This window comes from Gemmatimonas groenlandica (assembly GCF_013004105.1).
Lineage (GTDB): Bacteria > Gemmatimonadota > Gemmatimonadetes > Gemmatimonadales > Gemmatimonadaceae > Gemmatimonas > Gemmatimonas groenlandica.
This window is the reverse complement of the sequence record NZ_CP053085.1, coordinates 3,919,549-3,977,219: the sequence shown is the minus strand read 5'-3', so window position 1 is coordinate 3,977,219 and position 57,671 is coordinate 3,919,549. Positions and strand designations below refer to the sequence as shown.

The window sequence follows — 57,671 nt, the reverse complement described above, 5'->3', positions numbered from 1 at the left end:
AAAAAACCGTCGGAGATGTTGCGCCAGTTGTTGCCGGCATCGTCGGTGCGCCACAGTCCGCCGCCCGTATAGCCCGCGAAGTACGTGAGTGGCTGCGACGGCAGGCCCACCGCCGCCACCGACCGGCCTCCCCGGAACGGACCGATATTGCGCCACGACAGGGCCGCAAACGTGGTCGAGTCGAGTGCCGGGAGGCCAGCCGCCGCGCGCGGGGCCTGGGCGCTCGCCACCGACGGACTGAGCGCGGTCTGGAAGAGGACGCCGCAGGCGAGCGGGGTCAGAAGAGCGGGGAAACGCATCGGAATACGCCTGGCAGGGGTGGAAGAGGGACCGTGAAAAGCTACCACCTGCCGATACTCCCCGGAGCATGCCTGCCACCCGCTTCCGATTCCGGCGCACCGCCGATTTCACCGCCCTCCGGCTCGGCCGGGCGGTCCTCGGCTATCTCGCGCTGGTCACGTCGATCATCACGATGGCGCCCTTTCGCTTTCAGTGGACGCCGGCGCACGGCCTGACCAACATCTGGAACTGGTCAGACCTCGTGATGAACGTGCTGATGTTCGTACCGTTCGGGTTCGTCTATCAGCTCACGCGCCCCCGCGGCGCCCCACCCGACTGGCCGCGCGTGGTCATTTTGGGGGCGGCGCTCAGTGGCACCATCGAGACGTTGCAGCTCTTCTCGCCCACGCGGTACACGTCGCTGCTGGACCTGGCCACCAACACCGCCGGCGCGGCGCTCGGGGCGTGGGCGTTCACCCGTCTGGCCCGTCATCTGGAAGACGACACCGCCGTGCAGTCGCTGGCCCTCGAGCTACCGCTCATGGGGTTGGTATATCAGCTGATCCCCCTCTGCTGGCTGATCGGACTGGGGAGCGAAGGCGGGGCGCGGCGGATCTTCGTGCTGCCGGTGGCCGCGTTCGCCGGGGCGATTCTCGGCACGGTGCACGCGGCGTATCTTGCGCCTTCGCGGAATCGGTCCGGTTATCAGGATCGACGTTGGCTGGTCGCGCTGGCGCTGGGTTGGGTGATCGTGGCGGTGGTGCCCGGTGCGCGCGGTGACATCGACCTGATCTGCGCCGGTGCCACGCTGACCGTCGGCATCGCGCTGCTGCGCAGTATCGCCACCACGCGCGACCTCGCCGCGAGCGCCCATCGTCGATTCGAGCTGCCCACCCTGCGATTGGTACTGCCGCTGTTTGCGGCGTATCTGGCGCTGTCGTCGCTCTGGCCACTCGACGCCGTCACGCCGACGTGGCACTGGATCATCGCCCTCGCGCCGGCGCAGGTAGAGCTCACGCAGCCGGTGGTGTATCGACTGCTCGAACACGTCGCCGCGTTTACTCTGGCGGGTTATGTGATCGCCGAGTTCCACGGACGCGACGCGCGCGGACTGCGTGAAGCCGCACCGCGCGTGGCCGTGTGGGCCGGCGGGATTTCACTGTTGCTGGAAGTGGCGCGGGGATGGTATCCCGACACCGGCGCCAGCGTGCTGCTGTGGATGTTCACCGTCGTCGCCGCGCTCTTCGGCGGCTGGCTGTATCTACTGCAGCGTGATCACGTGCGCGCACTCGTGGAGCGGCGCCGACTACTGGCATCGCTCGCGGCTGCCAAGGCAGGAGTCGCACGGGCGGCGTAGCGTGTGACTTGCAGGGAACTGATCACGCAGGGAGGCAGAGGGCGCAGAGCACGCAGAGTCGCGCACGAGCGGGTTTGCGCGGTTTGCATTTCTCAATCTTGATGTCGTTCTCCGCGTGCCCTGCGCTCTCTGCGCCTCAGCGTGATCGGTTCAAAGTTCAAGGGGTCAGAGTCGTTGAACGGCCGCCGTGAACGGCCGCCAGCGAACCGCTCGTGCTAAGTTCCCCCCATGGCGTTCCGCTCCTCCGATCTACCCCGCCTCAAGCGGCTGCTCGCCAGATTCCACTGGACCACGTGGTTCATGCTGGCCCTCGGCATCTGGGCCTTGCCGCGCCTGCTGCCGCATGTGGGCGCGCTCGTGAATGTCACCGCGCGCGACCGCAGCACGCCGGTGTTTACGGTGCGCACGCTGGCCGACTCCGTGATTGCGTCGCCGTCGCTGCGTGGGCGCGTCGTGCTGGTGAATGTGTGGGCGACGTGGTGCCTGCCGTGTCGAGCGGAAATGCCGCTGCTCGAGGCCACCTGGAACCGGCACAAGGCGGCCGGGCTCGTGGTGCTCGGGGCGTCGGTCGACAAAGGCGATCCGCAGTCGGTTCGTGATTTCATCAGCGAACGCGGGATCAGCTATCCGATCGCCATCGTCGGCCCCGATGTGATCGGCGAACTGGGCGGCGTGCGCGGATATCCTACGTCGATTCTCATCGGGCGCGACGGCCGCGTGCGACATCGCGTGATGGGGCCGATTGGACCGCTGACGCTGGAGCCGGCGATCAGAAGAGCGTTGGCGGAGAGACTCACGACCCCAAACTTCGACTCACAACTCAAGACTCACGTGAGTGGTGGGTTATGAGTGCAAGTTCCGGGTCGTGAGTTACAAGGCACGCTGCAACCCTACCGGTACCCCTGCGCCTGCAGCTCGAACAGCTCCGCATATCGCCCCTTCCGCGCCAGCAGCTCTTCGTGCGTGCCCATCGAATCCACTGTGCCTTCGTTCAGCACGAGAATGCGATCGGCCATACGCACGCTCGAGAAGCGATGCGAAATCAGCATGCTCGTGCGCCCCGCGCTCAACGCCTTGAAGCGCTGGAACACCTCGAACTCCGCGCGCGCGTCGAGCGCGGCGGTGGGTTCGTCGAGCACGAGCAACTGGGCGTCGCGCATGTACGCGCGGGCGATCGCCAGCTTCTGCCACTCGCCGCCTGACAATTCCACGCCGGTGGAGAATCGCTTGCCGATGGGCTGATCATACGTGGCCGGCAGCCGCGCGATCATCTCCGCCGCCAGGCTCTGCTCGGCCGACTGCACGATGCGTGCTTTGTCCTCGCGTTCATCGATCCGACCGACGGCGATATTCTCACCGGCCGTGAGACTGTAGCGTACGAAGTCCTGGAAGATCACGCCCACGTTCGCGCGCAGCGCATCGAGGTCGTACTCCCGCAGGTCGTGTCCGTCCAGCAGAATGCGTCCTTCGGTGGGCTCGTACAGGCGCGCCAACAGCTTCACGATCGTGGTCTTACCGGCACCGTTCTCACCCACCAACGCCAACGTTTCACCGGCGTGCAGCGTGAACGACAAATGGCGCACGGCCCATCGCTCGGTGCCGGGATACTGAAAGCCGACGTCCTGAAACTCGAAGCCGATGGCGATCGGCCTCGGCACATCGCGTGGATGCTCCGGTGAGTGAATGCGCGACGTGATCGTGAAGAACGAGAAGAGATCGTCGAGATACAGCGCCTGACTGGCCGTGCTCGAGAATCCCACCAGCAAGCTCGCCAGCAAATCACCGAGCCGACGGAACGAACCGGCCAGGAAGGTGAGATCGCCGATGCTGAACTGGCCGGTGAGCGTGCGCCACGCGATGTACCCGTACGCCGTGTAGTAACCGGCGGTACCGATCGCGGTGAGCAGTCCCATCGTGCCTTCGCGCTTGATCGCGAGGGCGCGATTAGCCCGGTACGTATCGAGCGAGATGTCGCGGAAGCGGTCGATCAGAAATCGGTTGAGCCCGAAAATCTTCACTTCCTTGGCCGTTTCCACGCTCGCACCGGTCTGTCGCAGATACTCCAGCAGCCGACGCTGCTGCGTGCGCGACCATTGCAGCGCGTACTCGAGCGCATTGAAGTGCGCCTCGCCCACAAACGCCGGCACCAACGCGACCAGCAGCAGCACGATCAGCCACGGCGCGTACACCACGAGCCCGGCCGCGAAGCTGATGATGGTGATCAGCGTCTGTACCTGACCGAACACCTGCCCCATCACACCGAGTCCCTGAAACGTCTGCGTGCGCGCCCGCTCCAGACGGTCCTGCACCTCGCTGTCCTCGAACTGTTCGAGATCGAGCGTAGCCGAATGCTCCATGAGGCGGATCGTGGTACTGATCGAGAACTTGATGCCGAGAATGCGATCCACAAGCGATCCGCCGCGCGAGAGCGCATCAGCGCCGATCGCCAGCGCGAACTCGAGCAGGATGAGCTGCATCGTGCGATCCAGCAGTCCGCTGGCCACCCAGGCGCTCCACGTGTCCGGATGCCCCGGCAGCGCTGCCGTGCGGATCACTTCGTCGATGATCAGCTTGCCTACATACAGCGTACTTACCGGCAGCAGCGAGCGGATGAGCCGGATGCCGATGGTGGCGATCGTGAGCGGCGCGCTGGTGCCCCACACCAGCAGGAACAGCGGCCCGACATGCCGGAGCGCGCCAAGCCGTTCGCGGAACGACTTGATTGGTGGTGGGGACTGTCTCGGTCGGGCCATCCCGTGAATTTGGGTGAGCGCCCCCGCGCCGGCCATCGTGACCAGTGGATAATTTCCCGTATGCGCTCATTCCTGTCGTACCCCGGCCGACGCCTGCTCGGGGTCGGTATGCTCGTTGCCTTCGCGGCGTGTCGCGCCGCATCCGGTCGACCGATCGCGACGGGCACCACCGTGTCCGCTCCCCGTTCGGCTATCTGGTTGGACGGCCACCTCGACGACTGGGCCGGCGTTCCGGTTTGGTCGCAAGCGGTGAACGCCTCGAATGCGAAGGGACCGTTGCAGAGCGCGTGGGCCACCGACGACGCGCAATGGTGGTACCTGTCGTTTGCAGTGCGTGACAGCGTGAGCCACTCTACGATGCCGGGCACGCTGCATCTGCTCATCGACGCCGACGACAACGCGCAAACCGGCGGCACGGTGTTCGACGCCGCAACGGGAATGGCTGGCGTCGACGTCTCGCTCGATTTCTCGCGCACCGACAAGCCACAGGGTAACGGTATCGGGGCCGGCGCGGCACTGCGCACGGTTTCCAGCACCACCCTCGGCGAGTACCGCAGTGCCTATGACCTGGGTGTGGCCGCACTCCCCACGTGGAGTGCGACACGCTTCGAGCTGCGCATTTCTCGCGACGGCGCGCCCGACGGCTTCGCACGTCTCGGGAAGGCGGTGCGTGCGCGACTGGTGTTCGAGGCATCGACAGGCGCGGTGACCGCGCTTCCAGCGACCCGCTATCAGTTCTCCTCGGCAGCCGCCCCACGCACGAACGCCAACCTTGTGTCGCAGATTCCGCGCAAGTCCGCTGGCGCCGTACGCGTCGTACAGTGGAACGTGTCCGAAGGATCGTTCCGCTCGCCGGCGAATCACGCCAAACTGTTGGCCGCCGTACAGCCCGATGTAATCATGCTCGACGAGGCGTATGCCGAAACGTCGGACTCCACGTTGAGCGAGTTCTTCGCGCGTCCGGAGTTGGCCGCGCTCGGGCGCTGGCGTTTCGTGTATTCGCGTAGTGGCGGCCGACAGCATACCGTGGTCGCCACGCGTGATCGCGATATCCGTCAGGCCGAGTCGATGGTGCGGGTGGAGTACCCCACCGGTGTGCTCGACAGCGTGCGCACGACGGCGCCGCCTGCCGCGCAGCATCTGTTCGATATCGAAGCGACGGCGCAGCTCTCGAGTACCGGCGCGTGGATCACCGTCGATGGCATTGAGACGCTGTTCGTGCCGCTCGACTTACAGAGCGGCGGATTCTTTCGCAGTCCACAAGACCAGCTGCGTGTGCTGCAGAGTCGTGCCATTCGCGCTCATCTGCAGCGCGAACTCGCCTCGCGTGCACCGCGCGCCGCGTTGGTGATTGCCGGCGACTTCAACGCCATCGGATCGTTCGAATCGATTCAGACGTTGCAGCGGGGGCTCGATGTCGACGGGTCGGACCTTGCGATAAGCGACTCATGGCGGCTCGGCGAACGCACGCTAGTGACGTGGACCGACCCGAAAGTTGGTCAGTTTCTCCCCGGGCGTCTCGATCTCACGCTGTTCTCCGACGCGGCGTTCGAGCGCACGGGTGGCTTTGCGTTGTCGAGTGTCGATCTCACGTCCGCGTACGCCACGTCACTCGGCCTGACACAGGAGACATCCGCGCGCACCGCGGACCACCTGATCATGGTGACCGACCTACGGCGCAAGCGGTAGACTCCGCCTCCGGGGCATATCCCTCACGACGACCCGTTATCTTTCACCACGCGCGGGACGGGCCCGTGCGGAATCACGATGAGCGGATGAGGCGGGTATGTCGCGGGCGTTTCTACGAGATGATGCGGAAGGCGAAATGCCCCGCCGCAATTACCACCTGCCTGAGCGCACGGACGCAGGCTACGATCGCGCCTGCGCGCGGGCGCTGCTGGAAGCCGCGCGGGTGAACGAAACGCAGTTGGCCGAGCGCGCCACCGGCTACTACTGGGGTGAACCGCTGCTCAAGCCGTACGTCGAAGAGCTGCGCGTGGAAGCCGAGCAGCAGGGCGACGACCGGCTCGAACAATTGGCTCGACGCTTTCTGGCGTAGTGCGCCGGCCAGCGCTCCGAGTTAGCTGCGCAGCGAGGCGGGCATGTTGTCGGAGCCGAATCCGACCATGCCCGTCTTTCCTTTCCGCTCCATCATTTCTTTGAGCTTCTTGCTGTTCACCTCGAGCACGCCGTGGTGACGGTAGAGCTCGGGAATCCAGAAGCGATGCTCCGTGACCAGGCGCTGCGCCTGCACCTTGAGCGGCACCAAGTGACGGGTCACGGCGTTCTCCACCTGACTTTGCCAGCCCTTCGCACCGAACTGGTTGTCGAAGATGGAATTGACGATCACACTCGTAGGCGCGCAGCAAAGCAGATAGGCACCCACGATCGGGCACGCTTCGAACACCGACACGTCGACCTGTCCTTTCATTTTCGCATTGGCCGCGTTCCGCTCCAGCACATCGCGTACGATGATGCGTACGATGTTCAGCAGCTTGGTCACGCTCGCCGCGAGTCCGATGGCGACGTTCGTGGCGGTGCCGCCGTCCGCTAGCACGCCGGCCAGCTTACCGCCGAACTCCGCAAGCCCGATGCCCATACCGGTCACTTCGAGATTGCGCTCCCGCTCCAGAATGAGGTGAATCTGCCGGAGCGCCACCGACGGCTCGGCTCGCGCCAGACTGCCCTCGATGTGGTACTCCGCCCATTGCGCCCTCCACTGTCCGCGCAGCGCCTTCACGCCACTCAGCACCACGCCGCCGCCGGTTGTAATCAGTCCCACCCACGGCGTGACCGACGCCGCGAGGTCTTTCATGAACGTCGGCATGAGCTTCGTGACTTCAAACGTCACGTCCGCCAGGATCTCCGGCGGGACCACCGTGCGGTAGATCTCCTCCGCCATCGACGGGCCCCCTGAAGATCCCAACACCGCGGTCTTGATCGTGGACGGCGCGTTGCGGATTGCACCGTTGCTGAGGGTGTTCGCCCCATAGAGCGCACCACCGACCCCCAGCGTGACGCCGATCTTCTGCTGGCCAAGCTTCGCCTTGAACTCCGATCGCCACTGCAGCTGCTTGCCGGCGAAGAGGTCATGCACGATGGCTCTGGACTCATCACGCACGTGTGACAAACCCACCATCTCGGCGCCACTCAACTTCACGCCGCCCGTGCCCATCAGCTGATGGTGCAGGATCTCCACACCCTGCTTCTTGTTCCGCTCACTCGACTTCCAAGCTGCCCCCTTCGACTGAATCCACTTGAGCAGCGCCGCCGTGACGGCCGCCTTGTTCGCATCCGTCGGCTTGCCGTCATACTTCGCGAGTGCGGTATCGACGGCTTTCAGCTGGCTGCTGCGAACGGATGTGTAGCCGCCGTGGGTGAGACTCATCCACTGCTTGTGCGACATGATGTCGCTCATGAGGATTCGGACTGGAGAAAGGGGGCGAGAGCCGGATACCTGCATACGAGCGGATGTCGCGAGAAGTCACGCCGAGGGCCCATCCATCAGAGGCGCGCTGATTTGATCCGCCGCCATTCGTGCCAATTCGCGGTGAAGCTGTTCGTTGCTCCCCAAAACAAACTACCTACCGCGGATCTACACCAATGACCGCGAATGAACTGCAACAACACAATGAGGGTATGTGCTGGCAACGCCCCTCGTCGACACGCGAGCCAATCAATCCGTGGTGATTCGTGCCAATTCGCGGTGAAGCTGTTCGTTGCTCCCCAAAACAAACTGCCTACCGCGGATCTACACCAATGACCGCGAATGGACAGCAACAACACAATATCCGTCTCCGCTGGCGCCCCTCGTCGACACGCGAGCCAATTCGTGGATATTCGCGTCAATTCGCGGTGGAGCCGTTTGCCGCTCTCCCACGACCACCAGTTGCAGCTCGTTCACGACGCGCTACCCGCCGTGTCGCACCAGCCACGCCAACGTTGTCTGCATCGCCTCGGCCCATTGGCGCGCCGTGGTCAGATGCCCGGCGCCCTGCAGCGTGTGATGGTGCTGCGCGACGGCGTGCGGTAGCTGCGCAGACAGCGCGTCGTGTAAACGAAACACGCCGTGCGGTGGCACACTCGCGTCGTATTCAGCGGTGATACTGAGCAACGCGACGTCGCCGAAAGCGGAGAGCGCCAAATGCGCGCTGGTGTCGCGGGGCCACTCCGGCGAACCGAGCAGCGCCACCACCGCACGCAGCGGCACGCCAGCGGTGACCGCGCGATAGGCGAGGAACGCGCCCATCGAGATCCCCACGAGGGAGACCCGGTCACGATCAACGCCGCACTCGACCACCAGCGCGTCGATCAACGCCGGCAGTTCGCGTACCGTCGCTTCCATCACATCGAGCATGACCGGCAGCGCGCCGTCGGTCGAGCGCCGCAGCCGCTCGGCCAAATGCGCACTGGCGCGGGCCCCGTGGTCGACCGCATCGGCGCCGACCGCGATGAAACCGAGATCCGCACAGCGCTCCAGTTCCGCTGCGTGGGCCAGCGCATCGGCACGAAACCCGTGCATCCAGAGCACGGCAGCACGCCCTCGCGGCTCAACCTTCGACGACGGAGGCGTCGCCATCAGCAGTGGCACGCCGGCGAGCACCATCGCTCGCGCGGTCACGGCGCGAGTGGCGCGACGTTCGAAGTGATGTAGGTAACCTCATCGTCGATCGCGCCGCGGACGGGATCCAGACTCAGCGTGGTCGGATAACCCAGCGTGGCATCGAACGCCATCGACTGCACGACCCCCTCGCGCGACAGCCCCTCGCGCGCCTGCGTGAACAGCTGGTCGACCGTACGAAAGATCGTCAACAGCGTCACCGACAGCGATTCGCCAGACGAAAGATTGACCGCGCGCGTGATCGATCCTGAAGTGACAGTGACCTGAAACGTTGTGGAGCCAGTGACGCAAAAGCACAGGACTCGCTGCTGCATCGTATAGCTGTTCGACGCTGGGCGCGTGCTTTCCCACCGTCGCTGGGCCACCGTCAGCCGCTGCTCCTCTGGGCCGGTGGGATCAGTACACCCACCAACCAGCAGCGTGAGCCCGAGGAGCGCGACCGCCAGCCGCATTAGGCCGTCGCCGCCTTTGCTGCGTCGAGGTGCGCCTGCATCCGCTTGCGGAATCGCTCGGCGATCAAGCGACCCATCTCGGTTTCCTTCGCCACCCACTCGGCGTTGCGAAAGGCGATCGGGTTCATCGCCGCACGATACTCCGCGAGCCACGGCTCGATACGCGAGAAGATCAACAGCCCTTCGCCGTTGCTCTCCATCATGAAGTCCGCGTGCATCACACCGTGACGCGCCATCGCGTACGTCATCTCCCAGAACGACGTGCACTGACGAAACGCCGCGTTCAGCGGATGATCGCCCTTCGTTACCGCGATGACGTCCTCAAAGCTCGTGGGGAGAAACTTGGCGATCAGCTGGGTGCGCGAGTCACGCATCACATCTTCGCGTCGGAGCTCGTACAGCTTGAGCACCAGCTCCGCATCATGATGGTCGGGGTATTCCTTGAGGGCCACGGTCTGCTCGGCGAGCGGGGGAGATCAGCCAGCGCGCGTTGGTAGCGCCCGGCAAGTCACGGAGTATTGTCCGCCGCCAGATACTTGGCAAGCGAACGATCCAGTGAATGCCGTGACGCAGCGTGCGCACGCAGACGACGACGTGGCTACGTGAGCGCGCCGACCGGCGTGGCCGCAACGTGCGGCTCCCACTGCTGGATCGTCATCCGCAGTCGCCACGCCGCGTTGTCGGCGGCCGGCGACTCCGGATCGAGTGCCGCCTGCGTGACCACAAAGCCCGGCAGCGACGCGATCTTACCGCTGGGGAGGCGCTTGTGCCATGAGCCGTCGGTCAACGGCACGTCATCGGTGAAACGCCCGTCGGAGGCGCGACCGTACACGCGCATCGGATCGAGTCGCAGGCTACCCCCGCTGATGCGACGGTCCACCGTGATCGCTGACAGCCAGGAGCGGCCCGCGTACTCCATGACCACACCCACCTGCACCTGTCGCGTGGTCTCACGCGAGGCCGTCAGACGCGCGATGAAATTCGTGGCGACCTGACGCCGCAATGAAGCGAGCACCACCGGCTGCGTGAGGTGGACGGTGCCGTCCTCCCCGGTCACCAGCTCCTCACCGGCCGATGGCGATTGCCAGTCCGCGGCGGTGCCAAGGATGACGCGAAGCGGCACGCCAGTGGCGAGCGATTTGTCGGGATGGAGGACGGTGATCTGCACATCAAGGCTCACCGGTCGTGTCGTCGGAATCTGAGTCACAATGAAAACTACTCGACTGCGGGCGGTCGCACGCGATAGTTTGTGGTTGCCCGCACACTTTCCCCACAGCTCGGCCCATGATCCAATTCGCCACGCGGTTGCTGTCGCTGGCCGCACTGCTCGTCGGGACCTGGGCATGCACGAGGCCGCCGGACGCCAAGCCAGAGACCAGACCTAGGCTTCTCTGGGGTGGCGATGCCGAAGGAGGGGCGCCGTTTGTGGAGGCCGATGCGGCTGACCCCACGCGTCTGCGCGGCTTCGATGTCGAGATCGCGACGATGATCGCGCAGGGCCTTGGGCGGGAACCACAGTTCGTACAGGTCGCGTGGGCGTCGATCGAACAGTCGGTGGCCCGCGGCGACTTCACGATCGGGATGTCCGGTCTCGAAGATCGTCCCGCGCTGCACGAACGCTTCGCCGTGTCGTTGCCGTACTACGAGTTCCGCGAAGTGCTCGCCGTGCGCGCGGCAGACAGCGCGCGCGTGCACACACTCGCCGACCTGCGCGGTCGTCGAGTGGCCACACTCGGTTCCACGATGGCATGGGACATGGTGCTCGCCGCCAAGAGTGCGCACGGCGTGGTGCCGGTGTCGTACGATGACGACGTGCATCCGTACAGCGATCTGGTCAGCGGGCGTGTCGATGCCGTCTTGCTTGACCACGTGCTGGCTGAACGCTCACTGCGGCGCATCGGCGGCTTCGTGATTCAACCGGAGGCGTTGGCACGCGGCCACTACGTCGCCGTGCTGGCCGCCGGCGACAGCGCGCTTCGCGACTCGGTGAACACGACCCTGCGGGCGCGCCTGCGCGACGGTGCGCTCGAGCGTGTGTTCCGGTCGTGGGACGTCTGGGATGCGAGCCAAGCCGCGTATCAACAGCAGGTGCTGCGCGACTCCCTGCCACGCAGCGACGCCGCCGCCGTCGAGCGTGGCGCCGCCGCCTCGATCGCGACCTATCTCCCCGGGCTCCTGCGCGCGGCGGTGATCACGCTGTTGTTGTCCGTACTCGCCATGGCACTGGCCGTCGCGATCGGCATCGGGCTCGCCGCTGGACGCGTCTACGGTGCCCGACCGCTGCGCATCGTGCTCACGGCGTACGTGGAGATCATCCGTGGCACACCCGTGCTGCTGCAGCTCTTCGTGTTGTACTACGGCCTATCGGACGTCGTGCGACTCCCCGCGTTTGCCGCCGCCGTGATCGGCCTCGGCCTCAACTACGCGGCCTACGAGTCTGAGATCTATCGAGCGGCGCTCGAAGCCATCCCCACGTTGCAGCTCGAAGCGGCACGCACCCTTGGTCTCTCCGAGTTGCAGATTCTGCGTCTGGTGCGCGGACCGCAGGCGCTTCGACTCGCGCTAGCACCCATGACGAACGATTTCGTCGCGCTGCTCAAGGATTCCTCCCTGGTCTCGGTCATCACCGTCGTCGAACTCACCAAGCAGACCGCCATTTACGCGACCAACGCCGGCACCTGGGCAATTCCCGGCGCGTTGTGCGCCATCGTGTATCTGTCCATGTCGCTACCGTTGTCCCGCATGGCGCGCCGACTCGAGCAACGGTGGGCCCTGACATGACGCCAGCATGAGCCACGACATGGCGTTGCGGGTACGCGCACTGCACGCGGCCCGCGGCAGGCAGGTGATCCTGCGTGGACTCGACCTCGACGTGGCCGCCGGAGAAGTGTGCGCGGTCATGGGCGTCTCTGGTGCCGGAAAAACCACCGTGCTGCGCGTCGTCGCGGCGTTGCAACCGTTTTCCTCGGGCACGGTCGAGATCGGCGACGTGGCACTCGAACCGGGTGCGTTGCCGCCCGAGTCGCGGCTCCGCGCGCTGCGTCGTCGCGTGGGCGTCGTGTTCCAGAGCCACGCACTGTTCGAGCACCTCACCGCACTCGAAAACATCATGCTGGCGCCGATTCATGCGCTCGGACAATCGCGCGCCGAAGCCGAGGGCAACGCGACTCGGCTGCTCGAGTCGCTCGGTGTGTCCGCGCGCGCGAACGCGTATCCGCGGCAACTCTCTGGCGGCGAAGCTCAACGCGTGGCGATTGCCCGCGCGCTCGCCCCCGATCCGCAGCTGCTCCTGATGGACGAGCCCACGTCGGCGCTCGATCCGGCCCGTCGCGCCGCCTTGGGCGAGTCGCTGCGCGCCCTGGCTGCTCAAGGACGCGGCTTGCTGATCGTGACGCACGACGCCGAGTTCGCCCGCAGCTTCGCCGATCGCGTCGTGGTGCTGTCGCACGGCAGCATCGCCGAACAGGGGCCCGCGCGCGAGGTGCTCACGTAGCCCACAGTCGGGCATGCTTGCGTTTCGGCAAGATTGGTGCGTGTTCAGTTGAGTGGGCAGGCTATGCGCCACGACTTTTCTTCAAATTCAGTAGAGGTACGGCATATCATGTCAACCATGATTCGCACACGCATGCGCACACGCGGCTTCATCTCCGCTGTTACGCTTTCTGTCGCCTTGGCACTCACCGCGTGCGCGCCCAAGGACGCCGACGTCAAGGCCGCCGTCGACACCGCCATCACGGGCGTATCCGGCGTATCGGTTGCGGTGACCAACGGCGTCGCGACGATCTCCGGAGAGTTTGCCGACGAAGCAACGCGCGCATCGACCACCGCAAAGGTGGCGGCCGTGAAGGGCGTGAAGTCAGTCGCCGACAGCTCGACGATCGCGCCGCCACCGGTCGTGATTTCGCCCGATGACGCGCTCCGCACCAGCGTGGCGACCGCACTCGCGGCTTTCCCCACGCTCACCGCGACGATCAGCGACGGCGTGATCACCCTCAACGGTGAGATCAAGAAAGCCGATTTGCCCATGGCGATGCAAGCGCTCTCTGCGCTCAACCCGAAGAAGATCGACAACAAGGCCACGGTGAAGAAATGAGCACCCTTCAAGACAAGTACGCCGCACTGATCACCGCCGTGAATTCAAGCGGCGCAACGAATACCGCGGTGCGCACACAGGACAACGTGCTCTACATCGACGGCGTCGTGCCGACGGGCGAAGCGAAAGACAAGCTGTGGGCGATCTACGATTCGATCGACCCCGACTTCCGCAGTGGTGATCTCGTGCTCAACCTCGATGTGTCACCCGCCGCACCATCCACGCGGCTCAAGGTCACGACCGAGAGTTCCAACCTGAACATCCGCAAAGGACCAGGCACCGATCAGCCGATCATCGGCAAGGCGGCGCACCATTCCGAAGTGACGTTGCTCAGCAAGTACAACGGCGAGTGGGCACTCGTCCGCTCAGCGAACGGTGAAGAAGGATATTGCTCGCTGAAATACCTGACGGAGATCTAGTTGCGCCTGGGGAGTGCCGCCGGCTGCCGTCGTGGCGTCGGCGGCATTCCCGGTCGGATCCGTGTGCCGTTGGGATCACTCTCATTCCACACGCAGCGATGCCGATCGCCGATCGCCACGCGATTGAACACCGCCTCGCTCACCTGGCACGTGGAACGGTCTCCGGCCACGAGCAGGTTCGTTCCCTGTTTCTCCATCACGGACTTCGAGGCGTACACCGTCCTGCCCCACAGCGGGATGCACGACGCGGTACAGACCGCGAGAAGCAATCCAATTACCGTTCTTGCGCGCATTTCTCGATCTCCGTGTCGAGTTACGATTCGCGCGGTACCGTGAATCCCTGCACGAGCGCGCCGAGCGCAATACCACCGATCGCATACCCCAATTCCCAGCTGCCGGCACCAAGCCCCGCGATCGCGGGTCCCGGACACACGCCGGTGATGCCCCAACCGATGCCAAAGATCGCCGCGCCGATGATCGTCGAGCGATCCAGCACCGACTCGTGCGCGCCGAACGTGCCGCCCAACAGCGGCTGCCGCAACAGCTGTGGTACGAAGCGATAGGCGAGGAACGTGACCACCACCGCACCGCCCAGCACCAGCATCAGTCCCATATCCTCGAAGCGGAGGAAGCTGAGCACGACGCGCGGTTGAATCATCGTGGAGAACGCGAGGCCGAATCCGAAGAGGGAACCGGCGCCGAGCGCAGACTTGAGCATCGTGTCAGCTCCCACCAAGGCGCGCCATGACATTCGCCGCGATGAACGCCGTCGCCATGAACGTCAGGACCGCCAGCAGCGACGGCAACTTGAGCGACGCCAGTCCGCAGATGCCATGGCCCGACGTACAGCCGCGCGACAACCGTGCACCGTACCCGACCAGCACACCGCCGATCGCGAGCTGCCAGGCCGGCACCGACACCGCCACGCGCTCCCCGTGTCCGAACATCAGCCACCACACGAACGCGCCGACGATCAGCCCGGCCGCGTACGCCAGACGCCACGCTCGGCTGTTCACCAAGCGGGGCTGCTGAAAGAACGGCCGCTGCACAACGAATGACCACGTCGACGAATACACGGAACTCATCCCGCCAATCAGCCCGGTCAGTGCGAACAACACGCTCACACCCAGGCCGATCGTGAGACCACCCACGAGATAGTGAGTCCAGCCCTGCGGAAACGGAATCAGCACCGGCGGTTCAGTAGAAGAAAACGGGGGGATATGGCGTGCCGTGAAAACTGGCGCTACACTCGAACAACGGAAGTCTCCACCCGCATCCGTACCCGATGGCTCCCACCGAGTGCCGATCATGGGATGGTTTACGCTCTCGCCAACGCTGCGCACACTGGTAACAGTTGCGACGCTGGCCGCTTGCACGGCTGGCCACGCCTCGGCGCAGCCGTCCGTCGCCACGCAACGCGCCATGGTGTACGGCATCGTGCACGACAGCGTCGCCGTACGACCACTGGGCGGGGCCGTCGTGCAGCTGGTCGCCGACGACACGCTCGCCAACTTCGGGCGCACGATCGTCTCGGACTCCACGGGACGGTTCAGCTTCGACGACGTGCCAGCCGGACGCTACACGCTCGGCTTCTTTCATCCGATGCTCGACTCACTTGGACTCGAGCCGATCCTCCGTACCGTCGCCGTGACGGGGGCGAGCGCCGTTCACGCGGATCTGGCCGTGCCGTCGCCCGCGCGGCTGCGCACCGCTATCTGCGGCGCGCCGAGCGGACAGAGCGCCGGTGGCGTGTTGATCGGGTCGGTGCATTCGGCACTCGGACGTGCGCCGGCGGCGGGCGTGACGGTGATTGCCGAGTGGATCGAGCTCACCTTCGGCACGGGGGGCATGACGCGACGCATGCCGCGGAGAACGACCACCACCCGTGAGAACGGATGGTTCTCCCTCTGCAACGTGCCAGGCCCAGGTCTACTGATGCTCATGGCCACGCAGGGTGCCGACAGCACAGCGATGGTTGAGGTGCTGGTGCCTGCCGCCGGCTTTCAGCGACGCGAGCTGTACCTCGGCCCTGCCCGCGTGGCCGCCGGCGCCGACAGCGCACGCCGCGTGCACGTCGGGGACGGTCGCCTCAGTGGAATCGTGCGCGCCACCGCCGACGGGCGGCCATTGAGCGGCGCGCAGATCAGCATCGTCGAGGGGCCGCAGACCCGCAGCAATGACCGGGGCGAGTGGGCATTCACCGATGCGCCGCCAGGCACGCGCATGCTGGAAGTCCGCGCCGTGGGCTTCTATCCCGAGCGTCGCGCGGTGGACATCGTCGACAGTATCGCGCCGCTGCGCGTTGCTCTTGCGACCTTCAAGTCGGTGCTCGACACGATGAAGATCAGCGCCACGCGGACCGTCGACCAGAATCTGGTGGGCTTTCAGGAGCGCCGCCGTTCGAGCGTTGGCCGGTTCCTGACGCCCCGCGACATCGCGGTGCGGCAGCCCTTCGCCACCTCGGAGATCTTCCGCTCCGTTCCCGGGCTGTTTCTCGACCGCACCATGGACGCGGAGGAGAAGGTCATGATGCGTGGCCTGTTCGAAGATCGGTGCGAGCCCGCGATCTACATCAACGGCCAGTGGATGAACGGACTCACGTCCGGAGATCTCGACGGTTTCATCCGGCCGAACGATATCGCGGGCATCGAGGTGTACATGGCCGGTCAGGTCCCCGCGCAGTTCCAGCCCGGACTGGGTGGTTGTGGGAGTCTCGTGTTCTGGACGAAATAGAATGACCACTCCTCGCCACCGGGCCTGTTGTGAAGGCTGAACCGAACACCAGTACGCGCGTGACCAGCATGCACGCCACCGACCCTCGACCACATGTGGTCATCGTCGGTGGCGGTTTTGCAGGACTCACCGCCGCTCGCACGCTGGCCACGGCCGATGTGCGCATCACGCTCATCGACCGGACGAATCACCACCTGTTCCAGCCACTCCTGTATCAGGTGGCCATGGCGGTCCTCAACCCGGCCGACATCACCGTGCCGATCCGCTGGATGCTGCGCGATCAGCCGAACGCCACAGTGATCATGGCGGAGGTGGACCGTATCGATGTGCCGCAGCACACGCTGACCCTCGACGGCGGCAGCAGCATCGTCGCATGGGATTACCTCATCGTGGCGAGCGGCGCCCGACACGCCTACTTCGGCCATCCGGAGTGGGAGGGCAACGCGCCGGGCCTCAAGAGCATCGAAGACGCGCTCGAAATGCGACGACGCTTTCTGCTCAGCTTCGAAGCGGCCGAACGCTCCAGCGCTGCCGGTCAGCGCGAAGCGCTGCTGACATTCGTGATCGTGGGTGGTGGGCCGACCGGCGTGGAGCTGGCGGGCATGATCCCCGAGATCACGCGCAAAGCCATGAAGCACGACTTCCGGCGCATCGATCCCGCTTCCGCCCGCGTCGTGTTGCTGGAAGCGGGCCCGCGACTGCTGCCACAGTTCCCCGAAGCGCTCAGTGCACGCGCCGAGCGCGACCTGCGCGAACTGGGAGTGGATGTGCGGACCAACACGGCGGTCACCAGCGTCGACGACGCCGGCGTGACCGTAGCGTCGGGTGAACGCATCTTCGCGCACACCGTATTCTGGGGCGCCGGCAATCAGGCGTCGCCACTCGGCAAGCAGCTCGGGGCTCCACTCGATCGCGTTGGGCGCGTGGTGGTGTCCCCCGATCTCTCGTTGCCGAACGACCCGCATGTCTTCGCCATCGGGGATATCGCCTCCGTGCTCACCGATGCCGGCACGCCGGTGCCGGCCGTGGCACCCGCCGCCAATCAGATGGGCGCGCACGCAGCGAAGGCCATTCTGCACGACCTGCGCGGCACGTCGCGCACCGCCTTCGCGTATTTCAACAAGGGCGACCTGGCCACGATCGGCCGACATCGCGCCGTTGCCTCCATCGGTGCCGTGAAGCTGCAGGGCAACATCGCGTGGCTCGCCTGGCTCTTCATTCACATCCTGTATCTCGCCGGATTCCGCAATCGCATCACCGTGTTCGTACAGTGGGCTTTTCAGTACATCACGTATCAGCGCGGCGTGCGACTGATCACCGGCACCACCGCGCACCGCTTGCTGAACACCAGCCGCGACCGCGAGCTCGCGCGCGCGGAAGCGGGATCGATGCCACCGAAGTTGTAGCGTAAGAGAGGCCGACCATCGATCGCTCGTTGGCCGGCCTCTCAACTACGTTTCTGCAGTGCATCGCTACTCGGCGAGCGAGTCCCTGTCCGATCTCGTCGGAATTGTCGAAACCGAGAATGTGTTGGACCGGGTATTCCTCGAGTTCTGCATCGGGAAATAGGTGGGTTGCTCGGGCGAACAGCAACTACAAATGAAACAGCAACGGCCAGAACACGGAGACCACGGATCGCACCGAAACGGCCACAGATAAGCAAGACGCGCTCGTTGCCTATCTGTGTTGGTTCCGTAAAAATCCGTGGTCTCCGTGTTCTGGCAGTTTCGGCCGACGTGCGCTAGCGCATCCGATCGCGACGCACCAACACCTTCTTGCCCTTGATCGTCGTGTTCCGCAGCGCCGTGATGATATCCTCGGCGATTTCCTCAGGAACCTCGACCGTGCTGTATCCGTCGGCAATCTGAATCGCGCCGATCACGCTAGCATCGATCCCGACCTCGTTCGCGATCGCGCCGACGAGATCGCCCGGACGCATCTTGAGCTTGCGACCGGCACCGACCCACAACCGCGCTACGCTCCATTCCGGCTTCGAACGCTTGGCGGCCTTGGCGCCGCGAGGTGCTTCCTCTTCGCCACCGCGGCTCGGACGGCCACCTTCACGTGCGCTGTCGCGCGCACCCTCACGGCCACGGCTGTTGTCGCGCGAGCCGCGATCGTCCGTGCGCGGCTGCACGGCCGGAATATCCGGCTCGTCCGTCTCGTCGTTCGAATCGAACAGCTTCACGGCGGCGGCGGCGATATCCATCACGTCGAACTCACCAGCCAACGACTCCACGATGCCGCGGAACTTGTCGAGACCGCCTTCCATGATCGTCTCGCGCAGCGTCGTCCGTACCAACTCCAACCGATGCGCGCGAAGATCGTCGACCGTCGGCACCTGCGCGATCTCGATCCGCTGACTCGTCATGCGTTCGATATTGCGCAGCAACCGATGTTCGCGCGGCTCGGCTAGCGTGATCGCGACACCCTCGCGACCGGCCCGACCCGTGCGGCCGATGCGGTGCACGTACGACTCGGCGTCGGCCGGCACGTCGAAGTTCACCACGTGCGACACGTGCTTCACGTCGAGACCACGCGCCGCGACATCTGTCGCGATGAGCAAGTCGGTCTTCTTCGTGCGGAACTTCGTCATCACGCGATCGCGCTGATCCTGGCTCAATCCACCGTGCAGCGCGTCGGCGCGCAGACCACGCGCCATCAGCGTTTCACTGAGCTCGTCCACTTCAGTGCGCGTACGGCAGAACACGATCGCACTCGTGGGCTGCTCGATGTCGAGCACGCGCGCGAGGGCCGTCATCTTGTGGGCGCGCGGCACGATGTAGGCGACCTGACGCACGCGGGCAGCTTCGCCGTCGGGTACGACCTCGCGATCGATCGTGACGAGCACGGGATCGCGCAGCTGACGCTTGGCGATGCTGGCGATGCGCGGCGGGAGCGTGGCCGAAAACAACGCCGTCTGACGCGACTTCGGCGTGGCCTCGAGAATCGCCTCGAGATCTTCCGCGAAGCCCATGTCGAGCATCTCGTCGGCCTCGTCCAGCACGACGGTCTTGAGCGACGTCATTTGCAGCGTGTGACGACGGATATGATCGAGCGCACGTCCCGGCGTCGCGATCACGACGTCCACGCCGCGCTTGAGGGCGCGGACCTGCATCTCCATCGAGGAGCCGCCGTAGACGGCCAGCGCGCTCACGCCCATCGGCTTGCCGTAGCGGTGGACGGCTTCCGCCACTTGCATGGCGAGTTCGCGCGTTGGCACAAGGATGAGCGCGGACGTGCGCTCGGCGCCCTTCGCGCTCGTATTCACTCGGCTCAGCAACGGCAGCGCGAACGCCGCGGTCTTGCCGGTACCGGTGGCCGCCTGGGCCAATACATCACGTCCTTCCAGCAGTGGCGGAATAGCGGCACGCTGAACAGGTGTCGGTTCTTCGTAGCCTAGCGCAGCAAGCGCTGAGGCAATGCGGGGGTCGAGTCCGAGGGCCGCGAATCCGGTTTCGCTGACGTCGCGCTCGCTGTTCCGTGCGGCGACATCGCGCTCGTCCGGCTGTTTCATATGTCAAGTCTCCTTTGAGATCCGAAATCTATCCTATTCTGGCGCCGAGATGTGGTTTCGGTGTGCGAAATAGGTGAGATTGTCAGTCATCATGACCGATACATCACTTCCGTTCGAGGTCCGGCACTCCCCGATTCAGGGTTTCGGGGGCTACGCGACCCGCCCAATCGCCGCCGGCACCCGTATTGTTGAGTACGCCGGCGAGCGGCTGACGCCGGAAGCGGCGGAGGCGCGCTACCCAGACGTGATCGGGGAGCGTCACCACACCTATCTCTTTGCGATCGACGACGAGGTGGTCGTCGATGCCGCCGTTAACGGCAACGAGGCGCGGTTCCTGAATCACTCGTGCGCCCCGAACTGTGACGCGGTATTCGACGACGGCCGGATCTGGATCGACGCGATCCACGACATCGAAGTCGGCGAGGAGTTGGTCTACGACTACGCCTACATCCTGCCTGAGCGCCACACGCCGGCGGCCAAGAAGCGGTTCCCCTGCTTCTGCGGAGCGATCACGTGCCGAGGAACTATCCTCGCCAAAAAGCGATAGCCCGCGTTCACGACCGGCGAAGCGGCACGTCAGACCACTACGTACATTTACGGAACTCAGTTGGTTGTACTTCGCGTGGAGCCTTGGAGGCCGTATGCGTTCGTGGGTCGTGATGTCGGTAGCGCTGCTCGGGTCGGCCGTCGCGTGTGCCCGTAGCGCGCAGGAAGGCGCGGTTCAGGAAGCGCGCCCCATCGCCTCGGCGCAAGGTGCTGCCCCTCGTCCGCAGGGCCCTCGTCGGGTGCCACCCACGCCAATGAAGCTCGATACGCTGCGCCGTGAAGCGGTGGCCGAGCTGATGGCGACGCTGGTGGGCCGCGAGAACGAACCGGCGGGCACGGTCTTCAAGAACGTGAAGCTGCACAAGACGATGCCCGCGAAGGAGTTCGTCACCATGATGGACGAACAGTTCGGTCGCGGTTTGGGTGTCAATTGCACCGGCTGTCACATGGACAACAAGGACTACGCCAGCGACGCGCGGAAGGACAAGATCATCGCGCTGCAGATGGTGAAGATGCAGCGCGACATCGACGCCAAGTACATCGCGAAGGTGAAAGAGCTCGACGATCCGCGTCCGAAGACGACCTGCGTGATGTGTCATCGCGGCGCGGGACACCTGACCACCGAGATGGACGTCCCGACTGCCCCCGTCCCTCAGCGCAAGCGCGGCTAAGCGCTCACATCGTCGAGGTTCACCACCGACCGCGACATCACGCGGTCGGTCTGCAGGTCGCTGCCAAGTCGGAACTCTTGTGAGCCGATGTCGGTGAAGCCCTGTTTCGCGTAGAAGCGGATCGCCCGCGCATTCCGCTCCCACACGCCCAGCCACAGCGTCGCACCACCGGCGGTACGCGCCGCGCCGACGCACGCCGCCATCAATCGCGGCGCGATGCCTTGGCCGTGCCACGCGTGGCCGACATAGAAGCGCTGCAGCTCCACCGACGGCGCGCCGACGTTGGACCTCGACGCGATCGGATCCCGCGCACCGATGCGCAGCAGCGCGTATCCCGCGAACACGCCACCCATGTCGGCGACCAGACAGACGCACGCGGCGTCCGCAATCTCCGCTGCTTGTTTCTCCGGCGTGAACGCATCGCTGAGATACGCCTGCAAGTCCATCGGGTCATTGTCTGGCGCAAACGTGTCATGAAAGACACGCGCCGCGAATTCCGACAATGCCTCGGCGTCGGTCACCGTCGCTGTGCGGATTATGAGCTCACTCGCAGGGCGGTCGTCAGCGGTTGTGTTCGTCATCTCGAACGATAGTCATTCGTGGGACGGATCGAGTGCCGGCCAGAGCATTTGCAGTGGGGACTTTGGTCCAATGCAGCGCGTGATCGGAACCGCTCGTTCTTCCTCCACACCAAGCGGTGTTCCGATGAGGCGCCGTTCATCACACTGCGTCATGAACGGCTCGAGCTCGGCCTTCGACAGGCCCAAGGCGAGCACGATACGCCCTGGCTTGGTGCCGGGGCCGAAGAACCAGTAACTCCCAGCCGGACTCACGACGCGCGGGAGCCCGTAGCGCGGGCCGTAGAAGTCGATGGCTCCAGCACGACCATAACTGCCAGCGAGCACCACGGCGTCGGCGCGATCCTGTTCGGGCATCGCGCGCCACTCGTTCGCCAGCGCGACGACCATGGAGTGCCAGCCGAGCATATCGGCGAAGTCCTGCGGGAGTTCCAGCGTCGTGCCGTAGTTCGTCGTCGTCGACCCGCTCACGCCGAGCCACGCGATGTATCGCGCCGTTCGCTCGGGGCTCAAGATCGGCAGCGCAATCGGCAACGCGACTGGCCAGAGCAGCAGCATGATCGCACCGATCGAGAATGCGATCCGCTTGCGCCACATCGAATGTGATCCGGCCCGCCACTCCGGCAGCGCCACCGCGATCGCCAGTGCACCGGCAGCAAACAGCATCGGATACACGGGCGCACCGTAGTAGGCCTTGCCGTGATTCAATGATAGCAGGAGCCAACTGGTCACGACCGCGATACCAACCGCCCGCATCGGCGCGGCGGCGCGCGCCAAGAGCAACCAGACGAGTCCCGCGAGCGCCAACAGCATGGCCGGTCCCACGAGTCCCGGCTGCTCGGCGAAGAAGGCCAGTGGTGAGCGCACGCCCAGTTGCTCCGCTTGCAGATCTCGCATCTGCCAGCGAATCGGAAATGCGAGGAGCCACTGCCCCACCAGCGACGGACTGCCGATGGCGAGCGCCAGCAGCAGCGCCAGCCACGGCCATCGGGTCAGCAGATCACGCCGCGTCGGCGTGAACAGGGTCCCGGCCACAATGCCCACGCCGATGAAGGCGATGCTGAATTTGGTGAGCAAGCCGAGTCCCAGCGCCGCGCCGATGGCGATCCACCACCGTATATCGCGCGTATGCGCTCGCATGAGCAGCGCCAACAACGCCGCTGTCCACCACAGCTGATCGAACACGACCGGCTGAAAGAGATTGCCCGGACGCAGGAACACCGGCGACGTGATCACGGCGATCATCGCCAACCACGGCACCCACGAAAATGCGCGCGCTCGTTCGCGTTCGAGGCCGCTATCGGCCGCAGCCACGAGCTCGACCGTCACCGACGACGCCACTCCCGTCAGCAGCACGATCAGCGCACTCGCCAATGCCGGCGCCAGGCGAATTGCCGTCAGCGAATCCCCGAACAGCGCCCGCGATACACGCGCGACGATGGCGATGAACGGGGGAAAGTCCATGCGCCACAGCCGCAGATGCTCGCCCATCGCCAGGTACAGAAACTCGTCGCGATGGAATTCGAACGGGCTGATCACATTCACGAAGACGTGACCAAGCGCCACGGCTGCAGCGAGCACAACCATACTGCGCGATACGACCGGCGTAACGCCTGCGCTCATGTCCCTCTCTTCATCTTCATGGCTGAATTAGTATGGAGTGCCACCCACCTGATACTTATTACGTCGCGCAGATCACCGTTGGGCCGTATCTTGTCGTGAAATACGCAGAGCTGTGCCGATAGTGTCGACGAATCGGTCACGCCGTATCCTCTCGCTCCAACAGTGGCTGATATTCTCGAAACACTCCAGACGCATCTGGATGGCACCTACCGGGTGGAGCGGGAGCTCGGGCGCGGCGGGATGGCGACCGTATATCTCGCGCGCGACCTGCGGGAGGATCGCGAGGTCGCGATCAAGGTGCTCAACCCCGACCTGTCCGCCACGATCGGCGCCGATCGCTTCGAACGCGAAATCAAGATCGCGTCACGTCTTCAGCATCCGCACATTCTGGGCTGCTACGAGTCGGGCAGCGCCAACGGCCTCTTGTATTATGTGATGCCGTTCGTGAAGGGCGAATCGGTGCGCGACCGGTTGAATCGCGAAGGACAACTTCCGGTCGCCGAGGCGGTACGCATCATTCGCGAAGTCGCCGATGCGTTGGGCTACGCGCACGCGCAGGAAGTCGTGCATCGCGACGTGAAGCCAGAAAATATTCTGCTCCTCGAGAGCGGACACGCGTTGGTGGCCGATTTCGGCATCGCGCGCGCGGCCACTGAAGGGGATGCACAGAAGCTCACGCAGACGGGCATGGCCGTGGGCACACCCGTCTACATGAGCCCGGAGCAGTCAACAGGCGAGAAAGTCGGGCCGGCCGCCGACATCTATAGCCTTGGCTGCGTGCTCTACGAGATGCTCTCGGGCGATCCGCCGTTCACCGGCCGAAACGCCATGGCGATCATGGCCAGGCACGCGATGGATACCGTGCCGAGCATCCGGATCGTTCGACAGGCGGTGCCGGACGAAGTCGAAGAAGCGATCTATGCGGCGATGGAGAAGTCGCCCGCCGACCGGCCGCGCACCGCCACGGAGTTTGCCGCGATTCTCGGCACGCCCTTGGGCGAGACGGCCATGCGTCGGGTAGATCGCTTCACCACGATGCGTCGTATTCCGACGCCACCGCCTGAGCCGCCGAAAACCCCGTGGTTTAAGCAACCCGCGGTGCTTGGTGGTCTGCTACTCGCGGTGCTCGCCGGCGGCGGCGCATTTTGGAAGTTCGGTGGCGGCGGATCAGTTGCGCTCAAAAAGGACGGACTCGCGGCCGATCGCATTGCCGTGCTCTACTTCGATGATGTTTCAAGCCAGCACGAGTTAGGCTATCTCGCCGACGGTCTCACGGAATCGCTGATCGCTTCACTCACGGGCGTGACGGGCGTCAACGTCGTATCGCGTGGAGGCGTGGAAACGTTTCGCGGCTCGACATCACCGAATGACAGCATCGCCAAAGTGCTCGATGTCGCGACGCTGGTCCGCGGTGATGTTTCGAAGGATGGCGACAAGCTGCTGGTGAATATCCGTCTCGTTGACGGGGCCGGCGATTTCGTGCGAAAGAGTGCGAAGATCACGGGCAGTGCGTCGAACGCGCTTGCGCTGCGCGACTCACTGGCCTCGCGGGTCACGATCCTCATTCGCGAAGAGTTGGGTCGGCAGGTGAAGGTGCGCGAACAGCGCGACGCCACTAGCAACGCCGACGCCTGGGAGCTGGTGCAACGCGCCGAGGTGGAGCGACGCGCGGGGGAAGCGGCGCTCAAGGGCGGCGACGCAGCGGGCCTGGCCCGCGCCTTCGGTGCTGCGGACTCGTTGCTGTTGGTGGCCGAGGGAATGGATGCCAAGTGGGGCGAGCCGTCGGTGCTTCGCGCGAATCTGGCGTATCGGCGATCACGGATCCTGCAGGGCGATCCGCCGGCAGCGCGTGCATGGATCGATTCCGGACTCGTGTTCGCCGAGCGCGCGCTGCAGCGTACGCCAAGCAACCCCGACGCACTCGAGGTGCGCGGCAACCTGCGCTACTTCACGGTGCTGGTCGGCCTGGAGCCCGACCAGAAGAAGGCGCTCGAAATGGTGGACTCGGCACAGGCCGATCTCGAAACCGCCACGCAGGCCAATCCCCTGCAGGCCGGCGCGTTCGCCACGTTGTCGCATCTGTACTACCGCACCAAGACGAACGTCGACGTGAACATGGCGGCCAAGCGCGCCCTCGAGGCCGACGCCTTCCTGTCCAACGCCGACGTCGTGCTGAGCCGCCTGTTCGCGTCCTCGTACGATCTGAATAACATCGATCCGGACGCCATCGCGTGGTGCGAGCAGACGAAGCGCCGCTTCCCCACATCGGCCAACGCGGCGCGATGCCAACTGCAGCTGCTCACCACGCGCTCACGGCCCGCCGACGCGGCGGCCGCGGTGAAGGCGTGGGCCTTGGCCGACTCCGTGGTCCTGCGTTCGCCGAAGCCGCAGCAAACGGTCCAGCGCCTGGCGAGCGATCTGTTCGTCGCGGCCGTGCTCGCCCGTGCCGGCATGGCCGATAGCGCGCGCAAGGTCGTGCAGCGTTCTCAGGGCGACGCCGAAGTCGATTCCAAGCGTGACCTCATGCTGCGTGCCGCGTTCGTGCACACGATCCTGGCCGACACGGCCGCTGCCGTAAGCGCGCTCAACGTCTACTTCTCGCGCAACGACGAGCGTCGTGCCGCGTATGCGAACGATCCGGGATGGTGGTTCAAACCGATCGCGCAGTCGCCGGCGTTTCAGAAACTCGTGGGTGTCGTGCCGTAATGTCGACGAGCTCATCTATGTCGTTCTTCGACGAGTGCAGCCTGCGATGGCACGCGATCTCGGCAGTAGCTAAGTCGTGACACAATGTTCATTTGCATTGACGAGTGGTATTACGCAGTCTTGTCCGATGATGTGTGCCCTGTCACACGCGGATACGCGAGTGCGTACCGTCCGCGTGACATCGCATCGTGCCTCGGAGGGCCAATTTCATGCGCAAAATTCTCGTTACGGTAAGTAGTTGTGCGATCGTTTTACTGGCCGCGTGTTCAGACCGCGGCACCACCGCCCCTGACATGCGGGGAACGCCGCGGTTCAACCTCGATCCGAATGCGATTCCTTGCGAGACTATCTCGCCCAGCGAAATCACCGGCTTGATCGAAGCGGTATTCGGTGCGGGTTCACCCGATGCCAACGCGGCCTTGGGCAAGTGGAGCAACATTCAGAAGCAGAAGGCGGCAGGTGATCTGGCGCTCGTCGTCACCAAGACCTGGGACCTGATCGACTTCATCGTCACAAAGCAGAAGCAGAACAAACTACCGGCCAACGCGGACTCAGAGCGGCTTGGCCGCGCACTGTTCTGCTTCGCCGGCATCGATGCCACACTGCCGCAGTCGACCAATGCGTGGGTGGTGTATCCCACCGATCTCACGCGCACGCTGGTCACCGACGACGGTCACGCCGGCGTGCGCCTCTCCGGCGAGAATGTCGATGCGATCTCGCTGATCTCGATCGTGCCGTCGGCGGACACGCTGAACACGAATCTCGACAAGTATCCGGTAGTGTACGAGTTCAGCAAATATCCCTCGAACACCTTTGCGTCGGAGATCATCGCGGCGGTGTGCGGTTCAATCGACGTGAACACACCCGACTCCGTGCTGGATCGTCTCGTGCTGGGCCATAATCTCGGTGGTACCGGATTCGAGTTGCTGAACGAAGTGCCGATCGACTTTCTGAGCTGCGGGGATCTCGTGGCGAGCAATGCACCGACGTCGATCGGTGATCGCTTGCTGGCGATGCTGTTGCCGAAGATGCTGTACGCACTGGGACCTGGTGCCAGCGGCATCGGCGGTACGCTACTCGAGTTCAGCCCGATCGGCCCCGTCGATCCGCGGGTCAACGTGACGCCGAACGCCGCCGGAACCAGCGCGCCGATCGGCTCACTCGTGTTGCCGTCGCCGGCGGTCACACTCAGCACGCCCAATGGCACATTGCTGTCGAACATTCCGGTGACCTTCGCGATCGCGAGCGGCGGTGGCAGCATCACGCCGGCCTCGACGTCATCCAACAACGCGGGCGTGGCCAGCACCGAATGGCGGCTCGGCACGACGACGGGCAGCAACAGCGCCACGGCCACGCCGACCACCGGCGGCGGCGCTGCGGTCGACGGTGTTGTGTTCGTACCCGCTGCGCGCACATTCACGGCTACCGCAACGGGTCCCACCGGTGTGGAAATCAGTGGTGGCCCAATTGCCGGTAGCACGTACGCCGCGGGCTCCGCACTCCCGCTGGCGACCGTGCGCGTGGTCGGTGAGAACAACCGCACGGTGGAGGGCTACAGCGGCGCGATCGTGGCCAGCGCCCTGCAGGGTGGACCGCTGTTCGGCACCGCGAACAAGACGGCGGTAGCGGGCGTCGCGACGTTCAACGATCTGTCGATTCAGAAGGCCGGCGCGACGCAGCAGCTCCGCTTCACCGCCGGCACCCTGTTCGCCAACACCGGTGTCTTTGCCATCGGTGCCGCATCGGCCGCGTCGCTCACGATCAACGGCGGCAACAATCAGTCGGCGCTCATCGGCACGGTGCTTGGTGTTGCCGCCGGCACCGTGGCACCCTCGGTGATGGTGAAGGATGCGTACGGCAACATCGTCGCCGGACAGACGGTGTATTTCTCCCCCAGCAACAATTCGGCGACCGTGACGCCGCTGGTTAATCCCTCCAGCGCCGCCGGCATCGCGTCGGCCACGTGGCAGTTGCAGTCGGGCACGAACGAGATGCTCGCCAGTCTCGACGCCACGCCCACCCTCGACGAATCCCGCTTCAAGATGTTCACCGCGACCGGCACCACGAACAGCACGCCGATCGTGTCCTGCGCGGTAGGGAATCAGAAGGATCCGATCAGTCAGTACGTGGTGCGCGTGGACGGATCGAACAAGTCGGTGACCGACGCGAAGTTCTATTTCTCGATCACCGGCAGTGCGAACGCGCTCACCCCGTACAACCTGCGCGTCGACGCCCGCGTCTATGACCGCTACGGCGTGCAAATCGGCGCGGTAAAGAGTTCGCAGGTGTCACAGGTCTACCTGCGCGGCAATAATGCGGAGCAGAAGGAGGCCAACTTCTACTTCAGCAACGCGGTGACCTCCGGCCAGAATACGAAGATCGTTTTCACGATCGTTCCCACGCAGGTCGTATCGGGCACAATCAGCTTCAACGCCGGCAACTGCTCACCCGGAAATACGAAGTGCACGGTCACGAACGAGTGCAAAGCGGTGAACGAAACCCCGATCGCCACTCCGCTCGGTCCGGTCTACCGCCTCAGCCCCGCCGTGAGGCTGCTAGGCTACTAGGCAGGCAACCGGAGTTGCAAAAGCGGAGGGGCGCTACGCGCTCCTCCGCTTTGTACTCAGCGCCGTTGTAGTTTCGCGCCGTTAACTCTTAGCGCCCGTTATTCTTGGCGCCGTTTATTCTTGGCGCCATCAACTCTTAGCGCACTTCATCCGCTACATCCACCGCGATCCGTCGTATCGCGTTGTTCCCGTATCCCAGCCGATTCCACTGAATCCGTTCCGGCTGCACGTTGCCCGCCATATCCGTCGCGCGACTGCGGATCGTCGCGGCACCCGCATCCGGCAATACCAGCTCCGCCTCGAACGGCGTCCACGCATATGCTGATACCGGCGTGCCCAACGCCGCCTCGATCCAGATCGGCGCCTCGTTCACCGCCAGCTCCACCCGCGCGATCGCCCCCGCGCCCGACCACGCCCAGCCTTGCACCAGCACCTCACGGTCGCACCGCCCCCCGTCGACCGGTGACGTGATCATCGACTTTACGCGTGCCCGACGCACCGGTTCCACGGTGTCCTCCACCTCGTACACGTAGCGCTGCTGCTGGAAGTAGCCCGTGAACGGCGTGGTGATCGCCTCGAGACGGGCCAGCCACTTCACACTGGCCATGCCGTACCAACCCGGCACAATCAGCCGCACAGGTGCGCCGTGGTCATACGACAGCGGCTCTCCCGCCATGTGCGTGGCCACGATCGTGTCCGGATGCATGGCGTCGGCGATCGGCAGAGACCGGGCGAAGCGCACGTCACCGTCGGCATCGTCGCGAGGTCCCGCGTCAGCGCCGATGCCGAGAATCTCTACGACATCGGGCGCGAGGCCGGCGCGCTCCAGCAGCGTGCGGAGTGAGACACCCGACCACGTCGTCGTGCTGACCGCACCGTAGCGCCAGGGTTCCCCGGTGGGCAGCGGGTCCATCCCAAGGCGACCGTTGCCGGCGCATTCAATGGTGACCGTGACATGACGCCGCGGCAATGCCGCCAGCTCTGGCAACGACACCGTGAACGGCGCTCGCACGGCGCCACCGATGTCGATGACGTGGGCGGCGTCGAGCGGAGGCAAGGCGAAGTTGCTGCGCACGTACACACTCGCCGCCGGTGTGATCGGCGCCGCGAGCAACCGCGTCGGCGTTTCGGCGCACAATGGTTCGGCGCGCACGACATCGAGCGCGGCCTCGTCGTGCACGGCGGGGCTTGGTGATTCGATCGAAGCGGACGGGATGGCCGTATCCTAACGCAAACGGGGAGGGACGTCGGGGCGGGTAAAGGCGTTCAACGGCAGCGTATCCCATGGGGCGGCACTTTGCGCCTTGGCGAATCCAAGCGAATCGAGTCGCTGCATGAAGCGACGCTCAAAGAGCGAGTTTGCCCCAGGAAAGATCGACTCCTCGCTGGGAATCGCGGCCACCCTCACCTGCATACGCATACCAGGTACGCCAGCGCTGACGGCACGGGCGAGATTCTCGAGCGCGGCGAGTGTTGCCGGTTGATGCGCGTAGAAAAGCAAAGAGGTGGAGCGACCACTGATCGTGCGTCGCGATGAGGGCTTCATGACCTTTGGCTCACCGTGCGTCCATAGGTTCATGATCACCCACACGCGCACGGAGACCTCCGTGAGGCCGCGGGCCTGCAGGCGCTCCCCGAGACGCGTGTAATCGTCGAAGGCGAGCAGCGGGAGGATGTTCTCGATCACGCCGCCGTCGCCCTGCAAATGGCCATCGATCATCACCGGCGGAAAGATGCCGGGAATCGCCGTCGCGCCCTTGAGCAGTTGTTGTGTGCGCTCCACCGATTCGCGGCTGGTTCCGAGCTCGTCGCCCATCGACCAGGCGCGACCGATGCCGAGATCGTAGTCAGTGGTCCCGAACACCAGCTGTTGATCGTTCGCAAAGGCCGCGCGTAGTTCGTCACGCAGCGGGCCTCCGAACGTCTGCGCAATCGTGCGGTCGAAGCGCGTGGTGTTCACCAAGCCGCCAGTGGGGCGAACCCAGAACCACCAATCGAGTGACGGCGCGAAGCTCTTGGCCGCGCGGGAGTAGAGCGCGGTGATCGTATCGATGGCACTGCGCGTGCCGAGCAGGGCGTATGGTGCTTGCAAGGCGCCCGTGCTGATCCCCGTCACCAGATCGAATCGGGGCATGGAATCAGCGGCGCGCTGCTGCCATCCGCGCAGGAAGCCGGCGCCGTACGCCCCGTTCTGACCACCGCCGGAAAGCATCAGCACATCCACCGTGCGATCGCCGCGTTTCGCGACGCGACGCACCAACCGTTCAATCACGGTATCGCGAAGCGCGCGATGTTCGGCGTTGATGGGGACGGCGTCGCGCCGAATGGCGTCGACGGTGGTCGGCGGACGCCTGATGGACGCGCAGCCGGAGATCAGCGTCATGGCGGACGCCAACGCCCCGAGCATCCTTCCACGATGTGTCGCGAAAATCGTCAGTCGCATGGTCGGGAATGTAGCCCCGGGACCGCGGTTATCGCGCCAGCAGATCACAGAAAGCGAACCGTTCGTCCCGAATCACGACGGGTCCCACACCACACGCAATGGACCGCGCGAAGATCGGACCGTCGGACACGAACGTGTGAAACTCGCCCCGCTCGCCACACGGGTCGACCGCCGGTGGAAGGTCAGCCAGCAGGGCGTCGTCGTAGCGGCGCCCGGCGAAGGACGCATCGAGCTGCTGCGTATCGACACAGACCAGATGCGCGACGAAGCCGTCGCGTACAAAGCGTTCGGCCAACGCCGCGGTGGGCGAACCCCAGAGTGGAAAGCGTGGGGTGAAGCCGCTCTCGCGTAGCGCCTGCTCGCGGTACGCGCGCACGTCCTCGAGAAAAAGATCGCCAAAAGCGAGCTCGGTCACCGCCGGGAATCGCTCGCGGATCGTGGCCAGTCCCTGCTGAAACGCGGCCTCGTAGGCGGCATTGCTGCACGCGGGCTGCAGCGTGATCTCCACCAGCGGCAGTCCCAACGCCGCCGCCTGTGCCTCGAGCAGGGCACGCCGCACACCGTGGATACTGATGCGATCGTAGCCGGCCGTTACACTCGTGAGGAGCGCGACCACCTGCACCTCCGAATCGGCCTGCAGCGCCTGCAACGCCAGACTGCTGTCCTTACCACCGCTCCAGCTCAACACCAGTTCGCGCATCGGACGTCAGCGCTCCCGAACCGACAAGGGTTGCACCATACCGCTCAATGTCGAGCCCGCCACGTTGACGAAGATGGTGCCATCGGTGACCGACAGCTCCAGCTTCATGCGCCGGTCGAGCTTCTCCGCGATGGCGTCAATCAGCTCACGGTCGAACGCGAACAGTTCGATCTGCTCGGCGCGGTGGATCTTCTCCCCCTCCCACTGCCGCCACAGCTGCGCCGGATCACGGTGCGTATAGACCACCACCCGTGGTGCCGCCTTACTGGCCTTGTGCAACCGCGCGGCGTCGGGCGCGCCGAGCTCGATCCACACCTTCAAGCTGCCCGTGAGGTCGCGCACACTCAGCGGCGGCTCATCAGGATCGGAAATGCCGCGGGAGAAGGCGATGCCCTCCGTGTACTCGAGACAGTAGGCCAGCAGTCGCGCCACGAAATATTCCGGCGATTCCGACGGGTGCATGGCCATCCGGAATTCGAGCGACTCGTACACACCGCGATCGACGTTGGCGAGCGCCACTTCGAACGCATACATCGTCGACGTCAGCGCCATTGGTCGAGCTCGTTTGCACAAAGCATGTCACGCACTACAACCTTCCTGTGTTCGAAATGAAACCCAGTGCACCATACTACCGTGGATACCGCAAAATGGATCTTCTGACCTGGCTCTTCGTGGGACTCGGCGCCGGCGTACTCGCTGCCCTGATCGTCGGGGGCGTGGGATTGTTTGGCGACATGATCGTCGGCATTCTCGGCGCGTTCGCCAGTGGTCTGCTCTTCCGCGAACTGGACGTCGCGCCGCCGTTTGCGGGTCTCGCCGGCGTGATCTTCACCGCCGGCATCGGATCGGTCGTGTTGCTCACGCTGTTGCATCTCGTGGCGGGCCGTCGAAGCCCCACCAGCTGAAACGCACGAGAGCGCACGCGACACCGACGTCACGTGCGCTCTCGTTGATCACCATCGCGCGATCAGTCGCGGCAGTACGTCAGCCAGCCGTGTGTATCGTCGACGCGACCATGCACGATGTCGAGATACTGCTTCTGCATCAGCGTGCTCACCTCGCCCGGCTTGCCCGCACCGATCGTGATCTTGTCGATGCTGCGCACCGGAGTGATCTCCGCCGCGGTGCCAGTGAAGAACACCTCGTCGGCCATGTACAACATCTCGCGCGGGATATGTGATTCGCGCACCGGAATACCCGCTTCACGCGCAAGCGTCATGATCGTGTCGCGCGTGATGCCGCCCAAGATCGTGCCGTCGAGCGGCGTGGTCACGATCGTGCCACCCGACACCAGAAACACGTTCTGCCCCGAGCCTTCACTCACCATGCCGCTCGGGCTCAGCGCGATGCCTTCGGCGTAGCCGTTGGCCAACGCTTCCATCTTGATGAGCTGACCGCTCAGATAGTTGCCGGCAATCTTCGCCATCGCGGGAATCGTGTTCGGCTCCACGCGATGCCAGGACGAGATGCAGGCATCCACGCCGTTCTCGAGCGCACCGGCGCCGAGGTACGTGCCCCACGGCCAGCAGGGGAGGTACACCTCGATCGGCGCACCCGTGGGCACCATGCCCGCCGTGCCGTAGCCGCGCACGACCATCGGACGGAGATAGCATGACTCCACACCGTTCCGCACGATCAGTTCACGCGACGCGGCGACGAGCTCGTCGATCGTGTACGGGACGTCCATGCGATAGATCTTGCACGACATCAACAGTCGCGTGAGATGCTCGCGCAGCCGGAAGATCGCCGGACCACGCGGCGTGCTGTACGCACGGACACCTTCGAATGCGCTCGAGCCGAACTGCACGGAATGGCTCAGCACATGGATCGTGGCATCCGCCCACGGGATGAACGCACCATCGCGCCAGATCCACTGGGTCTCGGCAATTTGGCTCATGTCGGAACGCTGCGGTAAAGAGAAAGGGGGAAGGCTACAGCAGCGAATGCACTGCGCCGCCATCCACCAACACGGCCTGCCCGGTCATGAACCCGGCACGCGTGGAACAGAGGAAAGCTATCACGGCGGCCAACTCATCGGGGCGGCCGAGGCGGCCGACCGGCGTTTCCGCGGTCCACCCATCGAACACCGACTCGCGGCTCTGCCCCGTACGCGTGGAGGTGGCGCTGGCCAACGCATCGAGACGCTCGGTGGCGGTGAATCCGGGAAGCACGGAGTTCACCGTCACGCCATCGCCGGCCACTTCATCAGCCAGCGTGCGCAGATATCCGGTGACCGCGGCCCGTAGACTGTTGCTGAGCACCAGCGATCCCTGCGGACGCTTCACCGCCAGTGACGTGATCGACACCACCCGTCCCCACTTTCGCTCGCGCATGCCTGGCACGAACGCCCGCGTGAGTTCGACGACGCTGCGCAGCAGCAGTTCACTGGCGCCAGTCCACGCCTCCCACGAGTGCGACATCGCCGCGCCGGTTGGGGGACCACCGGTGTTCGCCACCAGAATGTCTACGCGACCATGCGCCGCCATCGTCTGCGCGATCACGTCGGCAATGCCGGCCTCCGTGGCCAGATCGGCCACGATCGCCGTGACCGACGCGCCGAGCGCTTCGAGCTTCGCCTTCGCACTGCCCACCGAGGTGGCATCGCGCGAACAGATCACCAGCGTGCAGCCTTCGCGCGCGAACTCTTCCGCCGTCGCGAACGCGATGCCACGACTTGCGCCGCACACCAGTGCGACCTTTCCCGCGATACCGAGATCCATCAGCGTGTCCCGCGGAGGTAATCGTCGGTCTTGTCGATCCAGTCCTGCCGCGGCGGATTGAAGATGTCGACGTCGAGCGTATCCTCGAGCGCTTCGGCACGATGCCGTACGTTGCTCGGGATCACCAACACATCGCCGGCACCGACATCGGTGAACGTATCGCCCGGCGCATCGGCGTGTTCGCCGAGCCAGAAGCGCAGCGTTCCCGACAGCACGTAGGTGAACTGTTCGTTGATGTGATCGTGCGCCGGCACGATGGCACCCTTCTTCAGGTACACGTGCGCGAGCATCATCTTCTCGCTGTAGATCAGGCGGCGACCGATGAGCGGCGTGAGCTCCTCGATGGGGAGGTCATCCCAGTTCTGCTTGCGGACGCCCTGCGGAAGTTGCTCGGACATAAGATGGTCGGAAGAAAGTGGTGGAACGACAACGGGCATCGCGAGAAGTGACGCTTTTCGCGCCTCGGCGAGCCGATTCTCCTTACGCAGATCCCACAGCGCGTACAGACAGCACAGAATCCCGAACCCGAACACGAACATCGTGTCGAACAGGAACATCGGGTTGAGAAACTTCTCCACGCGTGATCAGCGATTGGCGGCGTACACCGCCTGTTGCGCGAATCGCGGCTCCTGAATTTCACGCACCAGCGCGCCGGCCAGCGATGCGCGGGAAATACTGCTGCGCATACCGACCGACAGCTCGGGCCCGATCTCCACGACGTCGGTGGCGGCATCGTCCGTGAGACGCGGCGGCTTGATGAGCGTCCAACCGGCCAGCTTGCTGTTCCGCACCAGGCGTTCCTGCTCGTTGCGATCTTCTACCATGCCGTCGTGCGCCGACCGCTGTACGATCTTGCGCATGAATCGCATGAACAGCGACACGTTGGACGGCATGCCTCCCGTCATCGCACCGGTGACCACCAGCACCCGCTCCTGCGCCTGCGTGCGCATGGCGGCGATGATGTTCTTGGTCGCAGCCGCACAGAACGGAATACGCGCGTCGTGGTGCGGACCGAAGAGAACAACGGCAGCGTCCGCGCCGCGCAGCACTTCACGCACGGCCGTGGGATCATTGAGTGATCCCACCACGACGGTGGACGACGTCGGCACCTGGTCGGAGGGCTTGGCCCGATAGTGCAACCGCAACGACATCCCGGCGTCGGTCGCGCTGGCAATAAACGCGTGACCCGTCCGCCCGGAAGCGCCGAATACAGAAACGATCATGAAGTCCTCTGTCGGATTGCGGCGGACGCCATCGGGCGCGTCGCTCGCACGGAGTCGGCGAGTCGGCGAGCCGACTGCCACGAACTACCCTCTGGGCGCCACGTCGTCAGTGAATCGGCGCCACGATATCCGAAACGCAGTCCATTGCAGATCGCCCAGCCCGGCTCTTGCTGCGATGCCGCGAGCGGCACCAGATCCCACTCGAGCACATCGCGCCGCACCCGCTCCCGCGCGATGAACCCGTCGGCCCGCCGATCGATATCCTGTTCGGCCACCGTGATCACTACGGCCCGCGCCACGACCGTGTCGCCGCGCATGGCCGAGGGCCGGAGTTGGTAATCGGCCAACAGCATCGATGGGAAGTATGTACCACCGCCATCCCCACAGGCAGCCAAGGAATCCGCCCGCGCGAGATCGCGAGACGTCGCCCCGCCTTCCCGCGACGCGTCGAGCCATGCGGACAGGGCCTGCTCGGCCTGCGTGACCCGCTCCGAGTCGGCGGCAGCCGGCGCCCGCTCCAGATCGGCCGCAGCCGACGCAGGCGCTCCCGCGGTTCCGGCTACCGGCTTGTCCGGCACCTCGGCGGCTCCACATGCCAGCACTCCCGCCGCCACGCCTGCGCGCCCCGCCAACCGCAGCATTCTACGGTATGTTCGGGGCGTGTGTGTGTCGGCAGGATGGACTGGATGGGGCATTCCCTCAACATGCATCCGGAACTGCCGATGCGGGAGCATCCGTTCCCCCGTGGTGCACCAGCCTCCACTTCATGAAGCGAGCCGTATGACCGCCACACCGCAGTTCGTCCCGTCGGATATCGAGATCGCGCAGCAGGCGCGCCTACGCACGATCACTGCGGTGGCGGCCGACCTCGGCCTGGCCCCCGACGACATCGACCAATACGGACGCTACAAGGCCAAGCTACCGCTCGCCCTGGCTTCGCAACCGCCCAAGGGTCGTCTCGTGCTGGTGACCGCCATCAGCCCCACACCGGCCGGTGAAGGCAAGAGCACCGTGAGTGTTGGACTGAGCCAGGCCTTCCGTCGCCTCGGGCACAACGCCGTGCTCTGCATGCGCGAACCCAGCCTCGGTCCGGTGTTCGGCGTGAAGGGCGGCGCGGCGGGCGGCGGCTACGCGCAGGTGCTGCCCATGGACGACATCAACCTGCACTTCACCGGTGACTTCCACGCCATCGCCAGCGCGCACAGTCTGCTCTCGGCAATGCTCGACAACCACCTGTACCACGGCAATGCGCTGGGCCTCGACGTCAAACGCATCACGTGGCCGCGCACGATCGACATGAATGACCGCGCGCTGCGGCAGGCGATTATCGGCGTGGGTGCCGGAAACGGGGTGATGCGCGAGGAGCGGTGGGTGATCATCCCCGCCAGTGAAGTCATGGCCATCGTGGCGCTGGCCTCCGATGCGGAAGACCTCGAGCAGCGCCTCGGCAACATCATCGTGGGCACCACCAGCGGGAAGGAACGCACCCCCGTTCGCGCGCGCGATTTGCAGGCGACCGGCGCGATGTCATTGCTGCTGAAAGACGCGCTGCGCCCGAATCTCGTGCAGACACTCGAAGGCGGTCCGGCCATTCTGCACGCCGGTCCGTTCGGTAACATCGCCCACGGCTGCAACAGCCTGGTGGCTACGCGCGCCGGTCTGGCTCTCGCTGATATCGTGGTCACCGAGGCGGGCTTCGGCTCTGACCTGGGCGCTGAAAAGTTCTTCGACATCAAGTGCCGCGCTGGCGGGCTCAATCCCGAAGCGGCGGTGCTGGTGGCGACCGTGCGTTCACTCAAGATGCAGGGTGGCCTTCCCAAGAACATGCTCGATCAGGAGGATCTTGGCGCGCTCGAGCGCGGGCTGCCGCATCTCGCGCACCACATCACGAACGTGCGGCAGTTCGGCGTGCCGGTGGTGGTCGCGATCAATCGCCGGTTGTCGGATACCGATGCCGAGTTGACGATGGTGGCCGACTACGCCGCGAAGTACGGCGTGCGAGTGGCACTCTGCGACGTGTGGGCGAATGGCGGAGCCGGCGGCGAAGCGTTGGCCCACGAAGTGCTGGCGCTGCTGGACTCAAAGTCGGCCGAGTTCCGGCCACTCTACGACACGGAACGCCCGATCCGCGAGAAGATCGAAACGATCGCCGCCAAGGTGTACGGCGCCGACGGTGTCGACTACTCGCCGGCAGCGGAGAAGTCGATCGCATGGCTGGAGCAGCACGGCATGGGCAACACGCCCGTGTGCATGGCCAAAACGCAGTACTCGCTCTCGGACGATGCGTCGAAGCTTGGTGTGCCAACCAACTTCCGCATGACCGTGCAGGAAGTAAGCGGATCGGCCGGTGCGGGCTTCGTGGTAGCCAAATGCGGCGACATCATGACGATGCCGGGCTTGTCGAAATCACCGGCCGCCGAGCGCATGAAGGTGCGCCCGGATGGCACGATCGAGGGGCTGTCGTAGAGCCGGCTCAGTCGGTTCGCGTGAACACGGCGGCGCCGCGCGTCGCATTCTGAATTGCGTGCTCCATCGCCGACAGGCGAATGCGTGGCACCCGTAGGCAAAATTCAGCGTCGACGTCGAAGCGCTGTTCGAGCAGTTCGGCGTCGAACTCAGGGAACAGCTGCTGGAGCGCCCCGATGGCGCCGTACCCTACGCGCACCGACAGTTCGACGCTATCCACGCGTTCGCCCCGGGGCATGCCCATCAGGGCCTCCTGCACCGCACCACCGTAGGCTTTCACCAGGCCGCCGGTGCCCAATTTGGTGCCGCCGTAATAGCGCGTGACGACGGCGGCGACTTCGCCGACACCGCTGTGCAACAGCACAGTCAGCATGGGGCGGCCGGCCGTGCCATGCGGCTCACCGTCGTCGCTCATCCCCACGCGATCGGTACTGCCCGGCGCTCCGACCACGTACGCCCAGCAATTGTGCGTGGCGTCAGGGAAATCGGCGTTCATCGTCTTGATGAACGCCTGCGCCTCCTCACTCGACTGAACCCGCGCGACGGTGCAGATGAACCGACTGCGATCGATTACCTGCTCCACGCGATGCTGCTGCGCCGGAACAGGATACCGTGCCGGATCCCCGTCGGCGTCGCTCACGCGTACGGGCTGTCTCCGCCGCCGCGCGAGGAGCCGCCACTGTTGCCGCCACCACTGTTGCCGCTTCCACCGCTGCCGCCTTGACCGCGATGCGGTCCACGACGGACACGGCCCGCCGCGCCACTCTTCGCGGCACCACCGCCTGCACCACCAGCGCCACCACTCGACGGACCGCGTGAACCGGCAGACGGTCCGCGCGATTCACTCGTCTTCCGGGCGGGAGCCGCTGGACGGCCACCCGACGGTGCCGCCGGACGGGCACCGCCCGACTGCGCGGCGCTGCGACGCTCCACCTTGGCAGCGGCACGCGCGCGGTCTTCCGCCTTCTTCTTTCGGATCTCCGCGATGCGCTCGGCCAACGGCACTTCGAGCTTGGTCTGCGGCTTGGCGCTGTAGTCGAAATCGGGTACCGTCACGCGCGGCAACGTCTTCTTGATCGCGCGCTCAATCTGCTTGAGATCCCCTTCTTCATCGGGCGACACGAACGTGAACGCTTCACCCGTCGCTTCGGCACGCGCCGTACGACCCACGCGGTGGATATAGTCCTCGGCGGCCAACGGCACGTCGAAGTTCACCACGTGACCCAGGGCTTCCACGTCGATACCACGGGCGGCGATGTCGGTGGCGACCAGCACCTGATACTCGCCGTCCTTGAATCCGGCGAGCGCCTGCGTACGCTGCGCCTGCGACCGGTTGCCGTGAATGCGCTCGGCCTTGATGCCGGCGGCCACCAGTTGCGCCGCCAGGCGGTTCGCGCGGTGCTTCGTGCGCGTGAACACCAGCGCCTGCGGCATGTCACCGCGCTTGAGCAGCGCGACGAGCAGACCGCTCTTGAGATCCTGCGCCACGGGATACACGGCCTGCGTAATGCCGACGGCGGGAGCCGACTGACGCTGCAGGTTGAGCGTGAACGGATTGGTGAGCAGATCCTTCGTGAGCGCGGCGATCGGCGCCGGCATCGTGGCACTGAAGAACAGCGTCTGGCGCTTCTTCTGCGGCAGATGACGCAGCACTTTCTTGATCTCGGGCAGGAAGCCCATGTCGAGCATGCGATCGGCTTCGTCGAGTACCAGGTACTCGAGATGCTCGAGCTTTGCGTACGGCATGCGGAAGTGATCGAGCAAGCGTCCCGGTGTGGCCACGATCACATCGGCACCGCTGCGAAACGCGTGTTCCTGCGGTCCCATGCCCACACCACCGAACACCGCGGCGCCAGTGAGCGGCGTGTGCACGGTCACGTCGTTCAGGCTTTCGACGATCTGCGCCGCCAGTTCACGCGTGGGCGTGATCACCAGCGCCCGCGTGATCCCGCGCGGCTTCTCCATGATGTGATGGAGAATCGGGAGCAGGAACGCATACGTCTTGCCGCTGCCCGTCATCGCGCAGGCGAGGACGTCACGCCCCTCCAGAGCCGGCGGAATCGCTTCGGCCTGAATCGGGGTGGGACGGGCAAAACCGAGCTCCTTGAGGCCCTTCTGGAGGCTCGGATGCAGTTGCAGCGAAGAAAACGACGGCGTTGAGGTCACGTAGGCGGGGCGCGGGTGGTCGAGCGGAGGAACCCCAATAACCTAACCGGCCACGGGTGCGAACGCCTGATCTCCCACCGGAAGCTGTTTGGTGAGGAACGTGTGAAAGCAGGCGGAAGTACCGCTACGATGCCGGAAGCGGTGTAGGCCGGCCACGCTGACCGTCGGCACCGGTACTTCCCCCGCCCCCACACGTTCGCCCCCAAACAGCTTCCCCGGCAAAATCCGCCGGTTCAGCCAGTGGCCAGAATTTCCTCGCCTGGATTAATGAACTGGTCCTGCTCCAGCTGATACTGCCGGTTGTACAGGTCACGGTAGCGTCCGCCGATGGCGAGCAGCTGCTGATGCGTGCCGCGTTCGATGATCTGACCGTGCTCGAGCACAAGAATCTGATCGGCGCTCGTGATCGTGCTGAGTCGGTGCGCAATCACGAAAGTGGTGCGGCCGGCGCGCAGGCGACGGAGCCCTTCCTGAATGAGGTGCTCACTCTCGGAGTCGAGCGACGATGTGGCTTCGTCGAGAATGAGCACACGCGGATCGGCCAGAATGGCGCGGGCGATAGCCACGCGCTGCCGCTGACCACCCGACAGCTTCACGCCGCGTTCGCCGACGATCGTGTCGTACTGCTGCGGGAAGCCGTGAATGAACTCGTGCGCGTTGGCGATCTTGGCCACCGCCATGACCTCTTCCTTCGTGGCGCCGGGCTTGGTGAAGGCGATGTTCTCCATCACCGTGCCGTCGAACAGGAAATTGTCCTGCATGACCACGCCCAGATGACGACGATAGTCGCGCAGCTTGAGCTCGGACACCGGCGTCCCGTCGACCTTGATCTGACCCTGCTGCGGCTGCGCAAAGGCCATGATGAGCGAGATCATCGTGCTCTTGCCGCTGCCGCTCGAGCCCACCAGCGCCGTAGTCGTGCCGGCCGGTGCGGTGAACGACACATCCTTCAGTACGGGCGTGCCTTCCTCGTACTCGAAATTCACGTGATCGAACTCCACGCGGCCCACGACCGACGGCACCGCGGTCTTGGTGGCGTCTTCCTGGTCTTCCGTCGGCATGTCGCGGAGTTCGCGAATGCGATCGAGACCCGCGAACGCCTCGGTGATCTGCGTGCCGATGCTCGCAATCTGAATGAGCGGCATCGTCACCATCGCTATGAAGAACACGAAGGTGATCAGACTACCCACCGTCATCTGGCCGTTGATCACGTCGCGTCCACCCACGTACATCGCGATCAGGCCGATCACGCCGACCACCGCGAGACCAAGCGTACCAGTGAGCGACGTGCCCGTGATCGTCTTGGCGATGTTCGCGAACAGCTTCTGCACGCCCTTGCCGAACACTTCCTTTTCGCGCTCTTCGGCCGTGTACACCTTGATCAGTCGGATGCCGCCCAGCGTTTCGGTGAGGCGTCCCGTCACTTCGGCCGTGATCACGCTGCGTTCGCGGAAAATCGGGCGTAGACGCTTGAAGGCGATCGACATCACCACGCCGAACATCGCCAGAAACACGATGGTCGCAGCCGTCAGGCGCCAGTTGAGATAGAAGAGCACGCCTAGTGCGGCGATCGCACTCACGATGCCACCGGTGAGCTGAATGAGCCCAGTGCCGATGAGATTGCGGATGCCTTCGGGATCGTTCATCACGCGCGAGACCAGCACGCCGCTCTTCGTGCTATCGAAGAACTTCACCGGCAGGCGGATGAGGTGCCCCTGCACCTCCTCACGGAGCCGCGCGATAGCCTGCTGCGCCGCCACGCTCACAACCTGCGACAAGGCGTAGCCGGTGATCGACTGCACGATGGTGGCGGCGAGTCCGGCCAAGGCGATGTACCCGAGCATCCGGATATCGCGGTTCGGCAAGACCTCGTCGAGCACTTTCTTGGTGGAGTACGGCAGCACGAACCCGGCGGCGCGGCTGATGAGCATCAGCACGAGTCCGACGGTCACGGACGTGCGGTGATCCCAGATCAGCGCGCGGGCCTCGGCCCAGGCGCGCTTGGTGTCGTACTTGGGCTTGCCTTTGGCAGGGGGCGTCATCCGCGGAATGTAACGCTGGATTCAGTCGGGGAAGCTGTTTGGTCAGGAACGCGCGAAGGCAGCCGGGAGTGCCGCTACGATGCCCGCAGCCGAGTTGGCCTACCTCGCTGGACCCATCGCAGCGGTACTCCCGCCCGCCCCCACGCGTTCCGGACCGTATGAGTTCCCCTGCGCTATCCACCGTTCGCCACCGTGGCCGCCGTTCGCAACCGTGGATATCTTTCAGATTATGTACTTTCCCGACAACGAAACTATCGCCAAAGTCGAGGTCCTCGCGGACCTTGAACAGGACGTCGCAGACCTGACGGTCGCGCATGAAGCCAAGCGCATTCTGTGGTTCCCGTCGGAACTGCTGGCGCCTGAGCCGGACACCGATCCAGACGCCTTCGTGAAACAGCTCCGGGAGCGCGCGAAGGGCATCAGCATGCCTGCCCGCGTCGCCCTGGCGCTCAACACGCTCACCGAAGAAGGCCTCCCCCACTTCCACCGGCTGCTTGCCACGTATCTGGGCGGCGACACGTTCTGGGCGAAGTGGACCAACCTGTGGACGGCCGAGGAAGACCGGCACGGGGCTGTGTTGCACGACTACGCGCACGACAGCAAGATCCTGGATAATCCGGTACTCGAGCGCATGCAGTTCGAGTATCTCAAGGCGGGCTTCGAGCCCACCTGGGACAAGGATCCGTACCGGGTGTTCGTGTACACCTCGCTGCAGGAGCGCGCCACGCAGGTCAGTCACGCCAACACCGGTAAACTGGCCGGCCAGTACGAGCCGCTCATCGGCACAGTGCTCCAGAACGTCGCCAAGGAAGAAGCGCGGCACTACGTGTTCTACCGCGAGATCTTCCTGCGAGTGCTGGCGCGTGATCCCAACCGCGCGCTGGAATCAGCCGCGTTGATCATGCCGAGCATCGACATGCCCGGTATCAGCATGCCGCACTTCCGTGAGATGGCCGACGTGATCCGTCGGGCCGGCATCTATGGTCCGCGCGACTACATCCGGATCGTCGAAGACCTCATCAAGTTCTGGTCGATCGACAAGCTCGAAGGGCTGAACGAAGCGGGTCGCAAGGCGCAGGAAAAGATCATGGCGATCACCGAGCGTCTCGAGCGCGTGGCCAACATGATGGAGACGCGCAGCCGCGCGAAGACGTTCTCGTTCAACGTGGCGTTCGCCCGCGAATTCGCGATGGAGTAGCAGAAACGATGCGAGAAGCGATCACCGACCTGCACGCAGCGATCGGTGATCGCTTCTCCATCGAACGCCTGTTGGGACAAGGCGGCATGGGCGCGGTGTACCTCGCCCGCGATCGTCAGCTCGATCGCCCGGTGGCCATCAAGGTGCTGCCACCCGAGTTTGCGCAGCAGAGCGACCTGCGCGAACGGTTTCTGCGAGAGACGCGCACCGCTGCGTCATTCTCCCACCCGAACATCGTCCCGGTGTTCAGTGTCGAAGACCGCGACGGTCTGCTCGCGTTCGCCATGGGCTACGTGGAGGGCGAGAGCGTCGCCGATCTCGTGAAGCGGTCGGGGCCGATGTCGGTGCGCGACACCGTGCGCATGCTGCAGGATGTGAGCTACGCGCTGGCCTACGCGCACAGTCGCGGCGTCGTGCATCGTGACATCAAGCCGGACAACATCATGATCGAGCGCGCCACCGGTCGCGCGTTGGTCATGGACTTCGGTATCTCCCGCTCGATCACGGCCACCGTCGCCACGCCGTCACTCACGCGCGTGGGTGAAGTCGTGGGAACACCCGAGTACATGAGCCCTGAGCAGGCATCGGGCGACACCATCGACGGACGCAGCGACCTGTATTCGCTGGGTCTGGTGGCGTGGTTCGCGCTGGCGGGACGCCCCGCCATAACCGGTGATTCGATCTCGAAGGTGCTGGTGAAGCAGCTCACCGAGGCGGTGCCGCCCATCGCGCAGCTGCGGGCGGACGTGCCGGCGCTGCTGGCCGATGTCATCGCGCAGTGTACGAACAAGGCGCCGGAATCGCGCTTTGCGACGGCCGATGAACTGGTCGAACGCCTCGACACCTCAGCGTTGCGTAGCGCCGATGTGCCACTGCCCATTCGGCTCTTCGCCGAGGAAGCGAGTCAGGCCGGCATGGTGCTGGCGGGCGCCGTCATCATCGGATTCCTGCTGCTGCTGGTGCTCGAACAGGCGTACGACACGAATTTCGATCGCATTTTGCCCATGGTGCTCTTCTGCGCCGTGATCTGGGGGCGGTTGGCGGTATTGATGCAACAGGCGCGACGACTCGCGCGACGCCGATTCTCCATTTCGGAGATTCAAGCAGGCTTCGCGGCCGTGCTGGCCGAGCGTGAAGCCGAGCGTGCGCAACTGCGCGCCGATGCCGGGGCCGTACGACACCGCCGGAAGCAGGTGATGATTCTGGGATCATTGTTCGTCGCGTCGTTCGTGCTACGCTGGTACGTACTGAAATACCAGCGCACCGAGTACAGCCCCGGGATGTTCGGCGTGTCGCTTCCCGGCGCGATCATGCTGTACTCGGCGTATGTCACTCGCGGCCTCTCCATCGTGGGCCTACTGAATTCCCCGTTGCGGCGCGGCGTGGGCGAGAGCGTGTTTCGCACGTTCTGGCTTGGCGCCGGCGGACGGGCCGTACTGCGCCTCGCCGGCCGCGGCGTGCGCGGCGCAAACGGCGAGAGCAGCGCCGGATTTCGCACCACGGATGCCACGCGCGCAGCCACGCCGCGTCCGGCGCTGACAACGCGCCCGGTGCCGATGCCATTGCAGGCGCCAGCTGCGCCTTCGCTCGAAGCGCGTATCCAATCACTGGAAGCGTGGCGCGACGCGATGGATCGACGCAACTAGGCTCCGCCGCTAGCCGCTGTTCCGCAGGCCCGCCGCGATCCCGTTGATCGTGATGTGAATGCCTCTCCGCCGCCGCTCGTCGTCGGTGTCGGCACCCGTGGCCTGCGCATCGCGATACCGGCGCAACAGCTCGATCTGCAGGTGATTGAGGGGATCCATGTACGGAAAGCGATTGGCGATCGATCGCTTGAGCAGCGGATTCTCCGCCAGCAACTCCGCCTGCCCCGTGATCTGCTGCAGCGAATCGCGCGTGCGATGCCACTCGGCCGAGAGCATGGCGAACACGCGCTGCCGCAACTCCACATCCTGCACCAGCTCCGCGTAGCGCGACGCCACGGCGAGATCGGACTTCGCAAGCACCATGTCGATGTTCGACAGCAGCGTGCGGAAGAACGGCCAGTGCTGCGCCATACGCTGCAGCATGGGGAGACCGTCCGGCGTGTCCGCGAGATACGCCGCGATGGCCGAACCGAATCCGTACCAGCCGGGCAGCATGAGACGGCACTGCGCCCACGAGAACACCCATGGAATCGCGCGCAGGTCCTCGATGCGTTCACTCGGACGCCGCGATGCCGGCCGACTCCCGATATTGAGCGTCGCGATCTCGGCCAACGGCGTGGATTCACGGAAATACTGCACGAAGCCCGGTGTTTCGTACACCAGGTCGCGATACGCCCGGAAGGCGACCGCCGACAGACGTTCCATGACTGGGTGGAAGTCCTGTGCCACATGGTCGGCGTGCTCGCCGCGCCGCTCATGATCAGTAAGCGAAGCCTCGAGCGTCGCCGCCACCAACAGCTCGAGATTCCGCCGGCCTACATCAGGCGTGGCGTATTTCGACGCGATCACTTCGCCCTGCTCGGTAATGCGGATGTGTCCACTGACGGCGCCTGCCGGCTGTGCCAGGATCGCCTCGTAGCTCGGACCACCGCCGCGTCCTACCGACCCGCCCCGTCCGTGAAAGAGCCGCAGCTTCACGCCGTGCTCGGCGAAAACGCGCATCAGTGCCAACTCGGCTTGATACAACTCCCATCCGGAGGTCAGAAAGCCGCCATCCTTGTTGCTGTCGGAGTAGCCGAGCATTACTTCCTGCACATTCCCCTGCGACGTGACCAGTGAGCGGTACACGGGCAACGTGAAGAGCGCGTCCATCGTGTTGCCAGCCCGCCGCAAGTCGTCGATGGTCTCGAACAGCGGAATGATCTGCATCTCCGTGGTCGGTGACGCACCCCCACGCGCGAGTCCCGCCTCCTTGAGCACCAGCGCCACTTCCAGCAGGTCCGAGACGCCGTCGCATTTCGAGATGATGTAGTGCGGAAGCAGCGCGTCGCCGAATCGCTCGCGGAGTTCACGCGCCGCGAAGGCAATCGCCAGTTCTCCAGCGACTTCCTCGGAATACGACAGATGCGGCGAGTACAACGGACGCGTGCCGGCCAGTTCCTTCGACAGGATCGCGACGCGCTCGGCTTCGGTTCGCAACGCGTAGTCAGTGCACACGCCAGCGCTCGACAGCAGCTCCGCGGCCACGCGCTCGTGCACTTCGGAATTTTGACGCAGGTCGAGCGGTGCCAGGTGAAAACCGAACAGTTCGACCGCGCGCACCAGGCGACGCAATCGTCCGGTGGTGAGCCGTGCGCCGCCGTGCTGCTGCAGCGAATCCCGAATGACCACGAGGTCATCGCGCAGCGCGGCCGCCGTGGCGTACGGCGCGTCGGTGCCGATGGCCTGCCGTATCGGCGCTGGCAGACCCAGCGCATGCGCTGTCGCGGCTAGCCGCGAATAGATCCCGATCAGCGCGCGGCGGTAGGGCTCATCGAGCCGCTGTGACGACGCATCGGGCGAACGCGCCGCGAGTGCGGACAGCTCGGCCGTAACGGGCACGAGTCGCTCGGACAGCGGCAGATCGTAGCCGAGCGCATGCACTTCGTCGAGATAGAATTCGATCGTCGCCGACGCCTGCAGGCGCACGGTCTCCTGCAACGTCTCGGCGGTGACGAACGGATTGCCATCGCGGTCGCCGCCGATCCAGCTACCCACGCGCAAGAACGGAGGCAGAGACCACTCGTACGCAGGAAAGCGCGCGTGCAACAAGTCTTCGGTATCACCGTGCAGACGCGGCAGTTCGGTGAAGAATGTGCTGCGGAAATAGTTGATGCCGTTCTTCACTTCGTCGATCACGCGGAGTCGCTCGGAGCGCACCATGCGCGTGTGCCAGAGGGTGAGCACGACCTGCTTGAGCGTCTCGTCGGCCTCCTGCCGTTCGTCGGGCGTGAGCGTGAGCCGGTCGCGGCGGTCCAGCAGATCGGCGATCTGCTGCAGCGCATGCTGCGTGCTCTGCCGCTGCACTTCCGTGGGGTGCGCCGTCAGCACCGGCGACACGAGCGCCGTGGCGAAGAAGGCGGCCACATGGTCGGCGGCGTCCGGCACTTCGCGGATCACCGCGTCGAGTGAAAACGCCAGACTCCCTTCGCGCGGCGGCGACCCTATGATCTCGTGCTCACGACGCCGCCGCGACCGGTGCGTGTCTTCGGCGATGTTCGCCAGCTGCAAAAAGTAGGCGAACGCGCGCACCACGCGGTGCATGTCCTCGGGTGGTAATCCATCGAGGAGTCGATGCAGCTCGGCCCGATCGCTTGGGCTGCCCTCGCGCGCGAAACGTACGGCGGTCTGTCGCACCGATTCGACGAGCTGAAAGATCTCGTCGCCTTCCTGCTCGCGCAGCGTGTCGCCCAGCACACGCCCCAGCAAGCGGATATCGTCGCGCAGCGGGAGGTCCTTCTCCAGCCGACCGGTCTCAGGAGTCTCTGTCATTGCCCCAGAATGTACCGTTGGACACCCGAATCGGCAGACTGGCCGCCCGAGTGTCCAACGCCCCACCGCATTGCCTGCTGCGGCTTACTTCGTGAGGAAGCGCATCCCTACGAGGAAGCGGTTCGTGCTGAAGAAGCTGATGCCCTGGTGTTCCACGAAATACTGCGGGCGACGACGATCCACCGCGGCACCGACCGGCGTAGCCCGCTGGTACGTGACACCGTACGCCGCGTTCACGCCGAATTCGGAATCGCGATCCCCACTCGCCGCGAGGAAGCCAAGCCCGGCGCGGAGGTACGGGCGATACGTACCGGGCGTGCTCAGGCGGAGCGCGCCGAAGTCGTACTGCGCACCGACCGCCAGCGACACCGAGGCGTCATTGCCGAGCCCGATGGCAAAGTCCGGAACCAGTCGCACAGCGGGAATCCCGAACACCGGGCCCATGTCGAGCTGGGCGCCGATCACCAACTGATCGAAGCCGGCCACATACGGCGAGACCTGCTGGATGCGCATCGCGCGGGCGTCATCCGACATCATCGGCGATGACATTGCGGAGTTCATCGGCACGGTCGTCGTCGTGGTGGACGACGGAACCACGACCACATTCGGCGTCGACGCGGCCGGTGCGGCTGTGGCGCGCAGCTGCGTCTCCAGCGCGTCGAGACGCGCACGCAGCGCGCGGACTTCTTCGTCCTTCACCGTCTCCTTGCTGGCCGCATCGGGCGTGCGCAGGCGCGCTTCGAGACGTTCGATCTGTCCTCGCAGCTCGCGAATCATCGCGTCGTTCGAATTGCGCGTCGTCGTGCTGTCCGACATACGCTGCGCATCGGCCGGTGTGATACGCATCGTGCGCTGCGTGCTGTCGCCGTAGCGGATGTAGAGCTCGCCGACGGTCGGTGCCGGGAGCGTGATCATCGTGGGACGGGCCGGCTGCACTGGCGGCTGCGCATTCCGCCGCACGATCCGACGTTCCATCATCATCGAAGAATCCCGACCATCGACGATCGTGTCGCGTACAGCCATTTCGCGGCGCATACGAAGCAGGTCGGCGTCACGCGTAATCATGCGTTCGTCGCGATCCTCGCGATCACGCATCCTACGCTCCCGTTCGGCGCGCGCATCACGCTCGTCGCGACTGGGCATCGACTTCCGCGACCGTCCCAAATCGAACCCGATTCCAACCGTGTACATCAGGTTGTTCGTAAGCTGATCGGTGGTGGCCAAGCTATCCAGATCCTGCGGACCACGCACGTAGTCACGCACCGCGACATTGAGGCGGAAGTTGTCCGTGAGACGAAGCGCCACGCCGGCACCGGCGATCAGCGCGGTTTCCGCGTCGCGCGCACGGCCCAGTGTATCGCGATAGTCTTCGCCGAAGTCGAGGCGACCGGCGCCGAGCACGATGAACGGTGACGGGCCACGCGACCGCGTGAAGTTGAATTGCGCTTCGCCGCCGTAGCTCTGCATCGGTTGCTTGTCGCGCAGGTTGCCCGAACGACCCTGCCAATAGAATGCACGAAGCCCTACGAACTGCCCCACGTCGATGCCCGTACGTACACCGACCAACGCCTGACGCGGCAACGACTTGTCGTCGAAGTCGAGTCGGCCGGCGAAGGCCTCGAGCGGTACGGACCCGATCGACCACCGCTCAGTCCGTTCGTCGTCGTCCGTCTGCTCGTCGAGCGCACCGCCGATAGCGATGCCCAAGCCCGCGCTGGCGGTCCAGTTGCTGCGCGTGGCCCGACGTTCGGCCAGCGAGTTGCCACCAGTGGTGCTGGTGAAGAGCGTGCCCGGGGCCAAACGGAAGCGAGAATCTTCGAGCATCACCATGGCGCGAATATTCGGCGTGGCGTCGTATTGAATACCACCGCCGTAGCGATAGTTGATCTGATCCTGTCGCTCAATGCTATCCGCTTCGAATCGCATAACGCCGGCGCCGGCCGATAGAAACGGCGCGATACGCCCCGTACTCAATCGAATCGCGAGATTGCCGCCGAAGTCGCTGATGTCCGTCGTCGTGCGACGTGGTCCGAGTTGTATGATACCGCTCGGCCGCAGACTGTCGCGCGTAACGCCAAGACCGTTGGCGCGATGATAGTAGCCGCTCAGCGAAAGCAGCGAACCGAAATCCGCACCGAACCGCCCGCCATAGAACGGCGCGTCCTCGATACCGAGGCTCTTGTCCCACCACGTGTACTCCGCCGACGGCGCCAGCGTGAAGCGCACGCCTTGCGCGAAAGCGCCGGGCGCTGCGGCGACGCTCGCAACGAGCGAGACGGCGACAGATGCGGTGAGCGCGAAGCGAGATGTAACGCGATATGTATGCTGCAGCACACGGTGCATGCGATGTCCTCTCTTGAAGTGAATGACCGAGAGAGAGAGCAGTGCATGAACCGCGCCTCACTTAATGTGACGGCGCGTCATTCGCTATTTTCGCAGTCCCGTCACCACTTGATCGGGATAGTCGCCGAACAACCCATCCACGCCGAGTCGCACCAACTCGCGCACCTCCGCCAGCGGATCGCCACCGTAGCGCTTGGCAAGAAACACTGACTCAGGTCGGAGTGTCCAGGCGTGGACACGAAGTCCCGCTGCGTGCGCATCGGCAATGAGGGACGTCGGCACCGCAGCGGAATCGTCACCCACGATTTGCCGCGTGTTCGCGCCCACACCGTACGCGTATGTCGCGATGTCTCGAAGCGCTGTCGGTGTGACTTGCGGCGCCGAGGAGACGAGTTGGATCAGGTGGATCCGGGTTTGCGTCGCCAACAGGCGCAGGTTGCCACTTTCAAAGCTCTGAATGAACACCGGCGCGTCGGCGCGATCGAGGCCGCGAGCGCGCAACACACGCAACATCGGTTCCTCGATCGGAAGTCCGATACCACGGAAGTAGGTGGGATGCTTCGTTTCCGGATACACCCCGACCGGTCGCCCACGACGCCGTCCCAGCGAATCGGCCAACGCGAGCACGTCGTCGAAGGTGGGTACGACGAACTGTCCATCGTACGCGTGGGAGCGGAAGGATAGCCGCTCCTTCGCGCGCAGCGTGCGCATTTCGGCCAGTGTGAAATCTTCGGTGAACCAACCGCTCACCGTATCGCCATCGATCACTTTACGCGTGCGGCGCGAGGCGAACTTCGTGGCGACGTCAGTGGTGCCGCCGATCTCGTTCTCATGCCGAGCCACGAGCACGCCGTCCTTGGTGCTCACGAGGTCGGGCTCGATGAAGTCGGCGCCCATCTGCACCGCCAGCGCGTACCCCTCGAGCGTATGCTCCGGGCGGTGTCCGCTGGCCCCGCGGTGGGCGATCACGAGGGGAGCTGCGGACACCGCGAGCCCTGCGGGCGGCCTGGCCGCCGACGGCGCGCAGGCGACCAACAAGGACAAGGCCGACGTTACCATCAGCCAGCACGTAGAATTTCGCATCCTTCGATGCTAACGCGCGGTCGCGCGAGCGGGAGTCACTTGGTTGGGCTGTGACGCAATCGCGACCACGATGGCTAAACGCCCCGCGGGACGACAAGTTGTTCGTAATGACCGACACCCCTTCGGCCGACCTCCAGTCCCGTCTGACCCGTGCTTTGGCCGGGCAGTACCGCATCGACCGCCTGCTGGGTCAGGGCGGAATGGGCAGTGTCTATCTCGCGCAGGACGAAACGCTCGATCGGCCGGTCGCGATCAAGGTGGTCCTTCCCGACGTCGCCGGCAGCGCTGACGTGCGGCAGCGCTTTGTCCAGGAGTCACGTACCGTGGCGCGGTTGCGACATCCGAACATCGTCGCGGTGTACGCCGCCGGCGAAGCGGACGGGTTGCTGTACTTCGTGATGGAGTACGTGCCCGGCGAGAGCCTGAGAGACCGGCTCACGCGCGAGCAAACGCTCCCCACCAACGATGCCGTCGCCATTTTGCGCGACCTCGGACTGGCGCTCGACTACGCGCATACGGCCGGCGTGGTGCACCGCGACGTCAAGCCCGAGAATGTGCTGCTCGACGGCGAGAGTGGTCGCGCCATGCTGACCGACTTTGGTGTGGCTCGCGCCATCGCGGCCACCGACCTGCGTCTCACCGGCGCCGGTTTCTCGCTTGGGTCGCCACGGTACATGAGCCCGGAGCAGGCCAGCGGCGATGGCACCCTCGACGGGCGCAGTGATTTGTACTCGCTGGGTCTTATCGGCTACGAGATCTTCAGCGGCCAGCCAGCGGTGACGGCCACGACGGCCGCGTCGATTCTGGTGAAGCATCTCACCGAACAGGTGCCCTCGCTGGCCACGCTCCCCAGCGTGCCCGACGATGTGGCGAACGCCGTCGATCAGTTGCTGCAGAAGGACCCGGACGCACGACACCAGCGCGGGGCGGCCTTTGCCGCGGCGTTAAGCGGCGAGGTCTTCGACGGCAACACGCCCACCAGCCAGATCGGTCGCGCCTCAGGTGGCACCGCGCGAGCGAAGAAGGGCATGTCGTCGCGAAACAAGGCGATGGCACTTGGCGGCGCCGCGTTAGCGATTGCCGCCTCCGTGTTCGTGGTGATGAGCGGCGGTCGCTCCACGAACGACAAAGAATGGCTGGTGGCCCCGTTCGAGGTGCAGGGACCCGATCGGTCGCTCGATTGGCTGCGTGAAGGCAGTCTCAACATGCTCACGCTGTCGCTGGCGCAGTGGGAAGATCTGCACGTGGTGGAGTACGAGCGCACGCTCGACCTGTTGCGGGATGCGAAGCTGGAGGACGCTCGCCGCGTCGGACTCGACCAGGCGCGGGACATTGCCAGACATGCCGGCGCCGGCCGCGTGGTCATGGGGCAGCTCACCGCGATCGGTGATTCGCTGATCGTGACAGCCAGCCTGTACGATGTGAAATCGGGCAACAGCACCGACAAGGCGCGCGTCGCTGCCGTGAAGGGCAGTGATCCCCGAACCGTATTCGAGACGGTCGCTGGTGAGCTGCTCAATCTCGTGGGCGCGCCTCGCCTCACGTTCGATCTCGCGAAGCAAACGACGACGTCGGTGCAGGCGTATCGTGTGTATCTCGAGGGACTACGACATCTGAATGGGTGGCGCCTTCGTGCCGCCGACAGTGCCTTCCGTCGCGCCATCGCCGCCGACTCCACCTTCGCGCTGGCCCACTATCGCCAGTCGTTGGCGCTGGGTTGGGAAGCGAGTGCCGACACCATGCGTCGCGTCTCCGCCGAGGCATCGGTGCGCTTCGCCTCACGGCTGCCGCTGCGCCAACAAGAACTCGTGAAGGGCAACGCCGAGCTCACGCGCGGCTTCATGGCGCAGGAAACGGGTGACACCGCCACCGTACGTTCAAGTTTCCTCGCCTCGCGTGCGCGGCTCGCGCGCCTGGTGGCGAGCGATTCCCTCGATGCGGAGGCGTGGTACGCGCTCGCCGACGCCGACTACCATCTCGTGTGGGGCACCTCGTACGGCCGCTCACCCGACAGCACCGCGCGCTATCTCAATGAGTCGCTGCAGGGATTCCGGCGCACGATCGCGCTCGACTCCACGTTTCATCTCGCGTACTCGCATCTCGTCGAGATGTACAATCAGTCGTCGTCGGCCGGCTCGTTCCTGGTTCTGGTCGGCGACTCGATTAAGGCGGGCGGCCCCGAGTCATACGAACGTCGTATCGGTACGGTCGAGCAGGTGCGAGCCCTGCGCGCCGCCGCCAGTCTGCGCGCGCGTGAGGCCGCCTACGCGTGGATCAGCGTCGATCCTGATGCACGTGCCGCACGGCGTGTGCTGGCTGACAATTTCGTACGGGCGGGATATCCCGATAGTTCGGTTCGCGTGTTGAACGAGGCGATGGCCCGTCCGTCGGTCGCGCACAGCTCCTTCCTGTGGACTATTGCCGACATCAACGCCCGCGCGTTCAAGCGAGGTGCGGGTCCCGAAGCCAAGCTGACGCTCAAACGCTTCACGGCCGACTCCCTGCTGCAGTTCGGGTTGGGTGAGCGCATCGGCGTGATCTTCGGTGCGCTCACGGTGGGGGGGCTCACCGGTTCCCCGTCATTGCTGGACGACGTGAAAACAGTAGCCGTCAAGGCGCTGCCATCGTTGCCTGGAACGACGTCGGCCGAAACACGGCTCGTGCTCGAGAGCTACGCGTTGTCGATTCGCAGTGCGATGGGCGTTCCTCTATCGGGCACCGACCAGCAGGCGCTACTCACGATGGCGCAGCGCATGGAGAAGGCGCCAGTCATGCGCCGGGATCCAAGTCTTGCCTACGCGGCGTATCTCAGCACGCATGACACACAATTCGCCAAGTCGGCCATGGCCACGGTGACCTCACCCGGCGGCTTGCCCGAGCTCGACGGATTGATCGCACTCGAAGCTGGTGACACCACGCGCGCGCTGCGTGCGATTCGCACGATGCCGTCGGCCGATTCCATCCGGCGATCGCCACTCGGCATGAATGGCATGCGGTCGATCGGACGCGCGATGTTGTTGGCGGAGATGGGCGACAAGCGGCGCGCCGCCGAGCTACTCGAAACAATCGACGTGCAGCGCATGGTGTCGGGCAACTTCGTAGAAGTCGGCTGGCCGTGGTACGTGCGCAGCCACGTAATTCGTGGGCGCTTGTACGAACAGCTCGGTGAACGCCAAAAGGCCGTGGCGGCCTTCGAAAAGTTCTTGTCGCTCTGGCCCGACGCCGAAGCGCCGTTGCAACCGCAGCTCCGCGAGGCTCGGGAATCGGTTGCCCGGCTGAAAGATGCGGCCCGCACACCCTGAGTAACGCGCCAATCTCGACGACGAGACTACCTATGGTTCGCACTGCCCCCGATGTCTTGCTCACCGCCATTCGCGCGAAGGATCGTGATACGATTGCCGCGCTCCTCGCTGAGGATCCGTCGCTGGCGATGGCACGTGCCATGGGTGGCGAGTCGCTGGTTCTGCATGCTTGCTACATGGGTGCGCCCGAGCTGGCCGATCTGCTACACCCGGGTCGGCCGATCGACGCCTGCGAAGCCGCCGCCCTTGGCAACGTGGTCGCCTTGCGCACCTGCCTCGAGAATGACGACGACTCGCGGGTGCGCCGCAGCAGCGATGGCTGGACGCCGCTGCATCTGGCGGCGTTCTTCGGGCGCGACGATGCCGTCACCTTGCTGATCGATCACGGCGCGCCGCTCGATGCGCACTCCACCAACGCCCTGCGCAATTCGCCGCTGCACGCCGCGCTGGCTGGTAACACGCTGCCTGTGCTGGTGCGCCGACTGGTCTTCGCCGGTGCCGACGTAACGGCGCGCGATTCGCACGGCAACACTCCGCTACATCTGGCGGCCGCGCGCGGCTACGAACCGCTATGCGACCTGCTCACCGCACGTGGCGCCGACGCCCACGCGCTGTCCGACGACAGATCAACGCCGGCTATGCTGGCTATCGCGCGAGGATTCCCGGAGCTCGGCGCCAAACTGGCGGCCATCTCCGACGACGACGAGGAGTCGAACGAGTAGACGGCGCAACGTGTGACGGATTCTGGAAAACGTCGTCTGTCTTTTGTGTGCCCTACGGCACAATTCGGCTTTGCGTACGACGTCGTACCCAAGCCAGCTCAGCGATTTTTCGTCCGGATGTGTTTATGAGCGAGGCGACCGCCTTGTCGAGTAGGGCGCGCCCTTGTGCGCGATGCGAGGTGCTGCCGATGTCCGAACTGTCGGCGGGCGATCTGCATTGCTGGTTCCCGGCCGATCACGTTGCGGGAAAGGTGCGCGCCGCGCTCCGCGGGCTCGCCATCGAGGGACGCCCGTCGGTTGGCGACGGCACGGCGTTTCACATCTGCCCATCACAGAGCGAGGCGGTGGCCGAAGCCTTAAGCGACGCACTGTCGGCCGTGGAGCAGGACGATACGCGCGCGCTGTTCTGCCTGCCGGGCGAGGCACCGACGGCGAATGACATCGCGCGGGTGGAGCCACTCTCGCGCGCCATCATCCGCGCACGCAGCGGCTGGCTGATGGCCGTAATGCGCGAACGTCGCCTGACCTCGCACTTCCAGCCCATCGTACACGCCGATCGTCCCGACCGGATTTACGGATACGAAGCGCTGCTTCGCGGCGTCAATCCCGATGGGAGCTTCATCTCGCCCGGCACCCTGTTTGACACGGCTCGCGGCGCCGGACTGCTCTTTCAACTCGATCTCGCCGCGCGCCGATCGGCGATTGCGAACGCGCACGTCCACCAGCTCGCGCACGCACTGTTCGTCAACTTTGCGCCAACGGCTATCTACGATCCGAAAGCGTGTCTCCGCAGCACCGTGGCCGCGATCGACGAGGCGGGAATCGAGCGCGGCAACGTCGTGTTCGAGATCGTGGAGACGGAGCGGACACACGATCCGAAGCACCTGCGCAACATTCTCGACTACTATCGCGGCGCCGGCTTTCGCATCGCCTTGGACGATGTCGGCGCCGGCTATTCGTCACTGAATTTGATTCACCTGCTTCGCCCCGACGTCATCAAGCTCGACATGGAGCTCGTGCGCGACGTGGATCGGGACCCGTACAAGGCGCGCATCGCCGCCAATTTGCTCGACGTCGCCAACGCCCTCGGCATTGACGCCCTGGCAGAAGGCATTGAGACCGAGGGCGAGTTGGAATGGGTGCAGCAACACGGCGCGAAGTACGTGCAGGGCTATCTCATTGCCCGACCGGCGCCGACACCAGTGACCGCGATTGCGTCGCGGCCCCTGGTGCACGTCGCAGCCTGATTACGGCTCGCGACGTTCGTCGTCGTCGAGCCCGAAGAACCCGCCGCCGCCTTCGCCGCCGCTCACGCGTTCGATGCGCAGCAGCTTGGAGTACGACGTGCCACCCACGATGATGGTGATCTTGTAGTCGCCGGTGCCCGCGAGCGTGTTCTGACCGCCACGGCCGCCGCGACCACCACCACCGCCGCCCGGGAAGATCCCGATGGCGGCGAAGTCATCACCCAGCGCATCGCGGAGAGGGCCGAACACCGCCTGCAATCCGGCCGGACCCGCCGGCGCTTCCGCCGCGCCTTCCCCACCGGCCGCACCACGGCCACCTGCCGCCGCGGCAAAACTCGGCAGCGCCCGCGTTTCGCCGGGACGATCCTGAAAAAACCGCCGGCGCCGCCACGTCCACCACCACCGCCACCACCCCCTCCACCACCGCCACCGAATGCGCCACCCAACATCGCGGCCATCTGCGGTGGCTGCTGACCGGTCTGCACCGTGGTGCGGATCATGGCCAGCATCGGGGCCGGTACGGCACCCGCCTTCTCAAGAGAATCGAGCGCGCGCAATACACGGCGCTGCGTGTTCACGCTGTCACGCACCTGCGCCGGCGTGAGTGCGATCCGCGCCGGCGCCGGGCGCTGCGCGCGCATGTC

49 protein-coding genes (2 of these 49 only partly in view) are annotated in these 57,671 nt (G+C 65.0%); 21 read left to right on the top strand and 28 right to left on the bottom strand.

Translation table 11 applies throughout. From position 1 onward, the window contains the following. Window positions 1-299 carry the beginning of a WD40/YVTN/BNR-like repeat-containing protein gene (locus HKW67_RS16950; RefSeq protein ID WP_171226517.1) on the bottom strand. 2,854 nt of this gene lie to the left of the window's left edge, so the window shows 299 of its 3,153 coding nt (coding positions 1-299); its start codon is at window positions 297-299; the stop codon falls past the left edge of the window. A 68-nt stretch (window positions 300-367) separates the two neighbouring features. On the opposite strand from HKW67_RS16950, the gene HKW67_RS16945 reads away from it, so the two are divergent. Next, window positions 368-1,636 carry a VanZ family protein gene (locus HKW67_RS16945; protein WP_171226516.1) on the top strand — a complete coding sequence of 423 codons (1,269 nt, stop codon included), beginning with the start codon at window positions 368-370 and terminating at the stop codon, window positions 1,634-1,636. Between the two features lie 228 nt (window positions 1,637-1,864). Beyond that, window positions 1,865-2,485: a TlpA family protein disulfide reductase gene (locus HKW67_RS16940; protein WP_171226515.1), complete on the top strand. Its 621-nt coding sequence runs from the start codon at window positions 1,865-1,867 to the stop codon at window positions 2,483-2,485. Window positions 2,486-2,526: 41 nt separating this feature from the next. Here the strand turns inward: HKW67_RS16940 and HKW67_RS16935 are convergent, their stop codons facing one another. After that, window positions 2,527-4,389, bottom strand: coding sequence for an ABC transporter ATP-binding protein (locus HKW67_RS16935; protein WP_171226514.1), 1,863 nt, complete (start codon window positions 4,387-4,389; stop codon window positions 2,527-2,529). Window positions 4,390-4,449: 60 nt separating this feature from the next. Between HKW67_RS16935 and HKW67_RS16930 the strand changes: the two genes are divergently transcribed. Then, window positions 4,450-6,078: an endonuclease/exonuclease/phosphatase family protein gene (locus tag HKW67_RS16930; RefSeq protein WP_171226513.1), complete on the top strand. Its 1,629-nt coding sequence runs from the start codon at window positions 4,450-4,452 to the stop codon at window positions 6,076-6,078. A 136-nt stretch (window positions 6,079-6,214) separates the two neighbouring features. Next, the gene (locus HKW67_RS16925; RefSeq protein ID WP_171226512.1) at window positions 6,215-6,448 is read left to right on the top strand and encodes a hypothetical protein; all 234 of its coding nucleotides are present in this window, start codon (window positions 6,215-6,217) and stop codon (window positions 6,446-6,448) included. 21 nt (window positions 6,449-6,469) lie between these two features. Here the strand turns inward: HKW67_RS16925 and HKW67_RS16920 are convergent, their stop codons facing one another. The 5 genes from HKW67_RS16920 to HKW67_RS16900 all read right to left on the bottom strand — a co-directional run bounded on the left by HKW67_RS16920 (window position 6,470) and on the right by HKW67_RS16900 (window position 10,669). Beyond that, window positions 6,470-7,807, bottom strand: a complete 1,338-nt coding sequence (locus tag HKW67_RS16920) for a hypothetical protein (protein WP_171226511.1) — start codon at window positions 7,805-7,807, stop codon at window positions 6,470-6,472. Window positions 7,808-8,299: 492 nt separating this feature from the next. Continuing rightward, entirely contained in the window at window positions 8,300-9,010 is a 711-nt protein-coding gene (locus tag HKW67_RS16915) for a dienelactone hydrolase family protein (RefSeq protein WP_171226510.1), read from the bottom strand. Next, complete coding sequence (locus HKW67_RS16910; protein ID WP_171226509.1) at window positions 9,007-9,462, bottom strand: DUF6174 domain-containing protein; 456 nt, start codon at window positions 9,460-9,462, stop codon at window positions 9,007-9,009. The genes HKW67_RS16915 and HKW67_RS16910 overlap by 4 nt, the downstream gene beginning before the upstream one ends. Further along, window positions 9,462-9,914, bottom strand: a complete 453-nt coding sequence (locus tag HKW67_RS16905) for a DUF4760 domain-containing protein (protein ID WP_171226508.1) — start codon at window positions 9,912-9,914, stop codon at window positions 9,462-9,464. The genes HKW67_RS16910 and HKW67_RS16905 overlap by 1 nt, the downstream gene beginning before the upstream one ends. Before the next feature lie 146 nt (window positions 9,915-10,060). Continuing rightward, window positions 10,061-10,669 (bottom strand): hypothetical protein, encoded by a 609-nt coding sequence (locus tag HKW67_RS16900; protein WP_171226507.1) that lies wholly within the window; start codon window positions 10,667-10,669, stop codon window positions 10,061-10,063. A 77-nt stretch (window positions 10,670-10,746) separates the two neighbouring features. On the opposite strand from HKW67_RS16900, the gene HKW67_RS16895 reads away from it, so the two are divergent. The 4 genes from HKW67_RS16895 to HKW67_RS16880 all read left to right on the top strand — a co-directional run bounded on the left by HKW67_RS16895 (window position 10,747) and on the right by HKW67_RS16880 (window position 13,974). Beyond that, window positions 10,747-12,243, top strand: coding sequence for an ABC transporter substrate-binding protein/permease (locus tag HKW67_RS16895; protein WP_171226506.1), 1,497 nt, complete (start codon window positions 10,747-10,749; stop codon window positions 12,241-12,243). A 7-nt stretch (window positions 12,244-12,250) separates the two neighbouring features. Continuing rightward, window positions 12,251-12,955 carry an amino acid ABC transporter ATP-binding protein gene (locus HKW67_RS16890; RefSeq protein WP_171226505.1) on the top strand — a complete coding sequence of 235 codons (705 nt, stop codon included), beginning with the start codon at window positions 12,251-12,253 and terminating at the stop codon, window positions 12,953-12,955. A 117-nt stretch (window positions 12,956-13,072) separates the two neighbouring features. Then, the gene (locus tag HKW67_RS16885; protein ID WP_171226504.1) at window positions 13,073-13,555 is read left to right on the top strand and encodes a BON domain-containing protein; all 483 of its coding nucleotides are present in this window, start codon (window positions 13,073-13,075) and stop codon (window positions 13,553-13,555) included. After that, complete coding sequence (locus HKW67_RS16880; protein WP_171226503.1) at window positions 13,552-13,974, top strand: SH3 domain-containing protein; 423 nt, start codon at window positions 13,552-13,554, stop codon at window positions 13,972-13,974. Before HKW67_RS16885 ends, HKW67_RS16880 begins: the two co-directional genes overlap by 4 nt. A 313-nt stretch (window positions 13,975-14,287) precedes the next feature. Here the strand turns inward: HKW67_RS16880 and HKW67_RS16875 are convergent, their stop codons facing one another. Then, complete coding sequence (locus tag HKW67_RS16875; protein ID WP_171226502.1) at window positions 14,288-14,692, bottom strand: DUF6691 family protein; 405 nt, start codon at window positions 14,690-14,692, stop codon at window positions 14,288-14,290. A gap of 4 nt (window positions 14,693-14,696) precedes the next feature. Beyond that, on the bottom strand, window positions 14,697-15,164 hold the full coding sequence (locus HKW67_RS16870; protein ID WP_206044465.1) for a YeeE/YedE family protein: 468 nt from the start codon (window positions 15,162-15,164) through the stop codon (window positions 14,697-14,699). 118 nt (window positions 15,165-15,282) lie between these two features. Between HKW67_RS16870 and HKW67_RS16865 the strand changes: the two genes are divergently transcribed. Together HKW67_RS16865 and HKW67_RS16860 are read left to right on the top strand one after the other, a co-directional pair. Continuing rightward, complete coding sequence (locus HKW67_RS16865; RefSeq protein ID WP_171226500.1) at window positions 15,283-16,707, top strand: MSCRAMM family protein; 1,425 nt, start codon at window positions 15,283-15,285, stop codon at window positions 16,705-16,707. 29 nt (window positions 16,708-16,736) lie between these two features. Then, on the top strand, window positions 16,737-18,113 hold the full coding sequence (locus HKW67_RS16860) for an NAD(P)/FAD-dependent oxidoreductase (RefSeq protein WP_230981044.1): 1,377 nt from the start codon (window positions 16,737-16,739) through the stop codon (window positions 18,111-18,113). Between the two features lie 335 nt (window positions 18,114-18,448). Here HKW67_RS16860 and HKW67_RS16855 read toward each other — a convergent pair whose 3' ends face one another. After that, window positions 18,449-20,224: a DEAD/DEAH box helicase gene (locus HKW67_RS16855; RefSeq protein WP_171226499.1), complete on the bottom strand. Its 1,776-nt coding sequence runs from the start codon at window positions 20,222-20,224 to the stop codon at window positions 18,449-18,451. 91 nt (window positions 20,225-20,315) lie between these two features. On the opposite strand from HKW67_RS16855, the gene HKW67_RS16850 reads away from it, so the two are divergent. Together HKW67_RS16850 and HKW67_RS16845 are read left to right on the top strand one after the other, a co-directional pair. Beyond that, the gene (locus tag HKW67_RS16850) at window positions 20,316-20,771 is read left to right on the top strand and encodes an SET domain-containing protein (RefSeq protein ID WP_171226498.1); all 456 of its coding nucleotides are present in this window, start codon (window positions 20,316-20,318) and stop codon (window positions 20,769-20,771) included. A 94-nt stretch (window positions 20,772-20,865) separates the two neighbouring features. Continuing rightward, window positions 20,866-21,441: a c-type cytochrome gene (locus HKW67_RS16845; protein WP_171226497.1), complete on the top strand. Its 576-nt coding sequence runs from the start codon at window positions 20,866-20,868 to the stop codon at window positions 21,439-21,441. On the opposite strand, the gene HKW67_RS16840 is transcribed toward HKW67_RS16845, so the two are convergent. Together HKW67_RS16840 and HKW67_RS16835 are read right to left on the bottom strand one after the other, a co-directional pair. Continuing rightward, window positions 21,438-22,022: a GNAT family N-acetyltransferase gene (locus tag HKW67_RS16840; RefSeq protein ID WP_171226496.1), complete on the bottom strand. Its 585-nt coding sequence runs from the start codon at window positions 22,020-22,022 to the stop codon at window positions 21,438-21,440. The two genes, HKW67_RS16845 and HKW67_RS16840, sit on opposite strands and share 4 nt — an antisense overlap. A gap of 12 nt (window positions 22,023-22,034) precedes the next feature. After that, complete coding sequence (locus HKW67_RS16835; protein WP_171226495.1) at window positions 22,035-23,642, bottom strand: ArnT family glycosyltransferase; 1,608 nt, start codon at window positions 23,640-23,642, stop codon at window positions 22,035-22,037. A gap of 162 nt (window positions 23,643-23,804) precedes the next feature. Here HKW67_RS16835 and HKW67_RS16830 point away from each other — a divergent pair, with 162 nt between their 5' ends. Together HKW67_RS16830 and HKW67_RS16825 are read left to right on the top strand one after the other, a co-directional pair. Continuing rightward, on the top strand, window positions 23,805-26,348 hold the full coding sequence (locus HKW67_RS16830; protein ID WP_171226494.1) for a protein kinase domain-containing protein: 2,544 nt from the start codon (window positions 23,805-23,807) through the stop codon (window positions 26,346-26,348). Window positions 26,349-26,641: 293 nt separating this feature from the next. Then, the gene (locus tag HKW67_RS16825; protein WP_171226493.1) at window positions 26,642-28,915 is read left to right on the top strand and encodes a hypothetical protein; all 2,274 of its coding nucleotides are present in this window, start codon (window positions 26,642-26,644) and stop codon (window positions 28,913-28,915) included. Between the two features lie 136 nt (window positions 28,916-29,051). Here the strand turns inward: HKW67_RS16825 and HKW67_RS16820 are convergent, their stop codons facing one another. From HKW67_RS16820 to HKW67_RS16805, 4 genes are read right to left on the bottom strand one after another with little or no spacing between them, the layout of a single operon-like run. Further along, window positions 29,052-30,095, bottom strand: coding sequence for a sulfite oxidase (locus tag HKW67_RS16820; RefSeq protein ID WP_206044464.1), 1,044 nt, complete (start codon window positions 30,093-30,095; stop codon window positions 29,052-29,054). Window positions 30,096-30,140: 45 nt separating this feature from the next. Beyond that, a complete protein-coding gene (locus tag HKW67_RS16815; RefSeq protein ID WP_171226492.1) occupies window positions 30,141-31,358 on the bottom strand; it encodes a patatin-like phospholipase family protein in 1,218 nt (405 codons plus the stop codon). A gap of 28 nt (window positions 31,359-31,386) precedes the next feature. Beyond that, a complete protein-coding gene (locus tag HKW67_RS16810; RefSeq protein ID WP_171226491.1) occupies window positions 31,387-32,058 on the bottom strand; it encodes a Dph6-related ATP pyrophosphatase in 672 nt (223 codons plus the stop codon). A gap of 6 nt (window positions 32,059-32,064) precedes the next feature. Continuing rightward, a complete protein-coding gene (locus HKW67_RS16805; protein WP_171226490.1) occupies window positions 32,065-32,610 on the bottom strand; it encodes a YaeQ family protein in 546 nt (181 codons plus the stop codon). Between the two features lie 95 nt (window positions 32,611-32,705). Between HKW67_RS16805 and HKW67_RS16800 the strand changes: the two genes are divergently transcribed. Beyond that, on the top strand, window positions 32,706-32,963 hold the full coding sequence (locus HKW67_RS16800) for a GlsB/YeaQ/YmgE family stress response membrane protein (RefSeq protein ID WP_171226489.1): 258 nt from the start codon (window positions 32,706-32,708) through the stop codon (window positions 32,961-32,963). Between the two features lie 62 nt (window positions 32,964-33,025). Here the strand turns inward: HKW67_RS16800 and HKW67_RS16795 are convergent, their stop codons facing one another. From HKW67_RS16795 to HKW67_RS16775, 5 genes are read right to left on the bottom strand one after another with little or no spacing between them, the layout of a single operon-like run. Then, entirely contained in the window at window positions 33,026-33,955 is a 930-nt protein-coding gene (locus HKW67_RS16795; RefSeq protein ID WP_171226488.1) for a branched-chain amino acid transaminase, read from the bottom strand. Between the two features lie 34 nt (window positions 33,956-33,989). Beyond that, window positions 33,990-34,778, bottom strand: coding sequence for an SDR family oxidoreductase (locus HKW67_RS16790; RefSeq protein ID WP_171226487.1), 789 nt, complete (start codon window positions 34,776-34,778; stop codon window positions 33,990-33,992). Further along, window positions 34,778-35,356 (bottom strand): cupin domain-containing protein, encoded by a 579-nt coding sequence (locus HKW67_RS16785; RefSeq protein WP_230981043.1) that lies wholly within the window; start codon window positions 35,354-35,356, stop codon window positions 34,778-34,780. Before HKW67_RS16785 ends, HKW67_RS16790 begins: the two co-directional genes overlap by 1 nt. Before the next feature lie 6 nt (window positions 35,357-35,362). Continuing rightward, the gene (locus HKW67_RS16780) at window positions 35,363-36,001 is read right to left on the bottom strand and encodes an NAD(P)-dependent oxidoreductase (protein ID WP_171226486.1); all 639 of its coding nucleotides are present in this window, start codon (window positions 35,999-36,001) and stop codon (window positions 35,363-35,365) included. Next, entirely contained in the window at window positions 35,998-36,642 is a 645-nt protein-coding gene (locus HKW67_RS16775; protein WP_171226485.1) for a hypothetical protein, read from the bottom strand. The genes HKW67_RS16780 and HKW67_RS16775 overlap by 4 nt, the downstream gene beginning before the upstream one ends. 139 nt (window positions 36,643-36,781) lie before the next feature. On the opposite strand from HKW67_RS16775, the gene HKW67_RS16770 reads away from it, so the two are divergent. Next, window positions 36,782-38,467 (top strand): formate--tetrahydrofolate ligase, encoded by a 1,686-nt coding sequence (locus HKW67_RS16770; RefSeq protein ID WP_171226484.1) that lies wholly within the window; start codon window positions 36,782-36,784, stop codon window positions 38,465-38,467. 7 nt (window positions 38,468-38,474) lie between these two features. Here HKW67_RS16770 and HKW67_RS16765 read toward each other — a convergent pair whose 3' ends face one another. The 3 genes from HKW67_RS16765 to HKW67_RS16755 form a co-directional block, all read right to left on the bottom strand. After that, a complete protein-coding gene (locus HKW67_RS16765; protein ID WP_171226483.1) occupies window positions 38,475-39,107 on the bottom strand; it encodes a YigZ family protein in 633 nt (210 codons plus the stop codon). Then, the gene (locus HKW67_RS16760) at window positions 39,104-40,633 is read right to left on the bottom strand and encodes a DEAD/DEAH box helicase (protein ID WP_171226482.1); all 1,530 of its coding nucleotides are present in this window, start codon (window positions 40,631-40,633) and stop codon (window positions 39,104-39,106) included. The genes HKW67_RS16765 and HKW67_RS16760 overlap by 4 nt, the downstream gene beginning before the upstream one ends. Before the next feature lie 233 nt (window positions 40,634-40,866). Continuing rightward, window positions 40,867-42,675: an ABC transporter ATP-binding protein gene (locus tag HKW67_RS16755; RefSeq protein WP_171226481.1), complete on the bottom strand. Its 1,809-nt coding sequence runs from the start codon at window positions 42,673-42,675 to the stop codon at window positions 40,867-40,869. Between the two features lie 211 nt (window positions 42,676-42,886). Between HKW67_RS16755 and HKW67_RS16750 the strand changes: the two genes are divergently transcribed. Further along, window positions 42,887-43,873: an acyl-ACP desaturase gene (locus HKW67_RS16750; protein ID WP_171226480.1), complete on the top strand. Its 987-nt coding sequence runs from the start codon at window positions 42,887-42,889 to the stop codon at window positions 43,871-43,873. 8 nt (window positions 43,874-43,881) lie between these two features. Beyond that, on the top strand, window positions 43,882-45,519 hold the full coding sequence (locus HKW67_RS16745) for a serine/threonine-protein kinase (RefSeq protein ID WP_171226479.1): 1,638 nt from the start codon (window positions 43,882-43,884) through the stop codon (window positions 45,517-45,519). A gap of 9 nt (window positions 45,520-45,528) precedes the next feature. Here HKW67_RS16745 and ppc read toward each other — a convergent pair whose 3' ends face one another. The 3 genes from ppc to HKW67_RS16730 form a co-directional block, all read right to left on the bottom strand. Next, entirely contained in the window at window positions 45,529-48,330 is a 2,802-nt protein-coding gene (gene ppc, locus HKW67_RS16740; protein WP_171226478.1) for a phosphoenolpyruvate carboxylase, read from the bottom strand. 84 nt (window positions 48,331-48,414) lie between these two features. Beyond that, window positions 48,415-50,673, bottom strand: coding sequence for an outer membrane beta-barrel protein (locus HKW67_RS16735; RefSeq protein WP_171226477.1), 2,259 nt, complete (start codon window positions 50,671-50,673; stop codon window positions 48,415-48,417). Window positions 50,674-50,757: 84 nt separating this feature from the next. Continuing rightward, complete coding sequence (locus HKW67_RS16730) at window positions 50,758-51,660, bottom strand: glycerophosphodiester phosphodiesterase (RefSeq protein WP_230981042.1); 903 nt, start codon at window positions 51,658-51,660, stop codon at window positions 50,758-50,760. A gap of 203 nt (window positions 51,661-51,863) precedes the next feature. Between HKW67_RS16730 and HKW67_RS16725 the strand changes: the two genes are divergently transcribed. The 3 genes from HKW67_RS16725 (at window position 51,864) to HKW67_RS16715 (ending at window position 57,027) form a co-directional block, all read left to right on the top strand. Continuing rightward, complete coding sequence (locus HKW67_RS16725) at window positions 51,864-55,058, top strand: serine/threonine-protein kinase (RefSeq protein WP_171226475.1); 3,195 nt, start codon at window positions 51,864-51,866, stop codon at window positions 55,056-55,058. A 32-nt stretch (window positions 55,059-55,090) separates the two neighbouring features. Further along, window positions 55,091-55,780 carry an ankyrin repeat domain-containing protein gene (locus tag HKW67_RS16720; protein WP_171226474.1) on the top strand — a complete coding sequence of 230 codons (690 nt, stop codon included), beginning with the start codon at window positions 55,091-55,093 and terminating at the stop codon, window positions 55,778-55,780. 188 nt (window positions 55,781-55,968) lie between these two features. Then, entirely contained in the window at window positions 55,969-57,027 is a 1,059-nt protein-coding gene (locus HKW67_RS16715) for an EAL domain-containing protein (protein ID WP_171226473.1), read from the top strand. Between the two features lie 62 nt (window positions 57,028-57,089). Here the strand turns inward: HKW67_RS16715 and HKW67_RS16710 are convergent, their stop codons facing one another. Then, window positions 57,090-57,671: the 3' end of a WD40/YVTN/BNR-like repeat-containing protein gene (locus tag HKW67_RS16710; RefSeq protein ID WP_171223432.1), read on the bottom strand. 2,643 nt of this gene lie beyond the right edge of the window; the window shows 582 of its 3,225 coding nt (coding positions 2,644-3,225); its start codon lies off the right edge, out of view — the gene reads right to left on this strand; the stop codon is at window positions 57,090-57,092.

What these genes read in the sequence shown, in the direction of transcription:
- HKW67_RS16745 (WP_171226479.1), top strand. Translation starts at nt 43,882, where the DNA reads ATGCGAGAAGCGATCACCGACCTGCACGCAGCGATCGGTGATCGCTTC.
- HKW67_RS16780 (WP_171226486.1), bottom strand. Translation starts at nt 36,001, where the DNA reads ATGATCGTTTCTGTATTCGGCGCTTCCGGGCGGACGGGTCACGCGTTT.
- ppc (WP_171226478.1), bottom strand. Translation starts at nt 48,330, where the DNA reads ATGACAGAGACTCCTGAGACCGGTCGGCTGGAGAAGGACCTCCCGCTG.
- HKW67_RS16795 (WP_171226488.1), bottom strand. Translation starts at nt 33,955, where the DNA reads ATGAGCCAAATTGCCGAGACCCAGTGGATCTGGCGCGATGGTGCGTTC.
- HKW67_RS16825 (WP_171226493.1), top strand. Translation starts at nt 26,642, where the DNA reads ATGCGGGGAACGCCGCGGTTCAACCTCGATCCGAATGCGATTCCTTGC.
- HKW67_RS16715 (WP_171226473.1), top strand. Translation starts at nt 55,969, where the DNA reads ATGTCCGAACTGTCGGCGGGCGATCTGCATTGCTGGTTCCCGGCCGAT.
- HKW67_RS16840 (WP_171226496.1), bottom strand. Translation starts at nt 22,022, where the DNA reads ATGACGAACACAACCGCTGACGACCGCCCTGCGAGTGAGCTCATAATC.
- HKW67_RS16815 (WP_171226492.1), bottom strand. Translation starts at nt 31,358, where the DNA reads ATGCGACTGACGATTTTCGCGACACATCGTGGAAGGATGCTCGGGGCG.
- HKW67_RS16805 (WP_171226490.1), bottom strand. Translation starts at nt 32,610, where the DNA reads ATGGCGCTGACGTCGACGATGTATGCGTTCGAAGTGGCGCTCGCCAAC.
- HKW67_RS16940 (WP_171226515.1), top strand. Translation starts at nt 1,865, where the DNA reads ATGGCGTTCCGCTCCTCCGATCTACCCCGCCTCAAGCGGCTGCTCGCC.
- HKW67_RS16855 (WP_171226499.1), bottom strand. Translation starts at nt 20,224, where the DNA reads ATGAAACAGCCGGACGAGCGCGATGTCGCCGCACGGAACAGCGAGCGC.
- HKW67_RS16910 (WP_171226509.1), bottom strand. Translation starts at nt 9,462, where the DNA reads ATGCGGCTGGCGGTCGCGCTCCTCGGGCTCACGCTGCTGGTTGGTGGG.
- HKW67_RS16850 (WP_171226498.1), top strand. Translation starts at nt 20,316, where the DNA reads ATGACCGATACATCACTTCCGTTCGAGGTCCGGCACTCCCCGATTCAG.
- HKW67_RS16890 (WP_171226505.1), top strand. Translation starts at nt 12,251, where the DNA reads ATGAGCCACGACATGGCGTTGCGGGTACGCGCACTGCACGCGGCCCGC.
- HKW67_RS16790 (WP_171226487.1), bottom strand. Translation starts at nt 34,778, where the DNA reads ATGGATCTCGGTATCGCGGGAAAGGTCGCACTGGTGTGCGGCGCAAGT.
- HKW67_RS16770 (WP_171226484.1), top strand. Translation starts at nt 36,782, where the DNA reads ATGACCGCCACACCGCAGTTCGTCCCGTCGGATATCGAGATCGCGCAG.
- HKW67_RS16920 (WP_171226511.1), bottom strand. Translation starts at nt 7,807, where the DNA reads ATGAGCGACATCATGTCGCACAAGCAGTGGATGAGTCTCACCCACGGC.
- HKW67_RS16885 (WP_171226504.1), top strand. Translation starts at nt 13,073, where the DNA reads ATGATTCGCACACGCATGCGCACACGCGGCTTCATCTCCGCTGTTACG.
- HKW67_RS16735 (WP_171226477.1), bottom strand. Translation starts at nt 50,673, where the DNA reads ATGCACCGTGTGCTGCAGCATACATATCGCGTTACATCTCGCTTCGCG.
- HKW67_RS16810 (WP_171226491.1), bottom strand. Translation starts at nt 32,058, where the DNA reads ATGCGCGAACTGGTGTTGAGCTGGAGCGGTGGTAAGGACAGCAGTCTG.
- HKW67_RS16925 (WP_171226512.1), top strand. Translation starts at nt 6,215, where the DNA reads ATGCCCCGCCGCAATTACCACCTGCCTGAGCGCACGGACGCAGGCTAC.
- HKW67_RS16935 (WP_171226514.1), bottom strand. Translation starts at nt 4,389, where the DNA reads ATGGCCCGACCGAGACAGTCCCCACCACCAATCAAGTCGTTCCGCGAA.
- HKW67_RS16945 (WP_171226516.1), top strand. Translation starts at nt 368, where the DNA reads ATGCCTGCCACCCGCTTCCGATTCCGGCGCACCGCCGATTTCACCGCC.
- HKW67_RS16845 (WP_171226497.1), top strand. Translation starts at nt 20,866, where the DNA reads ATGCGTTCGTGGGTCGTGATGTCGGTAGCGCTGCTCGGGTCGGCCGTC.
- HKW67_RS16720 (WP_171226474.1), top strand. Translation starts at nt 55,091, where the DNA reads ATGGTTCGCACTGCCCCCGATGTCTTGCTCACCGCCATTCGCGCGAAG.
- HKW67_RS16875 (WP_171226502.1), bottom strand. Translation starts at nt 14,692, where the DNA reads ATGCTCAAGTCTGCGCTCGGCGCCGGTTCCCTCTTCGGATTCGGCCTC.
- HKW67_RS16895 (WP_171226506.1), top strand. Translation starts at nt 10,747, where the DNA reads ATGATCCAATTCGCCACGCGGTTGCTGTCGCTGGCCGCACTGCTCGTC.
- HKW67_RS16930 (WP_171226513.1), top strand. Translation starts at nt 4,450, where the DNA reads ATGCGCTCATTCCTGTCGTACCCCGGCCGACGCCTGCTCGGGGTCGGT.
- HKW67_RS16800 (WP_171226489.1), top strand. Translation starts at nt 32,706, where the DNA reads ATGGATCTTCTGACCTGGCTCTTCGTGGGACTCGGCGCCGGCGTACTC.
- HKW67_RS16835 (WP_171226495.1), bottom strand. Translation starts at nt 23,642, where the DNA reads ATGAGCGCAGGCGTTACGCCGGTCGTATCGCGCAGTATGGTTGTGCTC.
- HKW67_RS16775 (WP_171226485.1), bottom strand. Translation starts at nt 36,642, where the DNA reads ATGCTGCGGTTGGCGGGGCGCGCAGGCGTGGCGGCGGGAGTGCTGGCA.
- HKW67_RS16880 (WP_171226503.1), top strand. Translation starts at nt 13,552, where the DNA reads ATGAGCACCCTTCAAGACAAGTACGCCGCACTGATCACCGCCGTGAAT.
- HKW67_RS16725 (WP_171226475.1), top strand. Translation starts at nt 51,864, where the DNA reads ATGACCGACACCCCTTCGGCCGACCTCCAGTCCCGTCTGACCCGTGCT.
- HKW67_RS16755 (WP_171226481.1), bottom strand. Translation starts at nt 42,675, where the DNA reads ATGACGCCCCCTGCCAAAGGCAAGCCCAAGTACGACACCAAGCGCGCC.
- HKW67_RS16865 (WP_171226500.1), top strand. Translation starts at nt 15,283, where the DNA reads ATGGGATGGTTTACGCTCTCGCCAACGCTGCGCACACTGGTAACAGTT.